56 protein-coding genes and 1 rRNA gene (1 of these 57 running past the window's edge) are annotated in these 57,671 nt (G+C 39.8%); 46 read left to right on the top strand and 11 right to left on the bottom strand.

Annotated elements, in window-relative coordinates:
* The 5 genes from mazG to phoU all read left to right on the top strand — a co-directional run.
* Positions 1 to 199, top strand: partial view of a nucleoside triphosphate pyrophosphohydrolase gene (mazG, locus tag V6C17_RS11385; protein WP_333522700.1) — the 3' end only. Its footprint begins 1,259 nt before the window's first position; the window shows 199 of its 1,458 coding nt (coding positions 1,260–1,458); the start codon falls outside the window, past its left edge; the stop codon is at positions 197 to 199.
* A 99-nt stretch (positions 200 to 298) separates the two neighbouring features.
* Entirely contained in the window at positions 299 to 574 is a 276-nt protein-coding gene (locus V6C17_RS11380) for an HU family DNA-binding protein (RefSeq protein ID WP_333522699.1), read from the top strand.
* A gap of 164 nt (positions 575 to 738) precedes the next feature.
* Positions 739 to 1,431: a response regulator transcription factor gene (locus V6C17_RS11375; RefSeq protein WP_333522698.1), complete on the top strand. Its 693-nt coding sequence runs from the start codon at positions 739 to 741 to the stop codon at positions 1,429 to 1,431.
* 87 nt (positions 1,432 to 1,518) lie between these two features.
* Positions 1,519 to 2,274, top strand: a complete 756-nt coding sequence (gene pstB, locus V6C17_RS11370; protein ID WP_333522697.1) for a phosphate ABC transporter ATP-binding protein PstB — start codon at positions 1,519 to 1,521, stop codon at positions 2,272 to 2,274.
* A 32-nt stretch (positions 2,275 to 2,306) separates the two neighbouring features.
* The gene (phoU, locus tag V6C17_RS11365; RefSeq protein ID WP_333522696.1) at positions 2,307 to 2,966 is read left to right on the top strand and encodes a phosphate signaling complex protein PhoU; all 660 of its coding nucleotides are present in this window, start codon (positions 2,307 to 2,309) and stop codon (positions 2,964 to 2,966) included.
* 47 nt (positions 2,967 to 3,013) lie between these two features.
* Here phoU and V6C17_RS11360 read toward each other — a convergent pair whose 3' ends face one another.
* Positions 3,014 to 3,193, bottom strand: a complete 180-nt coding sequence (locus V6C17_RS11360) for a hypothetical protein (protein WP_333522695.1) — start codon at positions 3,191 to 3,193, stop codon at positions 3,014 to 3,016.
* A gap of 167 nt (positions 3,194 to 3,360) precedes the next feature.
* Between V6C17_RS11360 and V6C17_RS11355 the strand changes: the two genes are divergently transcribed.
* Genes V6C17_RS11355 through V6C17_RS11345 form a run of 3 tightly spaced genes read left to right on the top strand, consistent with a single transcriptional unit; the run spans position 3,361 to position 6,381 of the window.
* On the top strand, positions 3,361 to 4,281 hold the full coding sequence (locus V6C17_RS11355) for a substrate-binding domain-containing protein (protein WP_333522694.1): 921 nt from the start codon (positions 3,361 to 3,363) through the stop codon (positions 4,279 to 4,281).
* Positions 4,278 to 5,723, top strand: a complete 1,446-nt coding sequence (locus V6C17_RS11350; RefSeq protein ID WP_333522693.1) for a HAMP domain-containing sensor histidine kinase — start codon at positions 4,278 to 4,280, stop codon at positions 5,721 to 5,723. Before V6C17_RS11355 ends, V6C17_RS11350 begins: the two co-directional genes overlap by 4 nt.
* Positions 5,716 to 6,381 carry a response regulator transcription factor gene (locus V6C17_RS11345; RefSeq protein WP_333522692.1) on the top strand — a complete coding sequence of 222 codons (666 nt, stop codon included), beginning with the start codon at positions 5,716 to 5,718 and terminating at the stop codon, positions 6,379 to 6,381. The genes V6C17_RS11350 and V6C17_RS11345 overlap by 8 nt, the downstream gene beginning before the upstream one ends.
* Before the next feature lie 71 nt (positions 6,382 to 6,452).
* On the opposite strand, the gene V6C17_RS11340 is transcribed toward V6C17_RS11345, so the two are convergent.
* Positions 6,453 to 7,838 carry a PhoH family protein gene (locus V6C17_RS11340; RefSeq protein ID WP_333522691.1) on the bottom strand — a complete coding sequence of 462 codons (1,386 nt, stop codon included), beginning with the start codon at positions 7,836 to 7,838 and terminating at the stop codon, positions 6,453 to 6,455.
* Between the two features lie 335 nt (positions 7,839 to 8,173).
* Entirely contained in the window at positions 8,174 to 9,982 is a 1,809-nt protein-coding gene (locus tag V6C17_RS11335) for an ATP-binding protein (protein ID WP_333522690.1), read from the bottom strand.
* Between the two features lie 189 nt (positions 9,983 to 10,171).
* On the opposite strand from V6C17_RS11335, the gene V6C17_RS11330 reads away from it, so the two are divergent.
* The 11 genes from V6C17_RS11330 to V6C17_RS11280 all read left to right on the top strand — a co-directional run bounded on the left by V6C17_RS11330 (position 10,172) and on the right by V6C17_RS11280 (position 24,580).
* A complete protein-coding gene (locus tag V6C17_RS11330) occupies positions 10,172 to 11,320 on the top strand; it encodes an MGDG synthase family glycosyltransferase (RefSeq protein WP_333522689.1) in 1,149 nt (382 codons plus the stop codon).
* A 19-nt stretch (positions 11,321 to 11,339) separates the two neighbouring features.
* On the top strand, positions 11,340 to 12,068 hold the full coding sequence (locus tag V6C17_RS11325) for a zinc dependent phospholipase C family protein (protein WP_333522688.1): 729 nt from the start codon (positions 11,340 to 11,342) through the stop codon (positions 12,066 to 12,068).
* Positions 12,069 to 12,165: 97 nt separating this feature from the next.
* Complete coding sequence (locus V6C17_RS11320) at positions 12,166 to 14,010, top strand: GGDEF domain-containing protein (RefSeq protein WP_333522687.1); 1,845 nt, start codon at positions 12,166 to 12,168, stop codon at positions 14,008 to 14,010.
* A gap of 168 nt (positions 14,011 to 14,178) precedes the next feature.
* Positions 14,179 to 15,030: a phosphate ABC transporter substrate-binding protein gene (locus V6C17_RS11315; protein WP_333522686.1), complete on the top strand. Its 852-nt coding sequence runs from the start codon at positions 14,179 to 14,181 to the stop codon at positions 15,028 to 15,030.
* A gap of 258 nt (positions 15,031 to 15,288) precedes the next feature.
* Positions 15,289 to 16,206 carry a phosphate ABC transporter permease subunit PstC gene (gene pstC / locus V6C17_RS11310; RefSeq protein WP_442891486.1) on the top strand — a complete coding sequence of 306 codons (918 nt, stop codon included), beginning with the start codon at positions 15,289 to 15,291 and terminating at the stop codon, positions 16,204 to 16,206.
* Positions 16,207 to 17,067, top strand: coding sequence for a phosphate ABC transporter permease PstA (gene pstA, locus V6C17_RS11305; protein ID WP_333522685.1), 861 nt, complete (start codon positions 16,207 to 16,209; stop codon positions 17,065 to 17,067).
* Positions 17,068 to 17,233: 166 nt separating this feature from the next.
* The gene (locus tag V6C17_RS11300; RefSeq protein WP_333522684.1) at positions 17,234 to 19,372 is read left to right on the top strand and encodes a methyl-accepting chemotaxis protein; all 2,139 of its coding nucleotides are present in this window, start codon (positions 17,234 to 17,236) and stop codon (positions 19,370 to 19,372) included.
* A 93-nt stretch (positions 19,373 to 19,465) separates the two neighbouring features.
* A complete protein-coding gene (locus V6C17_RS11295; protein WP_333522683.1) occupies positions 19,466 to 20,431 on the top strand; it encodes a SpoIID/LytB domain-containing protein in 966 nt (321 codons plus the stop codon).
* Positions 20,432 to 20,587: 156 nt separating this feature from the next.
* On the top strand, positions 20,588 to 22,246 hold the full coding sequence (locus V6C17_RS11290) for a spore germination protein (protein WP_333522682.1): 1,659 nt from the start codon (positions 20,588 to 20,590) through the stop codon (positions 22,244 to 22,246).
* Complete coding sequence (locus V6C17_RS11285; RefSeq protein WP_333522681.1) at positions 22,239 to 23,339, top strand: GerAB/ArcD/ProY family transporter; 1,101 nt, start codon at positions 22,239 to 22,241, stop codon at positions 23,337 to 23,339. Before V6C17_RS11290 ends, V6C17_RS11285 begins: the two co-directional genes overlap by 8 nt.
* A gap of 2 nt (positions 23,340 to 23,341) precedes the next feature.
* Positions 23,342 to 24,580 (top strand): Ger(x)C family spore germination protein, encoded by a 1,239-nt coding sequence (locus V6C17_RS11280; protein ID WP_333522680.1) that lies wholly within the window; start codon positions 23,342 to 23,344, stop codon positions 24,578 to 24,580.
* Positions 24,581 to 24,582: 2 nt separating this feature from the next.
* Here V6C17_RS11280 and V6C17_RS11275 read toward each other — a convergent pair whose 3' ends face one another.
* A complete protein-coding gene (locus V6C17_RS11275; RefSeq protein WP_333522679.1) occupies positions 24,583 to 24,819 on the bottom strand; it encodes a hypothetical protein in 237 nt (78 codons plus the stop codon).
* Between the two features lie 138 nt (positions 24,820 to 24,957).
* Here V6C17_RS11275 and yabP point away from each other — a divergent pair, with 138 nt between their 5' ends.
* From yabP to V6C17_RS11250, 5 genes are all read left to right on the top strand, one after another.
* On the top strand, positions 24,958 to 25,236 hold the full coding sequence (yabP, locus tag V6C17_RS11270; RefSeq protein WP_333522678.1) for a sporulation protein YabP: 279 nt from the start codon (positions 24,958 to 24,960) through the stop codon (positions 25,234 to 25,236).
* A 15-nt stretch (positions 25,237 to 25,251) separates the two neighbouring features.
* Complete coding sequence (locus tag V6C17_RS11265; protein ID WP_333522677.1) at positions 25,252 to 25,986, top strand: lytic transglycosylase domain-containing protein; 735 nt, start codon at positions 25,252 to 25,254, stop codon at positions 25,984 to 25,986.
* Positions 25,987 to 25,990: 4 nt separating this feature from the next.
* The gene (gene yabQ / locus V6C17_RS11260; RefSeq protein ID WP_333522676.1) at positions 25,991 to 26,485 is read left to right on the top strand and encodes a spore cortex biosynthesis protein YabQ; all 495 of its coding nucleotides are present in this window, start codon (positions 25,991 to 25,993) and stop codon (positions 26,483 to 26,485) included.
* Positions 26,486 to 26,584: 99 nt separating this feature from the next.
* The gene (locus tag V6C17_RS11255) at positions 26,585 to 26,872 is read left to right on the top strand and encodes an FtsB family cell division protein (RefSeq protein ID WP_333522675.1); all 288 of its coding nucleotides are present in this window, start codon (positions 26,585 to 26,587) and stop codon (positions 26,870 to 26,872) included.
* Between the two features lie 90 nt (positions 26,873 to 26,962).
* Entirely contained in the window at positions 26,963 to 27,400 is a 438-nt protein-coding gene (locus V6C17_RS11250) for a S1 domain-containing RNA-binding protein (RefSeq protein WP_333522783.1), read from the top strand.
* A 38-nt stretch (positions 27,401 to 27,438) separates the two neighbouring features.
* Here V6C17_RS11250 and V6C17_RS11245 read toward each other — a convergent pair whose 3' ends face one another.
* The 3 genes from V6C17_RS11245 to V6C17_RS11235 form a co-directional block, all read right to left on the bottom strand.
* Entirely contained in the window at positions 27,439 to 28,347 is a 909-nt protein-coding gene (locus V6C17_RS11245; RefSeq protein ID WP_333522674.1) for a sensor domain-containing diguanylate cyclase, read from the bottom strand.
* A gap of 94 nt (positions 28,348 to 28,441) precedes the next feature.
* Entirely contained in the window at positions 28,442 to 28,723 is a 282-nt protein-coding gene (locus V6C17_RS11240) for a ferredoxin family protein (RefSeq protein WP_333522673.1), read from the bottom strand.
* A complete protein-coding gene (locus tag V6C17_RS11235) occupies positions 28,723 to 30,084 on the bottom strand; it encodes an FAD-dependent oxidoreductase (protein ID WP_333522672.1) in 1,362 nt (453 codons plus the stop codon). Before V6C17_RS11235 ends, V6C17_RS11240 begins: the two co-directional genes overlap by 1 nt.
* Positions 30,085 to 30,196: 112 nt before the next feature.
* Here V6C17_RS11235 and V6C17_RS11230 point away from each other — a divergent pair, with 112 nt between their 5' ends.
* Both V6C17_RS11230 and V6C17_RS11225 read left to right on the top strand, forming a co-directional pair.
* Entirely contained in the window at positions 30,197 to 31,444 is a 1,248-nt protein-coding gene (locus tag V6C17_RS11230) for a hydrogenase small subunit (protein WP_333522671.1), read from the top strand.
* Positions 31,441 to 32,841, top strand: coding sequence for a nickel-dependent hydrogenase large subunit (locus tag V6C17_RS11225; protein ID WP_333522670.1), 1,401 nt, complete (start codon positions 31,441 to 31,443; stop codon positions 32,839 to 32,841). Before V6C17_RS11230 ends, V6C17_RS11225 begins: the two co-directional genes overlap by 4 nt.
* On the opposite strand, the gene V6C17_RS11220 is transcribed toward V6C17_RS11225, so the two are convergent.
* Positions 32,816 to 33,427, bottom strand: coding sequence for a cytochrome b/b6 domain-containing protein (locus V6C17_RS11220; RefSeq protein WP_333522669.1), 612 nt, complete (start codon positions 33,425 to 33,427; stop codon positions 32,816 to 32,818). The genes V6C17_RS11225 and V6C17_RS11220 overlap by 26 nt on opposite strands.
* Positions 33,428 to 33,685: 258 nt before the next feature.
* Between V6C17_RS11220 and spoIIE the strand changes: the two genes are divergently transcribed.
* From spoIIE to V6C17_RS11180, 8 genes are all read left to right on the top strand, one after another.
* A complete protein-coding gene (gene spoIIE / locus V6C17_RS11215; protein ID WP_333522668.1) occupies positions 33,686 to 36,133 on the top strand; it encodes a stage II sporulation protein E in 2,448 nt (815 codons plus the stop codon).
* Positions 36,134 to 36,384: 251 nt separating this feature from the next.
* Positions 36,385 to 37,146, top strand: a complete 762-nt coding sequence (locus tag V6C17_RS11210) for a threonine/serine exporter family protein (protein WP_333522667.1) — start codon at positions 36,385 to 36,387, stop codon at positions 37,144 to 37,146.
* Between the two features lie 23 nt (positions 37,147 to 37,169).
* Complete coding sequence (locus tag V6C17_RS11205; protein ID WP_333522782.1) at positions 37,170 to 37,631, top strand: threonine/serine exporter family protein; 462 nt, start codon at positions 37,170 to 37,172, stop codon at positions 37,629 to 37,631.
* Positions 37,615 to 39,009, top strand: coding sequence for a tRNA lysidine(34) synthetase TilS (gene tilS / locus V6C17_RS11200; protein ID WP_333522666.1), 1,395 nt, complete (start codon positions 37,615 to 37,617; stop codon positions 39,007 to 39,009). Before V6C17_RS11205 ends, tilS begins: the two co-directional genes overlap by 17 nt.
* Complete coding sequence (hpt, locus tag V6C17_RS11195; RefSeq protein ID WP_333522665.1) at positions 39,002 to 39,538, top strand: hypoxanthine phosphoribosyltransferase; 537 nt, start codon at positions 39,002 to 39,004, stop codon at positions 39,536 to 39,538. Before tilS ends, hpt begins: the two co-directional genes overlap by 8 nt.
* 107 nt (positions 39,539 to 39,645) lie before the next feature.
* Positions 39,646 to 41,541: an ATP-dependent zinc metalloprotease FtsH gene (ftsH, locus tag V6C17_RS11190; protein WP_333522664.1), complete on the top strand. Its 1,896-nt coding sequence runs from the start codon at positions 39,646 to 39,648 to the stop codon at positions 41,539 to 41,541.
* A 149-nt stretch (positions 41,542 to 41,690) separates the two neighbouring features.
* Positions 41,691 to 42,686, top strand: a complete 996-nt coding sequence (locus tag V6C17_RS11185; RefSeq protein ID WP_333522663.1) for an asparaginase — start codon at positions 41,691 to 41,693, stop codon at positions 42,684 to 42,686.
* A gap of 162 nt (positions 42,687 to 42,848) precedes the next feature.
* Complete coding sequence (locus V6C17_RS11180) at positions 42,849 to 43,133, top strand: hypothetical protein (RefSeq protein ID WP_333522662.1); 285 nt, start codon at positions 42,849 to 42,851, stop codon at positions 43,131 to 43,133.
* A gap of 29 nt (positions 43,134 to 43,162) precedes the next feature.
* On the opposite strand, the gene V6C17_RS11175 is transcribed toward V6C17_RS11180, so the two are convergent.
* The 3 genes from V6C17_RS11175 to V6C17_RS11165 all read right to left on the bottom strand — a co-directional run bounded on the left by V6C17_RS11175 (position 43,163) and on the right by V6C17_RS11165 (position 45,969).
* Positions 43,163 to 43,816, bottom strand: coding sequence for a hypothetical protein (locus tag V6C17_RS11175; RefSeq protein WP_333522661.1), 654 nt, complete (start codon positions 43,814 to 43,816; stop codon positions 43,163 to 43,165).
* Between the two features lie 72 nt (positions 43,817 to 43,888).
* Positions 43,889 to 45,301 carry a sensor histidine kinase gene (locus tag V6C17_RS11170; RefSeq protein WP_333522660.1) on the bottom strand — a complete coding sequence of 471 codons (1,413 nt, stop codon included), beginning with the start codon at positions 45,299 to 45,301 and terminating at the stop codon, positions 43,889 to 43,891.
* Complete coding sequence (locus V6C17_RS11165; protein WP_333522659.1) at positions 45,298 to 45,969, bottom strand: response regulator transcription factor; 672 nt, start codon at positions 45,967 to 45,969, stop codon at positions 45,298 to 45,300. The genes V6C17_RS11170 and V6C17_RS11165 overlap by 4 nt, the downstream gene beginning before the upstream one ends.
* Before the next feature lie 282 nt (positions 45,970 to 46,251).
* On the opposite strand from V6C17_RS11165, the gene panC reads away from it, so the two are divergent.
* From panC to V6C17_RS11105, 12 genes are all read left to right on the top strand, one after another.
* Entirely contained in the window at positions 46,252 to 47,106 is an 855-nt protein-coding gene (gene panC / locus V6C17_RS11160; RefSeq protein ID WP_333522658.1) for a pantoate--beta-alanine ligase, read from the top strand.
* 3 nt (positions 47,107 to 47,109) lie between these two features.
* A complete protein-coding gene (gene panD, locus V6C17_RS11155; RefSeq protein WP_333522657.1) occupies positions 47,110 to 47,493 on the top strand; it encodes an aspartate 1-decarboxylase in 384 nt (127 codons plus the stop codon).
* Positions 47,494 to 47,711: 218 nt separating this feature from the next.
* The gene (locus tag V6C17_RS11150) at positions 47,712 to 48,692 is read left to right on the top strand and encodes a biotin--[acetyl-CoA-carboxylase] ligase (protein ID WP_333522656.1); all 981 of its coding nucleotides are present in this window, start codon (positions 47,712 to 47,714) and stop codon (positions 48,690 to 48,692) included.
* A gap of 36 nt (positions 48,693 to 48,728) precedes the next feature.
* Positions 48,729 to 49,493, top strand: a complete 765-nt coding sequence (locus V6C17_RS11145) for a type III pantothenate kinase (RefSeq protein ID WP_333522655.1) — start codon at positions 48,729 to 48,731, stop codon at positions 49,491 to 49,493.
* Between the two features lie 258 nt (positions 49,494 to 49,751).
* A complete protein-coding gene (gene dusB, locus V6C17_RS11140) occupies positions 49,752 to 50,729 on the top strand; it encodes a tRNA dihydrouridine synthase DusB (RefSeq protein ID WP_333522654.1) in 978 nt (325 codons plus the stop codon).
* Positions 50,730 to 50,764: 35 nt separating this feature from the next.
* Complete coding sequence (locus V6C17_RS11135; protein WP_333522653.1) at positions 50,765 to 51,730, top strand: hypothetical protein; 966 nt, start codon at positions 50,765 to 50,767, stop codon at positions 51,728 to 51,730.
* A gap of 191 nt (positions 51,731 to 51,921) precedes the next feature.
* A complete protein-coding gene (locus V6C17_RS11130; protein ID WP_333522652.1) occupies positions 51,922 to 52,443 on the top strand; it encodes a transcriptional regulator in 522 nt (173 codons plus the stop codon).
* Positions 52,444 to 52,488: 45 nt separating this feature from the next.
* Positions 52,489 to 53,397 carry a quinate 5-dehydrogenase gene (locus V6C17_RS11125; protein ID WP_333522651.1) on the top strand — a complete coding sequence of 303 codons (909 nt, stop codon included), beginning with the start codon at positions 52,489 to 52,491 and terminating at the stop codon, positions 53,395 to 53,397.
* A 16-nt stretch (positions 53,398 to 53,413) separates the two neighbouring features.
* Positions 53,414 to 54,508, top strand: coding sequence for a saccharopine dehydrogenase NADP-binding domain-containing protein (locus V6C17_RS11120; protein ID WP_333522650.1), 1,095 nt, complete (start codon positions 53,414 to 53,416; stop codon positions 54,506 to 54,508).
* Between the two features lie 359 nt (positions 54,509 to 54,867).
* Positions 54,868 to 55,347, top strand: a complete 480-nt coding sequence (gene greA, locus V6C17_RS11115) for a transcription elongation factor GreA (protein WP_333522649.1) — start codon at positions 54,868 to 54,870, stop codon at positions 55,345 to 55,347.
* 30 nt (positions 55,348 to 55,377) lie between these two features.
* Positions 55,378 to 56,868 carry a lysine--tRNA ligase gene (gene lysS, locus V6C17_RS11110; RefSeq protein WP_333522648.1) on the top strand — a complete coding sequence of 497 codons (1,491 nt, stop codon included), beginning with the start codon at positions 55,378 to 55,380 and terminating at the stop codon, positions 56,866 to 56,868.
* Between the two features lie 469 nt (positions 56,869 to 57,337).
* A 16S ribosomal RNA gene (locus tag V6C17_RS11105) occupies positions 57,338 to 57,671 on the top strand; the annotation flags it as partial.

The following is a 57,671-nucleotide window of genomic DNA, read 5'->3' as shown; positions in this document are numbered from 1 at the left end:
CATATTGTTTGCAGTAGTCAATTTGGCTCGCTTTTTAGGTATTGATGCTGAAATCGCGCTCAATGTTACTAACAGCAAATTTAAAAATCGCTTTGCTTATATCGAGGCTAAAGTAAAGGAAAAAGGAACCAACTGGGAGCATTTTACCTTAGCAGAACTCGATAAATTTTGGGATGAGGCAAAAGGCCTAAATAAATAGGATCAGTAAATTTTGGCAATTTTTTTGTAATTAGAGAGGAATAAAAACACAAATAGCGAATAATGCTATTCGTAACGATTTCTCGAGGAGGATGAATTTGTGAATAAAACCGAATTAGTAGCCAGTGTCGCTGAAAAAGCCGGCCTTACTAAAAAAGACGCAGAAAAAGCTGTTAACGCATTATTCGCCAGCATTGAAGAAGCTTTGGTGCTAGATGATAAAGTGCAAGTAATCGGCTTTGGTACCTTCGAAGTGAAAACTCGCGAAGAAAGAAAAGGCCGTAATCCGCAAACAGGTGCTGAGATTACAATTCCAGCTTCTAAGAACCCAGTGTTTAAAGCTGGCAAAGGGCTAAAAGACGCCATAAATCAATAATATACAATAAAAACCAGGTTAATTTTTAACCTGGTTTTTATTTAAGTATAAGTCAGCGATTTTGCAACTCAAAGGTGCAAAGAGCATAAAGGAATGTACGGCGTTGACGCATTTGCAGTTAACTACGCTTATTAATTTTATAATAGCTTTGAGGAGTGATAATTTTGACTGGTACTATTTTGATAGTTGACGATGAAGTATCTATACGCGAATTAATAAAATTCAATTTACAAAAAGAAGGCTATAATGTGCTGGAGGCAGACGATGGCATAAAAGGCCTTGCTATAGCGAAATCAGAAAAACCTAATTTGGTTGTTCTCGACCTTATGCTGCCAGGAATAGATGGACTGGAAGTCTGTCGTAGTTTAAAGAGTCAGCAGAATACAGCGGCTATTCCGATCATTATGTTGACTGCCAAGAATGAGGAAATAGATAAAATAATTGGGTTGGAACTTGGTGCTGATGATTACCTTACAAAGCCGTTCAGTCCAAGAGAATTGGCTGCGAGAATTAAAGCAGTGTTAAGGCGCAGCAGCAAAGATAGTTCAGTCGTAGGTGAGTTGGTCGTAGGTAAACTAAAGCTCAATTTTAGCCGCTATGAAGCATATCTTAATAAAGACAAGCTAGAATTGACACCTAAAGAATATGAGCTCCTGAAACTATTCATCACTAATTTGGGCAAGGTTTACAGTCGTGAACAACTCCTGGAAAAGGTGTGGGGTTATGAGTATTTCGGCGACACTCGCACAGTCGATGTTCATGTTCGTCATTTAAGGGCTAAACTGGCAGCAGAGCCAGAGATCGCAGACTCAATTGAAACAGTACGCGGTGTCGGATACCGTTTTCGAGATATTTAACGTAAAATTAACAATCCTCGAAAGCATTTTATGATATATTGCCCTATAGGGATTATTTTTTATATCAGAGCTTTAGGAGGATTACCTATGGAATATAAAATTCAGGCAAATAAATTAAAGCTTTACTATGGCGAAGCTCTAGCGTTGAAGAAGATAACCATTCCAGTTGTTAAAAATAGTGTATTAGCTTTGATTGGCCCTTCCGGCTGTGGCAAATCTACTTTTATAAAAACTTTGAATCGTATGAATGACTTAGTTGACGGTGTAAAAATCGAAGGTGAAGTACTGCTTGATAATGTAAATATTTATCAGCCTGACACTGATGTTGTTATGCTTAGAAAAAGAGTAGGTATGGTATTTCAGCGCCCTAATCCTTTTCCTATGTCAATATATGATAACATTGCTTATGGACCAAGGATTCATGGATTAAGTAATAAGAACAGGCTTAATGAGATTGTTGAAAAAAGCTTGCGTGGAGCTGCTCTTTGGGATGAAGTAAAAGATCGACTGCATACATCAGCTATGGGTATGTCAGGTGGTCAGCAGCAGCGGTTATGTATTGCTAGACTATTAGCAGTTGAACCTGAAGTGTTATTGATGGATGAACCGTGTTCCGCTCTTGATCCAATATCAACTATGAAAATAGAGGAACTAGTTACAGAACTAAAGACCGATTACACTATAGTCATGGTTACTCATAACATGCAGCAGGCTGCCAGGGTTTCAGATTTTACCGCATTCTTTTTAAACGGCGAATTAATCGAGCATGATAAAACTGATGCTATATTTACACGACCTCAGGATAAACGCACAGAGGACTATATAACTGGCAGATTTGGCTAAGCAAATTTAAATGCAGTCGGGAGGGGACAAGATTGTCTATTACGAGACAAAGTTATGATCATGAATTAGAGAATTTGCGTCAAGAAATTTCTAAAATGGGCAACATGGTAGCCCAAGCAATTGGAGAATCTGTTAAAGCACTTGCTAATCAAGATGTTGAGCTGTCACGCAAAGTAATGGATGGCGATGATATTATTGATGCAATCGAAGTAGAGATTGAAGATAAGTGTATGGTATTAATCGCTAGACAGCAGCCGCTAGCTAGAGACTTGCGGATTATTGGTACAGGACTTAAGATTACAACAGATCTTGAACGAATTGGTGATCATGCGTTTGACATTGCTAAAATTGCGATAAAAGTATCACAGGAGCCATTGGTAAAGCCACTAGTAGATTTGCCAAGAATGGCAGTTATGGCACAAAAAATGCTTAAGGATTCACTAGAAGCTTATATAAATATGGATATATCTCTTGCCGAGCAAGTTTGTCAGGCTGATGATGGTGTTGATGATATCTACCAGCAGATATTTCGTGAGCTGCTGACTTACATGATGGAAGATCCGCGTACCATAAGTCAGGCTACGCAACTAATATTTGTTGCCCGTTATTTAGAAAGGGTTGCCGATCATGCTACTAATATTGCTGAATGGGTAATATATTTAGTTACGGGTCAAAGAATGCGCAAAAATTAATAGCAAATAAAAAGTACGCCGAAGCGCTTCGGCGTACTTTTTATTTGCTATTCGTAGTGTACGTCTTTTTGTAAATCATCCGCTGAAAAGGTGTCTACACCGACTTCATACTTCATTTCTTGAGTACTGCTGCGCGGACCTTCCTCGATAAGATATTTGTTACCCACAGTAGAGTCACCATTGATGTTTTTGCCATTCCAAAACTTATATACTTTTTCATTTGCCAAACCTATCTACCTCCTTTGCTATTTGATTCAGTTTTAGTTTGTCCTTATAAAAAAACTGAAAACATGGCAATTAAAGTGAATTTTCAGCAGAGATGTAATAAGCAGGTAGATGATGTCTTGCCAGCGAATACTAAAATAAAGAAACTGCAAAGGAACGGGGTAATAAGTTGCGCGTCATCAGCTTAATTATGCTATTATGCCTATCAATTTCATTAATGGGATGCGGCAGTACCAGCAGTCAGTACATTAATTTTGAAAAGCAAAAGCCCATTGAAAAAAATCGGAATAACGGCTTAGCAGAACAGCGGCCTATTCGAATCGCTTTAGCCACAGTTATTTCGCCGAATGAGACTATTGCTAACTATCGTAAAATTGCCGAATATATATCTAGTCATATTGGCAGACCGGCTGTATTAATACAAAGGAAAACTTACGAGGAAGTAAATATGCTGATGTCTAACGGCGAAGCAGATATTGCTTTTATGTCGACAGGGGCATTTTGCGCTTATCGGGGCTTAACAGAAATAGAGATATTATCAATGGCAGAATTTGAAGGCACTACGCTATATAAAGCCCAAATAATAGTGCATAAAGATAGTGATATTAAGTCCTTAAGCGATTTACAGGGCAGGACTTTTGCTTTTACTGATCCCTTAAGCTATTCAGGTCACATGGCAATTGTTGATCTTTTGAAAGATCAGAATGTTAGGCCAGAAAAATACTTTAGCCGATATATATATACTTATAGTCATGATAAATCGATTTGGGCAGTGGCTACAAAGGCCGTTGAAGCGGCCAGCCTTGACAGCATGATTTTTGACTATGCCCAAATTCGTACACCAGCCCTCACTGAAAACCTTAGGACGATAAGTTATGTTGGGCCGGTTCCTACTGGTCCGGTAGTAATTAATAAAAAACTTAGCCAAGAGCAAAAAGAACAGCTGCAGAAAATATTTTTAGAAATGCACCAAGATTTAGAGATGAGCAAAGCTCTAAAAGGTCTTTTAATTGACAAATTTGTCTTGCCAAACACTGAATTATACCGTCCGCTTCAGAGACTTTATGAGCAGACAGGTGGTTTGATATGAAATGGTGGTATCGTTACAGTATTTATTCAAAAATTAATTTAATTATTGTTGGAACACTACTATTCTTAAGTCTAGTCATGGCTTTACTAATGCAGGGAGCAACACGTGAACTGCTAGAGCGGCAGATCGAACAGAGGGGTTATGAGGTTGCTAGTTATATTGCTGCTTTAAGCGTTAATGATATACTTTTGGACAATGAATACTCGATTTTCGAAAGAATTAATAAGGCGAAAGATAATAATAAAGATGTGCGCTATATTCTCATTTCCAGCTATACAGGTAAAATTATTGTCCACACATTTGCTGGTGGTCTACCGGAAGGATTGCCGCTGAATCTTAAATTAGAACTAGATGATTATGACTCTCAACAGCCGTATAAATTGACAAAGTTCAGCAGCAATGAGGGGCCAGTATACGAAATATTAGTGCCAATAGAAAACGGCAACGTGGGTTTTGTTAGGGTAGGCATGTCTGACAAAAGTACCAGTGCTTTACTGGATGCAAAAATGGCCGAATTCTCCTTAACAGCAGTTATTGTCTGTCTTATTGCTGTAGTGCTGGCAAGTTGGTTAGCCTCTGTAATTATCAAACCAATAAGAGGGTTAGCGCATGCAGCTGAGGCAATTAAAAACAATAATTACTCTGTTCAAGCCAATTATAATACTGAGGATGAGATCGGACAGTTAGCAACTGCATTTAATGGAATGGCAGCATCCCTGAAACAAAAAGAACAGGAAAACAACCAGCTGCTTGACGCATTAAGAGCCAAAGAACTTAACCGAACAGTTTTGCTTAATAAGCTATTTACAGCCCAAGAAGATGAAAGAAGGCGGCTTTCTCGGGAACTGCATGATGGGGCAGGACAGTCTATTACATCAATATTGGCATATTTGCGCCTTTTACTATCAGAGATAACCGACATAAATCAGCGTAGTCTGCTCAATTCAGCTCGCGATGTCATTGTTGGAGTGTTAAGTGAACTTAGGCAAATGGCAGTTGACTTGCGGCCGCCGGTGCTTGATGACCTTGGACTAGTAGCAGCAATCGAAAAATACTTGGCTGGATGGAAAGAACGATATAACATTTCAGTTCATTTTAATGCACCGAAACAAATTATCGTACCCGACCAAGTAGCATTAGCATTATACAGAATTTTGCAGGAGGGTATGACTAACATTATCCGTCATGCTAAGGCTACGAACGTGGAAGTCAGGATTAGTATAGTTGATGATGAAATAAGGTTGATTATTATTGACGATGGCTGCGGTTTTTCGCCGATTGTTCTAGAGAGGGCTCTACAAATAAACAGGCTGGGCCTTTACGGCATGAAGGAACGTGCTGAACTCTTAAATGGAACTTTTTCTGTAGAATCTTCAAGAGGCAAAGGTACAATTATTACTACCGTAATACCGTTAACTCAAGGGGTGATAAAAATTGAGTAAAATTCGGATAATATTAGCCGATGATCACTCTATTATGCGTACAGGCTTAAAACTGCTTCTTAAAAGTGATTCATCAATGGACGTAGTTGGTGAAGCTAGTAATGGTGAAGAGCTTCTTAAAATATTAGAGCAAACTTTAGCTGAAGTTATTATTTTAGATTTATCAATGCCCGGAATGAGTGGTTTAGAGACCATTAAGGAAATAAAAAGCAGAGGCATTCAAACCAAAATCTTAGTTCTTACGATGCACACCGACGAACATTATGTAAGAGCTGCAATGCAGGCTGGTGCTAGCGGGTACTTAGATAAAAGTGTTTTTGACAGTGAGCTTCTAGCGGCCGTAAAAGCCGTAGCAGGTGGTCAGTTGTATTTAACTAATAACCATGCGCTGTTGCTAGTTAATTCGCTGCTAAATAGTCCCCAGGCGGACGAAGCAGGTCAAGATCCTTATGCACTATTAAGTTATCGGGAAAGAGAAGTGCTGAGATTGTTGGTGCGTGGTTATTCAATGGCTGAGATCGCCAAACAGCTTTGCCTTAGCGTAAAAACTGTAGACACCCACAAGACTCGAATTATGCTTAAGTTAGGAAAAAACAAGAAAAATGAATTGGTTGATTATGCCTTGGAGTATGGTCTTTTAACCCCTAAGGAAATCTAGTTCCGTACTAATGCTTAACTGATAAAAGCAGTAAGAAACCCCAAGAATCTATGATTCTTGGGGTTTCGGCGTTACATTTTCATAGCGGCTTCAGCTGCTAGCGGGGAACGCTCGCATTCATCGTGTTGTAGTGTTACTTGGTAACATAAACTGCTGCCGAGCATTTTTTCGCTTGAGTAAACTAGCCCATTAGTTTGACTGTCTAAATACGGGTGGTCAATTTGGGCAGGATCGCCTAGTAAAATAATCTTGGTACCTAAACCAGGCCGGGTAATAACGCCTTTAGCTTGTTTTGGCGTTGAATTTTGCATTTCGTCGAGAATCATCCAATATTTCTGCAATGATCTGCCGCGCTGGTATGCAAGGGCTTCAGTTTGTAAAATCCGCTTATCAAAAAGCATCTGAACAGTATCCTCAATTTGGGCGACTTCCTTAGAATCTGAGGCTGTTGGCCCAGACATCAAGGTGAATAAATTATCGCGAATACCTCGCATGTAAGGGCTGATCTTCTCGCTTTCAGAGCCCGGTAAAAAGCCGATTTCTTCATCCATCGGGATATTAGGGCGGCAAATTAAAACATGATGGTATTCTCTTGGTCTGCAGTCCATGTTCTTATATAGACCTACTGCTAGTGAATAGAAGGTTTTAGCAGTGCCAGCAGGTCCTTTAATTATTACGAGAGGTGCTTCTTCAGCACTCATCATTAAGCATTCCTGCATAAATATCTGTCCGACGTTCCTAGGAGTCACACCGAAAGGGTTACGGCTGCGATATTTAAGATGGACGATTTTTTTGCCATCATAGCGTCCAAGCGCAGTATGGCGTGAGTTTTCTAAAGATCGAATTAATAGGAATTGATTAGTTATGAGTGTCGGGGACGTAAGGGTATGGGATATGCTGTCATATACTTTTATGCATTCAGGCTCGATACAATTGCTATCATCACGATGAAAATCATTTATTACATCAGAAGAAGTATAAGCTTCTAATCTGCCAGTGTACTGTTTGTCTATTGCAGCCACACGATCGTTATTAAAATCCTCAGCTTGTATTTTAAGTATTGTTGATTTAACTCGCAGATTGGTATCACGGCTCACTAATATAGTCTGATGGCCGCTATCAACAAGGCCTTTACAAACCTGTAAGATTCTATTATCTGGCTTATATCTATCCCAATGTACTGGCATTGAAATATCTAGATGGTTTGCTTCAATTTTTAGGATTCCTCCTAGCTCGTTAAGTTTAACACCGTCTAGAAGATTGCCAGCTATTCTTAAGGAATCGATAATCCTGCTTACTTGCCTACTGTTAGCTCCCCGCTCAGTAGATTCAGCTTTAAATTTATCCAGTTCTTCTAAAACTATTTCGGGAATAACGACAGTATGCTCACTAAAGGCGAATAAGGCTTGAGGGGAATGCAACAAAACGTTTGTGTCAAGAACATAGTGCTTAGCCAAAACTTTAGCCCCCTTTAGAATTATATTGCTTCTAAATGATAAGTAAAACTGGCTCTTTGTGCACAAGACTATAGTATAAACTTAGCCTTAATCGGCAACGAACAATATACTTTTATATTGGCCCCCTCTATTTTCCAAATGGTTTACAAAATGCACAATGTAATCCCCCTTTTTGATTGAGAATTTACACTTATGATATAGTATATGCAACACAACCTTCTGTGAAGTAAGAATTACATTAAATATCTTAAAAATAAATGAGGCGACTTACTGGTCGCCTCATTTATTTTAATTTAATTTTATCAAAGTCAGCAATCGATATTGTTAATAATCAATTAACTATTAGTTAAATCTTGTTTAGATGTAGCTGCCAAGGGCTGACTAAAGGTGAAAGTGGTACCATAATTAACCTTGCTTTGGACTCTGATTTCGCCACCAAGCATCTCGACAATAAACTTTACTAGTGATAGACCCAAGCCGCTGCCGCCAGCATTACGAGTCCGGGCTTTATCCACCCGATAAAAACGGTCGAAAATAAGTGGAAGGTCTTTATATGGAATACCTATGCCATTATCCTGGATACTTACAAATGCAGTAGTGTCACTTTGCCAGCATTTTAAAATTATCTTACCGTTATTAGGAGTATATTTAACAGCATTCTCAACTAGGTTAACGATAACTTGCTTTATCCAATCGTAATTAGTTAGAGCAATAGTTAAATCACTAGACGACTCAAAGATAATAGTGATATTCTTCTGCTTAGCCTGAGGCATTAGCTCAGTAGTAACTGTATTTAATATAGGCTCAAGGGCTATCTCTTCAAGCTGAATTTGTTGGCGATATTCCTGTGAGTCAAGTTTTGCAAGCTGTAGCAAAGCTTTGATCAAACGATTCATTCTTTCTGCTTCGGTTTGAATAATAGACACAAATTTAACGCTTAACTCGGGACTCTCCAGTGCTCCATCCAGCAGCGTTTCTGCAAAGCCTTTTATAGCCGTAAGCGGTGTAGCGAGCTCATGTGAAGCATTAGCAACAAAATCAATCTGACGTTCATGAATTTCCTGCATTGTCGTTATGTCGTGAAAAACACTCAAAACACCAACTACTGCGTGTTCACTTAGGGTAATTGGAGCAAAGAAAACTTGAAAAACTCTTTTACTTCCGTCAATATTTATTTTTAGGTTGATAAACTGATTTTGATTGGTTGTAATTGTTGTATGGATAGTCTGATTTAATATGCTGTTGCCAATAACCTCGATGCTGTGTTTGCCAATCATGGCATCAGTGATACTGAATATCTCCCGGGCTCTTTTATTAGCGGTGGTAACTCGCCCGTAGCGATCTAGTAAGAGCACAGCATTGTCCATATGCTGCAATATTAACGACAACTTTTTTGCTTCTGCCGAAGTTTCATTAATTTTGTCTTCAAGATTAGAAGTAAGTTTATTCAGAGTGTGTGCTAGTATTTCAAGTTCGTCCCCTGTCCTAACATGAATGCGGCGATCCAGGTCGCCATCAGCAATGTCTTTTGCCGCAGCTGTTATTTCCTCAATAGGAGTTGTATATTTACGGGCAAGACTTATGCTTAGAAGAATAGTCAGGAGAGATGCAACAAAAATAGCAGCAAGTAAGGTTGATCTAATATTGGAATAAGCTGCTTCAACTGGTCCTAGGGTGGTGGCAGTCCGAACTGTTCCGATAATTTCATGGCCATGTTTGATGGTAATGGCAGCATACAACATGTTTTGACCAATTGTTGAACTATAGCGTACAGCCGTTCCGTAGTCAGATGTTAATGCTGTTTCTATTTCCTGACGATGGAGATGGTTTTCCATAGATGCAGGGTTTTCCCATGAATCAGCCAGCACAGTGCCTGATGTATCGATTATTGTTATTCGTAAGTTGATCTGTGTACTAAGCTCTTTAATCTTCTCATCAATGCTGGCCTTTTCTGTTGGCCCATTCATATATTCTACGATAAGCCGTTCAGTTATTTTTGCATTTGTCACTAAGTGTGCAGTTTGATCTTCTAAGTTTTGGCGATAAAAGAACCACAATAAATAACTTCCTAAAAGAGTTAGGGCAAAGATAATAAGCAGCAAAAATGACACTAGGATTCTTGCTCTAAAACCCCATCTGAACATACTAATCACTCCCTCGCTAGCCTCATTATAGTGGCAGAATTAGGATAGACGCAACATAAGATGAGTGGATAATATAAAGAATTGGTCAATTTACACAAATTTAACACCAACTTAGTGAAACTTTACTTTATCTTAACATGGTTCAAACTTGTCTTGTATTATACTGGGGGTGAAAAGGGGGAGTACAGAATGCAGTCAAGGCCTAGAAGAGTATTAATAGTTTCGGCATCGATTGGTTACGGCCATAACCAGGCAGCTAAAGCTATTGCCTGCAAATTGTCTACCCAGCCTCAAATGCAAGTCAATATAGTCGATTTTATGGCAGATGAAATTTCATATCTAAATTCGCTGATAAAAGAAACTTATTTTAAAATGCTGGCGCTTTCGCCTAATGTTTACGATCTGTTGTACAGATGGACCCAAGCATCGGCAGAAGGTGAACAAGTAGCGAACCTGCTTGCGGCGGTAATGAAAAAGCGTATGGAGAAGTTAATTGTCGAGTATAAACCTGATCTAGTAGTATGTACACATCCTTTTCCTTGCGGCGCAGCTGCTTACCTAAAAAAAAACCGAAAAGTCAAAACGAAATTAGCGGCAGTAATAACCGATTATGCGTTGCATCAACTATGGATTTATAAAGAGGTTGACTTATATTTCGTTGGAGACGTTGAACTAAAGTGCTCCTTACAAAAACATAGCATATTAGGCAGTAAGATTATTGTAACAGGTATTCCGATTTCTTCATCATTCAGCCAGATAAACAATGATTGTACGATAATGAGTGACCTTAAACTGAGCAATAATCTTCCAACGATACTCATAATGGGTGGAGGACTAGGTTTAGGTGGCGTACGAGAGACCTTGGAAAGCCTAGAAGCCATTCCTAAATTACTTCAGATATTGGTTGTGACTGGGGAAAATAGAAGTTTGCGGCAGGGATTGACGGTTCATGCAGCAACTTCTAAGCACAAAATACATATATTTGGTTTTACTAAACAAATCGCTGAACTAATGATTAGTTCAGATCTACTTATAACAAAGCCAGGTGCGCTGACTATAAGTGAAGCGTTGGCAATGAAATTACCCATGGTGTTTTTTCAACCTATTCCTGGACAGGAAAGAGATAATGCTGCACATATAACGCAAAAAGGAGCAGCAGTTTTAGTAGAAACTTCTGCTCAGCTGAAAAATAGTGTTGAAAGATTAATAAGCCATCCTTCTGAGATTCAATCAATGAAAGCTAGAGCTGCAATGTTAAGTAAACCAAGGGCTGTCGATGATATCGCAGCTGAGTTATGCAGTACATTAGTCGGGTATAACATTGCGGGTAATATTTAAGATTTAAGGGAGGTTAATTATGAAATTGCCTGCTCTAGGAACCTTACCACTTGTTGCTGGTGCCAAATTAATATTAGCTGCCGTTAGTCCCTTGCAAAGAATTCTGGATCAGCCAGGGATAACACATGAATTCTGCAATCGACAAGCAGTTACTATTCTAGCTAATGATGGCTATTGTGGATATGCTCGCTTTTTGAATAATTATATTGCTGAACTAAATGCAGGCGTTTACTGGGCTGATAAAGGGTGGAAAAATGTAAGTCATTATTATGAACCAGTAACTAGGAAAGGTTTATGGCAGTTTAATCATGCGATTGATAGTTTCACAGATTTCTACAATCAGGCATTAGAAGCCGCCAAGCTGAAGAAATTAAGTGATGCCGTATTTTATTTGGGGGCATCAGCCCATTTAGTGCAAGATTTATTTGTCCCCCATCACGCTAGAGCACAACTTTTTAATGGACATAAAGAATACGAGAGTTGGGTTACACAAAACTATTCCAAATACGCGGTTTTTAAAGGTTGTCTAAACATTGAATATAAAGATTTGAAATCTACAATGGTTTTCAGCGCAGCAACTGCAGCCGATTTGTATGACTATGTTAATCTGGCTAAAGGCGGAAGCAGATATCATGATGCTACTAGTATTCTTTTACCACAGGCTCAACGGGCAACCGCTGGGCTTTTTAAACATTTTCTAAACACAGTTAATTGTATTATAGGGTTGAAAGTCACAGTAGTAGCCTGAAAAATTAACACAAAATTAACTAATAGCTGGCAAATATAGTTATATAATTAAATCAAATTAACCTGCAGTATATTTACGCAATTTGGGGGAAATCTCGATGTTTACTCTAGGCTGGGGAATGACAAATTCTATAACAGGGATTTTTTCGGAAGATGAAACTGATAATGATACTCTAGAAGGCCAGCTTAATAGTATTTTAAATAGTAAGGCGATAAATTCAGTATTTCAGCCTGTTGTTTCTTTAGCTGACGCGAGTGTAGTTGGGTATGAAGCACTTAGCCGTGGTCCGCAAGGCTCACTGTTAGAACGACCTGATATTTTATTCGAAGCTGCTGAGAAATTTAACAAGCTATGGGAAGTGGAGCTGCTTTGCCGCATGTCAGCACTAGAAAGAGCAAAATATATGCCACCTGAAAAAATGCTATTTCTGAATGTCGACCCAAAGGTAATTAATGATCAGCGTTTTCAAAAGGGGTTAACCAGGGAGATTCTAGATAAGTATCATATAGATCCGACAAATATAATCTTCGAAATAACTGAGAAGACCTCGGTGGATGATTATCGAAGTTTTCGGCGTGTTCTCGATAACTACACTAGTCAGGGATATAAAATCGCTATAGATGATACTGGGTCAGGATATTCTGGACTAAGAATGTTAGCGGAAACAAGGCCTCAATATATTAAGATGGACATGCAGTTAGTGCGCAATATTGATAAAGATAATCTTAAGCAAGCATTAATAAAGGCTTTTTACGATTTTGCCGTATCTACTAACATGAAAATTATCGCTGAAGGAATTGAAACTACTAGTGAGTTGCATACGCTAATTGATATTGGCATTCATTATGGACAAGGGTACTTGCTGCAAAAACCCATGAGTCAGTTCTTAGAGCTAAGACCTGATGTCAAGGAAATGATAAGAAACAAAAATGAGCTTAAGAAAAAGGAGGCCCTCTATACGGTGGTTACAATGCCTGTTGGAGAAATTGCCAGGACGGATGATGCTTGTACTCCGAAAACCACCGGGGCTCAGATCATAGAATTATTTAGCAGCAATCCCTCAATGCGCGGGATACCTGTTGTCGAAAACGGTAAACCCGTAGGTTTACTTATGAAGGATAAATTTTTAGGAAATCTTGCTACTCAATATGGAATAGCTATTTATATGAATAGACCGATAAACTTACTAATGGACCAAGAACCCCTTGTTGTTGATTACAATATGCCACTTGAGCAGGTATCAAAGTTAGCAATTACCCGAGCAGATGATACATTATATGACTATATCATTGTTACTAAAAACGGACGATATTTTGGGGTAACAACAGTTCGCCGTTTGCTGGAAAAAACTACACAATTGGAAATAAGCAAGGCTAAGCATTCTAATCCCCTTAGCGGATTGCCTGGTAATATTCTAATAGAAGAAAAAATAAAACAGGCAATTGATAGTAACGCTAATTATTCGGTGTTATATTTTGATCTTGACAATTTTAAGCCTTTCAATGATATCTACGGTTTTGATAACGGCGATAAAATTCTAAGTATGACTGCGAAAATAATAAGGCAGCAGCTAGAATTATTTTTTCCAGAGAGTTCCTTTATTGGTCATATAGGTGGCGATGACTTCATTGCGGTAGTCAGCTCGCACGAAGTTGAACAGCTCTGCCAATCAATAATTGATATTTTTGACATGAAGATCAGGGATTTCTATAGCGATAAACATCTTAAAGATGGTTATATTATTGCGAAGAACCGTCATGGAGTTGAAGAAAGATATCCAATAATGTCAATATCGATTGCTGTTGTAACAAATAAAGGGCGGGGATTTTCCAACGCGGCTGAATTAGGCGAACTGGCAGGACTAGTTAAAAAGTTGTGCAAACTGACTTGGAATAGTTGTTATAAAATTAGACATACCTCCGAAGAGATTTTAATTGGTTAGCAGCGAGTCTTAAGCACGTTTATTTTGCTAACAATAAAAAAACCTTAAAATTAAAATTAGGATATGGACAAAGTTAACACAGAATTAACATTTGCTTAACACAAGAAAACTGACATTAGCTTACAATTAACTTGTGTGAGTTTACTATTATATGGGAGGGTATTATTAATGAAATTTTTCCGTAAATCAAAAATGATGATAGCTGCTGTTGCTTTGATGCTTGGCGTAACTTTCGTAGCTGGCTGCGGTGGCAAGAAAGAGGCTTCGACTGATTTACAAGGTACAGTATCTGCTTCTGGTTCCACAGCATTGCTGCCATTATTAAAGCCTGCTCAAGAAGAGTTCCAAAAGAAAAATCCTAAAGTAACTGTTAATATCGCTGGAGGCGGTTCCTTCACAGGTATGAATCAGGTAGCTGCCGGGTCTGTAAATATCGGAAACTCCGATGTTAATCTGCCTGCAGAATTTAAAGATAAAGGTTTAGTAGATCACCAAGTAGCTGTAGCTCCATTCGTGTTCGTAACTAATCAAGACGTCACCGTTGATAATTTAACCAATCAACAATATGTAGATATACTTACCGGAAAAACAACCAACTGGAAAGAAGTTGGTGGTAAGGATCAAAAAATCACTTTAATCCATCGTGCAAAATCTTCAGGCTCTCGCGCTACTATTGCTGAAGTTGTTCTTAAAGGTGCTGCTTTCACAGATAATGCAGTTATTCAAGATTCAAACGGTGCAGTAAGAGCTGCTATCGCCAGTACACCAGGAGCTATCGGTTATGTTGATGCTCCATACGCTGACAACACTGTAAAAGTACTAGCGTTTAATGGTATAAAATATACTCCAGATGCTGTAATAAATGGACAATATCCTGTATATGCCTATGAGCATATGTATACAAAAGGTGAAGCTACAGGTGCTGTAAAATCTTTCCTTGATTATGTATTGAGCAAGGAATTCCAAGAAAACTATGTTGAAAAGAATGGCTTTATCCCTGTTACAAAAATGAAGAAATAATCCCCTCCTCACAAAAGAGTCATGCTAAAGCATGGCTCTTTTGCTTTTAGAGAATTTTTAACCGCGAAAGTGCAAAGGACGCAAAGATATTCGCTATTAGTGATTCTAATAGCGAATATCTTTGCACTATTTGCGATTTTGCGGTTGGTATGTTACTCGCCTAAATTTAACAAAAAATTAACATTCCCCTAACAATGATGGTACATACTTTTGTTTATAATGCAAAGGAGAACTGATAAGAATGTGGGGTAGACTTTTATGCAATTAGCAGCAAAGGAGCATAACGTTATGGATACCGCTAATCGTGAACATAAAATAAAGCTTATGTATGATCGCTATGTACGATATTTATTTATCGCATGTGCATTTTTGATGACGGTGATAATTCTGTCGATAATTGTATTCGTTGGACAGCAGGGATTATTAACTTTTACTGAAGTAAGCCCAATAGAATTCTTTCTTACGTCAAAATGGGACCCTACTGAAGGACAATATGGAGCGTTAACCTTTATTCTAGGATCGATTTCTGTAACAATGCTAGCCATTTTCTTTGGGGCACCCCTTGGTTTAGCCGGTGCGGTCTTTATGGCGAAAATTGCTCCATCATGGCTTCGTGAGTTTATGCGTCCAGCCACAGATCTTTATGTAGCCATTCCTTCAGTCGTTTACGGCTATGTTGGTTTGACTATTCTCGTACCATTTGTTAGAGAAACATTCAATGTCAGTACTGGATTTGGCCTTTTCGCGGCAGCAATCATTCTAGCTGTTATGATACTGCCAACAATTATTAGTATTTCCGAGGATGCTCTGCGGGCTGTTCCACGTCCATTAGAAGAAGCCTCGCTTGCATTAGGAGCAACACGCTGGCAAACTATTTGGTTAGTGCTTATACCAGCCGCCCTTCCTGGGATTTTGACTTCAATTATTTTGGCAATGGCAAGAGCGATTGGGGAAACCATGGCAGTTCAAATGGTTATTGGCAATACACCACAACTAGCACAATCATTATTTATACCTACGTCTACTCTGCCAAGTGAAATTGTTGTCGAAATGGGAAATACTCCGTTTGGCTCAGTTTGGGGCAATGCTATATTTTTAATGGCGTTAGTACTTCTTGTAATTTCATTGGCGATGATTCTAATTATTCGACGGATTGCTCAAAGGAGAGTGGCATAAATGTCGGCAAAAATAATAAATAAACTAGCCACGGCAGTTATGTGGCTGGCTGGTATTGTGATTATTGGCATATTGGCTGCATTTTTGTTATTCATTTTATATAAAGGCCTTCCTGTATTATCTTTTGATTTTCTTTTTGGTATGCCGAGTGATATCAGAGCTGGCGGCGGGGTTGGTCCCCAGTTGTTCAATTCATTTTATATTCTGGTTTTATCATTGGCTTTTTCCATCCCGGTTGCTATTGGTGCAGGAATATATCTGGCTGAATACGCGGGTAACAACCGTCTGACAGATATGATTAGGCTAAGTACGGAAAGTTTAGCGACTGTACCATCCATCGTTCTTGGCTTGTTTGGGATGATTATTTTTGTTAATATGCTGGGTTTTGGTTTTAGTATCATCGGTGGGGCTCTGACACTAATGCTATTAAATTTACCGGTACTTGTTCGGGTTACTGAGGAATCAATTCGTACTGTACCAATGCACTATCGGGAAGCTAGCCTTGCCCTTGGAGCGACCAAATGGCAAACAATATGGCGGGTAGTTCTGCCAAACGCACTGCCAGGTATAATTACCGGTATTACGCTTACTTCAGGCAGAGCACTGGGTGAGACTGCTATATTGATATTTACTGCAGGCACTACTGCTTCAAGAATATTCCCTGATTTTGATGTTACTGCAGCTGGAGAAACTTTAGCTGTTCACATGTGGTATGTTATGGCAGTAGGTTTAGTTCCTGATAGAGTAAGCATAGCTGATGGCATAGGCGCTTTATTAATATTAACAATCCTAGTGTTTAATCTTATGTTTACAATACCTGGAAAGATACTGCAAAAAAAACTTGGAGCTTCTAGGCATTAAAAATTTATAGCCCCTGAGGGGGCTATTTTTATACCGTTATTTATACTTTTTCTAGTATTTATTAAGATTATGTTAAGCCAATGTTAATTGTGCTGTATTGCCATATTATTGTAGAAAAAATTAATATATGATGATTTTAGTAGACATAGTATTGGAGGTACGGCTTGTGTTTAAAAAAATAGCTGCTTTGATTAAAGACAACTTTACAAATGTAAATACAAAGAAATTTTTTAGATTAAGAACTAATTTTACTCAATTTCGTACGCCTAAGATTACGGCAAATGATTTCAAACAGCAAGTAAAGCAATTACGAAATATCAATAAACAGTCTATTCTTAAATCCCTTTCTTCGATAAGTACAAAAGCTACTATGTTCATTATGCTAACTTGTATAATACCCGTTGCAGTAGTGGGATGGTATTTTATAAACGAGACAGCGGAAAGTCTTACGCAGGCAGCTATTGAGAAGAATAACAAAGTTGCTGACCGTATTTCAAGTGATATTGGTAGTTATGTACTTAGCAAGAAAAATTTTATTTTAATGATCAGTGGCAGTCAAGAGATTAGAGAAATGAATAGCGATAATGTAAGTCGCTACCTAACAACAGTACAGCCATTCTATGGTGGCAATGAGGCCATATTTGTTGCTAGAGGTGATGGCCAGCAAATTTGGCGTACAGATAACGCTCCACCTGTAAGCATTGCGGACCGGGCATATTTTAAACAAGGCATGCAGGGCATTGCAAGTATTTCAGACCCTGTTAAAAGTAGAGTAAATGGGCAACTCACAGTGATTGCTGCCGTGCCTGTTTATAATTCAGGTAATAAAGTTCAAGGGTTGCTTGGCGCAAATATATCTATACATAATATTAATATCATGGCAGAACAAGTGTTGTCGCAAAACCCAGGGTATGGGGTAACTATTATTAATAAAAATTTAATACCAGTTTACTATCAGGGTAATTCTTCGCTGGTTGAGGAGCAAAAACAACTAACCGATGAATTTTTTAGAGAAGCGGTCCAAAAGGAGACAGGCAACACAATTGGTTTATTACGTGAACAAGAATACTTTGTATCATACCGGCCAATCGCTAATACCGACTGGATCGCAGTGACCACATATCCTAAAGCTGTTGCTTTGCAGACAGCGAATGACATGATCAATCGGGGTATTGAAGTAGCTATGGTGATCATAGTAAGCTTTGTAGTAGTTGGACTATATCTTACGAGAAAAACCCTACTACCGTTACAACAAATGGTAACTAGTGTAGAAAAAGTAGCCCAGGGTGATTTAACGCAGCGCATGCATTGTAAGAGCAAAGATGAATTTGGTCAAGTTGCAATTGCCTTTAATAGGATGACAGAGACTTTGCAGGAGATAGTGATATCGGTGAAGCAATCATCGGCACTGGTATTTGAATCTAGCAGTAGTGTTGCATCATCTTGCAAACAATCGCAAAGCGGTAGTGAACAGAGTGCAGCTGCAATCGGAAATATAGCTGCAAAACTTGTTGAGCAGGGAACAGCGACAATCGAGGCCAAGAAATCTTTGCAGCAGCTTGTTGATACTAGTATTGAAATTGCTAATAATATATCAAATACTGCTTCGGCTACCGACCAATGTGCCGCACTTGCAGTACGAGGTCGGGGCGTTATTAGTGAGACTGTGGATAAAATGTTGAACATAAAAGAGCTTGTTCAAAAAGCTGGGGGTACTGTTGAAACATTGGCCCAAAGCACACAAGAGATAAGAAAAATTTCAGATATTATCGGTAGCATAGCAAGCCAAACTAATTTATTAGCTCTAAATGCGGCGATTGAAGCGGCAAGGGCGGGAGAAGCCGGACGAGGCTTTGCTGTAGTAGCTGAAGAAGTACGTAAGCTAGCTGAACAGTCGGCAAGCGCTACTAAACATATAAATGAAATTACTAGCAAAGTAATGCTCGAAACTCAAGGAGTTGTAAAGGCTATGCAGCAAAGTTACAGCCATGTCGAGCAAGGCGTAGAAATTGCGCAAACCAGCGGGGATTCTTTTGGTCAGATTGTAATAGCAGTTCAAGATGTACAACAGCAAGCAGCGCTTATTAGCGGTCAGACAGAGCAGCAGGCAGCTTTATGTCAGAAGACAATGGAGGCAGTTGCCGATATAAGCTATTATGCTCAAGAAAATACTAATAGTGCTCAAGAGATTGCCGCAATTAGTCAAGAACAGGCTGCGACAGCTCATGATATTGCAAATTCAATTGATAAGCTAAAGGACATGGCTTGTCAATTAGAGGGACTTGTAGAACAATTTAAAGTATAACGATCATCAAGAGATTGCTAATCGGCAGTCTCTTTTGTATTTATTTAGTTTTTGTTTGCCATACTAGGAATAAATAAGTAAGGAGGTAACAATATGAAGATTAAAAGTAGAAAAATATTAATAATGCTCTCTGTGCTTTTAACATTAATGCTTGTCCTTACAGCTTGTTCAAATCAACAGAAAAAGCCAGATCAGTCTGCACCTCCGCAAAAGCAGGCAGGTCAAGGCGCTGAACCTAATATCACAGTCTATATGCACGAAACTGGCGAGAAGAAGACTATGAAGATGGAAGAGTATATTGCCGGTGTAGTCGCTGGTGAAATGAAGTCAGAGTGGCCCGTCGAGGCTCTGGCAGCCCAAGCTATTATTGCCAGAACCTTCACGATTCAGGCGATGGAGGAAAAAGGCGGTGTCCCAGAGCGTGGCACACAAGCTTCTACTGATATCAAAGAATTTCAGGCATACAATGCTAAAGAAATAAATGATAATGTAAAAAAGGCTGTCCAAATGACCCGTGGCATGGTTATTACTTATAACGGCAAACCTGCGCAAACATGGTTCCATGCTTCAGCAGGTGGAAAAACAGCAACTGCCAAGGAAGGACTAGACTATAAGAAGGAAGAGCCGCCATATATTCAATCAGTTCAGTCACCTGATGATCTTGCACCAGATGATGTGAAAAGTTGGAAAGCAAGTTTTTCCAAAAAACAAGTGATGGATGTACTAGCCAAGCAAGGCAAGCAGGTTAACAGTATCGATTCTATCGAAATTGGCCAGAAAGGTCCTTCGGGACGCGCTACAATGCTGGTAATAAACAAAAATATCCAGGTATCAGGCCCGGAAATGCGTATCGGTTTAGGCAGTACTGAATTAAAGTCGATGCTCTTGGATAGCGTTACCGTCGAGGGTGACAAAGTAATCTTTGCTGGTAAAGGGTACGGTCATGGTGTAGGTATGTCGCAATGGGGGGCAAATAAACTAGCTGCAATGGGCAAGAAACCTGAAGAAATAGTAGGACACTATTTCAAAGGAGTAACTATCGAAAAGCGCTGGAATTAACGAAGCAAGCTTTTAACAAGACGCAAGAAGGTGCAATCACGCCAGACGTGTAAGCATCTCTTTTGCGTCTTTTAAATTGCGTCTTGCTAATGAGAATAGAAACAGTATTATTTGCAAAAAATAGCACAATAAGCCATATGCTGAAGGGGTGTGAAGATGGAGCAAAACAAAAAGCTTAATATTAATAAGCTGTCAACAAAGACTTCTTACGCTTCTTTGGCTAAAGCTGAAGATAAACTTGCTAGATTGAGAAAGCTGACTAGTGAAGGAGCTGAATTAGGAGAAGAGCTCTCAAAAGTAGTGGCCGACATGCGGCAGGTAGCTGCCCCTAGTGATCAGCCGTTTATCTTTACTCCAAATATAAATGATAATGAACACTTGCTCAGGGTGGTATTTAGGGATTGTGATGATGTTAAATTCAGAACATTCGATGCCAGGGGCAATAGGGCGCTGGTAGTTTTTTTAGACGGTATGACAGATGTAACCCTTATCGAGAAAAATGTACTAGAGACACTTATGGAGCCGACCAAAGGTCAGAAAAAGAACATTAATATTGATACTATAGGGCTTATAGATACGCTTATTACTTCTGCATCCCTAACTATAATAACGAAGGCAGAAGAAGCTTTAGAGGCAGTCTTAACAGGAAATGCCTTAGTAATGATTGATGGTATCGCCGAAGCATTTACTATAGGCGCTGTGAAGCATGAAAAGCGAAGTATAACTGAAGCAAAAGGCGAAGGAACGATAAAGTCCCCCTTTGACGCATTTAATGAAGTATTAAGCGATAATGTTGCTCTTATTAGAAGGCGGTCTAAGGATACAAATTTAAAGATAAAAATAATGAAAGTGGGAGCTCGTACTAAAACTGCTATTGCCTTGGTTTATGTAGCTAACATCGTAAAGCCGGGATTAGTCGAAGAGGTACGGCGAAGAATCGAAACGATAAATATTGATCAAGTATTATTATCTGATACTATCGCAGAAGGCATTTCAGAACACCCCTGGACGCCATTTCCTCAGACTATTTCTACTGAAAAGCCGGAAAGAGTTGTTGCCGCAATTTATGAGGGAAGGGTAGCTATTGTTGTTGACAACAGTGCCTTTACGTTAATAGTGCCTTGTACATACAGCACTCTTATGCAGTCGACTGATGATTTTACAGTTCAGCCAGTAATAGGTAGTTTACTGCGGCTTACTCGGCACCTTGCAGCTTTTATTGCCATCTATCTCCCAGCTGTATATATAGCTATCGTATCTTATCATCCCGGCATATTGCCAACCGCCCTGGCAATTTCTATTGCCGAACTTAGGGCAAAGACTCCCTTTCCTTCATTCTTAGAAGCTTTGATAATGGAGGCACTGCTTGAGCTATTTCAAGAGGCTATAGTAAGACTCCCTAATAAGTTAGCTGGAGCTGCCAGCGTAGTCGGCGGTTTTGTAATTGGTACCACAGTAGTACAAGCGGGACTTGTAAATCCATTGCTAGTGGTTGTAACAGCAGTTACCGCCATAGCGTCATACAGCATCAGCAACTATAATTTTGGTATTGCTTTACGCGGATTAAGGGTACCGATGTTCATTATGGCGACTGTGTTAGGGTTGTATGGTGTAATTATCGGGGCATTAGCAATTACGGTGCATTTATGTTCACTGCGCAGTTTTGGTGAATCCTGGCTGGGCGGGATTACAGACATAACCCTGCTTGAGGATTGGAAAGATGGCCTTGTGCGTTTTCCAGCGAAATTTTTAAGAACAAGGCCCAAGGAAATAGGTGCTCAGGAGCGGGGCAGAACGGGTGATAATAGTGGCTAATTTAGAAGTTAAGTCTCAGATGTCACCGTGGCAGCTTGGAATTATGATAGCGGCAATAGGAATAGGGACTGAAGTTATGGCTGGGGGGAGAACCTCTATTGAAAATGCTGGCGAAAACGCGTGGCAGGCATTTTTATTAGGAGGGTTAATTTATTGTGGGATAACTCTGGTTATGGCTCGTCTGGGAGAATATTTCCCTAATCAGGATTTACTTGACTATATGCCGAAACTATGGGGCAAGTTGATAGGCAGTTTGATTATTGCAGTATATGTAAGTCTTTTTCTAGGTTATTTTACACTTGCAACCGCAAATTTCAGCCGCCTAATCGGAAGTTTTATGTTTGACAGAACTCCCCACGAAGTTATTGCGTTAACAATGGTAATGGTTTGTGTGTACTGTGCTTTACAAGACCTTGGAACCAATTTGCGTGTCATACAGCTTGTAAGCTTAATTACGATACCACTTTTTATGCTGGTTTTCTTTACGGGATTTTTAAGTTTTCAGTCTGAAAATTTGATGCCATTATTGCCTAAAGATATTATGAAATTTCTAAAAGCAGTACCTGATACATGGGGGGCTTATGCTGGATATGAGATAGTATTAATGCTCCTGCCGCTTGTAAATCGAGGCAGAACAAGTTTAAGCAAACCCATTATTGCTGGTTTTGCTATTATGGCGTTTGTGTTTAGTACATTTAGTTTGATTACAGTTGGTGTGCTGACAGCAGAAAATGCAAAAACTATATCATATCCTGCTATCGAAGTTGTTCGGTTTGTTGAATTACCAGGTACCTTTTTAGAGCGGCTAGAAATATACTTACTAAGTGCATGGATTCCTAATATCTTTACCACACTTGTTATTTATTTGTATATTGCAGCGAACGTTTTAAGGCGTTTAAGTAAGCACGAGGATCATAGACCATGGGTCTTACTGCTCGCCCCCTGGATGCTTTTTGCCAGTACTATTCTCATCGAATTGACTATTCCCTTTAAAGCAATGGGGAAAGCAATTCAAACTCTTGGTTTAGCATTTTCTTTCATAATTATCCCAGCTAGCTTATTTTTAGCTTGGCGGAAGAAGCGGAAGGTGTAATTATGCATGCCAAAAGGCTGAAAAAAATAAGAACCAAAGTGGTACTAATTCTAGTTACTATTTGTCTCTGTCTAATTACAAGCGGCTGTTGGGATCGCCGGGAACTACAAGAACGCAATTTTGTCTTGGCTGTAGGTATTGATTATGCCGATCAGTCTGATGAGCCTAAGAATAAAAAGATCACCGAAACATTTGTTCAGCCTCATGGAAAAAAGAAGTATCAGTTGAATTTGCAAGTGCTTAATCTTTCCCCAGGTGGCAGCAGCGGGGGTGATGAGGAGGGGGGCGGGGCAAAAACTTCGGGCAAAGCCTATGTTATATCTAATACTGGTCATAGTTTATTCGAAATGATACGTGACATGTCTGGGCAAGTAGGAAGAAGCTTATGGTTTGAGCACATTCATACCATTGTAATTAATGAAAAGCTGCTTAAAGAAGACGGGATAATGCCCATTATCGATTTTTTATCCAGAGACACAGAAATGAGAGCTCGTATTAGAGTTTTCAGTACACCAGGAGAGGTTAAAAAAATACTGGAATATAAACCGCCAAGCGGTGAGCCTAGCGGGTTATACCTTAATTCATTAATGCGCAATCATGTCAAAAATGGTCACCTAATGGGAACACGTACTGATATGGGTTATCTTATGCAGTTCATTACCAATAAATCGGATTTCTTAATGCCGCGAGTGGAGCTTGCTGACGATATTCTGAAGGTTGGCGGCGGGAGCGCAATAAAGAAGGATAAAATGGTTGGCATTGTTGACGAATATACAACTAAAGGTATAAAAATTGTTAGGGCCACAATTAAGTCAGCAATAATTACGATTGAGTGTCCTGAACATCCCGGGAATGTTTTTGCGTTTGAACTGTTTCAACATCAGAGTAAGCTGACTCCGCACGTTAAAGGGGATAAAATATATTTTACTTTTGAAACGTACATGATTGGTAATATCGGCGAACTGCAGCGAAGCCCGGGCAGGCATAAGGCATCAGATTTAGATTATGTAAGGGAGCTTGAGGTCGAGTTCGCCAAAGAAGTTGAGGCAAATGTTAGGCACACCTGGAAAACAACTCATGCGATGAAGGTCGACGTGCTTCATGCCGGAAAGCAGCTGAAACAAAAGTATCCTGAAACATGGGAAAAAGTTAAAGATGATTGGGATGATATATTGCCTACCATTCCGCTAGCAGATGTATCTGTAAATATTACTATTCGTGGCACGGGTGAACGAACATGATATTAAGATAATATGATGCTTATAAACCATAACCCAACGGCTGTAGCAACATATGCTGCAGCTGTTATTCGTGAAAGTTTAATTTCTTTTAAGCGGGGACTATTATGTTTTTCTAATATCCCTGCTAGATACCAGAGAGCAGCGGAAGAAGAGAAAAAAGCAATTAGAATCCAAATGGATATATAGTGTGTAAGAATAAAGGCAGTTTTCTGCCAGATATAACTTAAGTCAAAGTTCATACAATTCACCTCTAAGCAGGCTGAATATTACTTGGTGTAAAAACAGCCTTTAATATAGTATAGTATCCCGCAAATTGTACTTTTTTAACTCAGCCAGGCATATTATTAACTAAAAACATGTCTGGGGAGGGTTACCATATGCCGATAGATAAAACACCAGTTTGGCGCCATCAGCTAACACTTGTTGATCGCGAAGAGTTGAATGTTGAAGGTGTGATAAATTTAGGCAGCTATGATGAAAAGGAAATAATTATGGAGACTGAGCAAGGTATGATGCTAGTTAAAGGTGAAGGGCTTAATATAAAGCAGCTAAACCTTGAACAAGGCAATATTATTATCGAAGGAACTGTAAAAGCAATAAGTTATGAAGAAGCCAACCAACCTAAAAAAGGTCTTTTAAATCGCCTGCTTAAGTAGGAAAGGAGTACAGCTTTGCGGCGACGGTGGCTATCTATATGGTATGTATTGATAATAGCGCTATTTTTAGAAGCAGCTGCATTTTGGGTGACAGGGTTTGTGGCGAGCAGTTACCGAAATATGGTTTGGGAAAAGTTTAATACTGGTGTTAAGGAGATGCGTGATGTAGACGCTAAAACACCTTATGCTGATTTGATTAACCGATTTGCCCGTCAGGCTGGTATAAGCCCGGAAATTGCAGCAGGTGTAATCCAGGCTGAGAGTTCATTTCAGCCGCGAGCACTTTCAGCAAGCGGTGCTTATGGTTTGATGCAGGTAATTCCTGGTACCTGGAGGCACGTTAACAAAGACTTAAAGATATGCAGCAATTTGCATATTGGAGAGTGTACAAAAGACTGTTATTTTAACCCAGAGCTTAATATTCGTATCGGCACGGCCTATCTCGGACAGCTTAATAAGCAGTTTTCAGGCGATATGGTATTGGCAATAGCAGCTTATAATGCCGGGCCTAATGCCGTAAAGCAGTATGGAGGAGTACCGCCATACGATGAAACAACGGTTTATGTAAAGCGAGTAATTAACTATTGGTATAAAATTGCGAGTAAAACTGTGCCTGATTATATTACTTATGCTGAACGCTGGGATGTAGTCCAGAGTGTTTTGGGCTGGCTTTTTACTACAACGGCCAGTTTAGCAATATATGTTTGTTATAGGTTATATCGAGTTTCTCGTTCGTGGCGGTGGAGGTGAGGAAATGGATTTTGCCGGTCAGTCATATACTTTTATTACCACTTTGGTAATAGGAGTATCACTTGGTTTTATCTTTGACTTCTATCGAGTACTGCGCGGTATTTTCAAACCTCGTTCTGTCGTTACTTATATGTTCGACTTTTTTTATTGGCTATTAGCTATTATCATTACCTTTGGCGGTCTTTTAGCAAGCAACTGGGGTGAATTGAGGTTTTATGTATTTATTGGGCTGCTTTGCGGTGCAGTTTTATATTTCCGTCTAGTTAGTCGGTATTCAATTTTAATACTAGTACGGACTATAAGAATGGTTTTGTTTGTTATAGGCTGGATAAAGATGATAGTTACCAAACTATTCATTAAACCTTTAATGTATTGTTTAGGGATTTTCGTAGTTCCGTTTGCTTATGCTGGGCGCAAAACAGCAAGAGCCAAGAATAAATTTACTGTTTGGCTTAAGTCAAAACTTCAGCCGCCGAATCAGGATATTCCGCCTGAGTAGTTTATGGGGATGAGTTTAATATATTGCTCTATAAAAAGAGGAAATGCGATTATACTTGGCGAATTATGTATATTACATCAGTGTATTGGTGGTGTAAATATGCAGCGTCAACGAAAGCTACGCATTAATTGGTTCCGTTTTACCGTTTTAATTATCTTTGGCTACTTTCTTTATGTTTGCCTTGGGCAGTATAATCAGCTAAGTGCAATTAATCAGGAGAAAGAAACTGCAAAACAGCAACTGGAACAAATGCGGCAGAATAATGCCAGTTTACAAGAGGAACGTAAACGGCTAAATGACCGGACTTATATTGAAAAACTGGCTCGTGAGGAGCTAGGATTAGCAAAGCCCGGGGAGACACCGTATATTCCAGCGGCAAAAAATTAAGTTTAGGGTTAAATTCTTGACACCTTTTACAGGGCAAGAGTATAATATGTTTGCAAAACCATGATTTTTTAAGGAGGAAATTTGATTAGTATGTCCATTGAAGTTGGCAGTGTGGTAGAGGGCGTTGTAACCGGAATCACAAATTTTGGTGCATTTGTCGAGCTGCCGGGAGGAAAAGTAGGTCTAATTCACATCTCGGAGGTTGCTGACGTATATGTCCGCGATGTCAAAGATTTTCTCAAGGAGCAGGATAAAGTCAAAGTAAAAGTATTATCAGTGGATGAACGCGGAAAAATTGGATTATCAATTAAACAGCTTCAACAGCAAGCTACTCCAAACTCCGCACCACCACCACCACCAAGAAGAGCACACGCCAACGATCACAGGCGTCCTAATCGTTTCAACAGCGTAACATTTGAAGATAAGTTGAGCAAATTCCTAAAAGATAGCGATGAGCGCTTGTCTGACCTGAAGAAAAATACCGAATCAAAACGGGGCGGACGCGGTGGCGCCCGTCGAGCTGAATAATCAATAATAAAAGAGCATTCGTGAGAATGCTCTTTTTATTATGATTCGCAATAGCTGTATGTTTTTTGATCAGCTTCATTTATTAACTCTTCAAATTCTTTCAAAGTGGCTGGAGTGCCTACCGCAAATCCGATACTAACAGTGTAAGTTACTTTGTGATCTTCAAAATAGATACCTTCTGCAATTTTTTTGTTAAGTATTTCAGAAAGTACCATATGTTCGTCACCTTTTACTCTAGGTAAGAGAATTAAAAATTCGCCTCCGCTGTACCGAATAACCTTGGTGCCTGCTGGGGCCGCAGCCCTTATTAACTTAGCAGTTTCAATAAGTATGGTATCGCCAAGCTGATTGCCGCTGGAGTAGTTTAAAGACTTGAATTTGTTGATATTTAGAATCAGTAGTGCAGTTTTTGTACCGAGTTTTTTCGGCAGCAAAACACTGAAGAGATAGTTGCGGTTATAACATTCAGTTAGATGGTCGCGATAGGCTTGGTTGCTGAGCTGGGTAATTAAGTCTGATATTTTTCTCTTGAGTTTAATATTTTTAGTAATGTTAGTTATATGGCTGAGGAAATATCTGCGTCCATTAACGGTTATAAGCTTAGATACAACCTCGACAGGGACATGCTTATTATTTTTTGTAGTATGTATTGCTTCAAATCTATGTGAGTTTGGATATTTATCTATAACACGTCGCATTTGCTTCTTTATCTCGTCTGTTGGCAATACGTTTAATGAATGTATAGACATACCAATAAATTCGTCCTGGTCAAAGCCATAAAGGTCTTCACTGGCCTTATTTGCGTAAACAACTAAACCTGTTCGCTGGTCGATAACTAATAGACAATCAGGGGTGAGTTCTAGGATTTCAGTTAAAAACCATTCTGACTTGGTGAATAATTGAAAAACTGGCGTTACCTTATTAGACGATTTCGCTACTGTCAGCAAAATAAATCCCCCTCCGACCAAGATTTCCGATATATTTCGCCATAAATAGACTAAAATCCTTCAACTATGTATATTAATAAGTAATTTTTTTCCATTAGCCTTCTTTATATTGTACACCATAACCACCGAGGGGATAAGAAAAGTCTATATTGTCGCATACAAGCCTACAGGAGCCGCACTCCACACACTGTTTATACATAACCAGAATGGGATCCTTGGGCTGAAGATTCCAAGCAAAGACACCGGACGGACAAATTGTAAGACATAGCTTATCATGACAGTCATGGCAGCGCATTTGGTCAGTTATTAATACATGCTGCCAGTTATCGTCTGGTATAAATGTCAATGATTTTAGCTGGTTATCTATTTTAGCCATCAGCGGATCACCTTAATTACTTTCCACGCATCTTTAAATATTTTTGTTAGAGGCTGTATACTTGTTATTTTTTTGAAAATGAATAAACGTTTAGCACGTTTAGGCATGTTATAAACTTTAGTTATATGGTAGGCTGTTTCGTTAGCTATGCGGCTGTACAAGTCGAATAAATATGGGACATTTCGCTGCAGGTCAGCCATTTTAGCGTTTGCTTTGAGATCTTGGAGTACGAAGCTCTCTTTAAGAAGAGTATAATATAGGGAAAGAGTTTTTTTAGAAAAATCGCGATTGATCTTGGCTTGATATGCCGCTTGTGCGGCAAAATAACCAGACCACATTGCCAAATTAAAGCCATGTGTTCCATTGACCAGTGAGGCCGCATCCCCTATTATCAAAAGTCCAGGATGCACTAGCTCAGGCATTGCATTATAGCCTCCTTCAGGAATTACAGAACTTCCATATTCTAGTGTCACCCCTCCTGCTAATAATGGCTTGATGAGAGGGTGCTTTTTTATTCGGTCTAACAGTTCATACGGTCTAATTCCGGCTTTAGCAAAGTCTGCTACTGACATACCAACATTAATATTAATACTTTCTTTGAAGGTATGGATTGAGCCAGTACCATTAAAGCCTGCAGTTGGGTACCCAATGAGACCAATAAGACTGCCGAAACCAGGCGGAAGGTTAAAGCGGTCTTCTATTGCTTGAGCAGGCAGGGCAATCGTTTCTTTAACATATAATGCTAAGTCTTTCGGAGAAACTTTCGGAACTAAGCCAGAACGTTCGCCTACCAGAGAATTTGCACCATCTGCAAGAATGATAACATCTGCAAGTAACTGAATATTATGCGGTGCTGATAGCTGGATACCTATTGCCTGCCCACTATCCAAAATAACTTCTGTAACATGATGGTCAAAGCGCAGTGTTGTGCCTTCGTTTACAGCTTTATCACACAGCCATTTATAGAAATTGCGTCTCTTAACAGTAAAGTGATTGTAAGGAGCAGAGGCTAGTTTCATACTAGTAAAAGAGCTTGATAATATTGAGTCTTCAGTCATTAGCCAGTACGCTTGCTGTGTAACAATACGTTCACACTCAAATTCATCCCAAAAGTTAGGGAATAACTTATGAGTATGCTCGGCGATAATTGAAGCTCCTCCGCAGTTTTTAGAGCCAGGGTATGAACCGCGTTCTAAAAGTAGTACGTCAAGACCTTGTTTAGCCATAAAATAAGCGGCAGAAGCGCCTGCTGGTCCAGCACCAACGACGATCGCGTCATATTTTTTTTCAGGATGCGAGTTTTTAGTTATACGCGTGAGCAGTTTAAGTGGCTTTTTTGGTTTATACCAGTCTCTTAACATTAATGATCACCCAATTATTAGTCTTTTAATTATTGGTAGTATTTTATACATATCATTATCCAGATTTGGGAATTTTAGATAAGGAACTGCTAAATAAAAAAGGATAAGGATAATGGATATGATTACACGTCGCGATTTCATAAAAATTTGTATGTCAACAGCAGTTTCGCTTACACTTACTGAACAAATTATTCCAATAGTAGGGCAAGCCTTTGCCGAGAAAAAGGTTATTAAACCTCCTGTGATTTGGCTCGAGCTTGGGTCATGCACAGGTAACTCGGTTTCATTGGAAAACGCTGTAAACCCAACACTTGATCAGTTATTGACCGATATGATAGATTTACGCTACCATTGGCTTTTTAATGCTGAGCAAGGGGATGCTGCCGTGAAGGTAATGCTTGATACAGTCGCCAAAGAAGAGGGCAATTTCTGGCTTGTAATTGAGGGCTCAGTTATGACGGCTGATAATGGTCGTTATAATGAAATATTTAGGCGTAACGGAAAGCTGGTTACAGGGCTGGAAGCCGTACAAGAGTTTGCCCCTAAGGCCAAATATGTCATCTCGGTAGGAGATTGTGCCTGTTTTGGGGGACCATCAGCTGCTCACCCTAATCCTGCTGGAGCAAAAGGAGTTTGGGATGTAGTAAAAACAAAAGTTATAAATGTACCCGGCTGCCCGGCTCACCCTGACTGGATGACCGGAACCTTTGCTCACCTTCTAATGTATGGAGAACCCGAGTTAGACAGTTACAATAGGCCTATAATGTTTTTTGGGAAAACCATTCATGAACTTTGTCAGCGCCGTCAACAATTTGAAGATGGAATATTTGCTAAGTATCCCGGTGATTCCGGATGTCTTCTAAAAGTAGGCTGTAAAGGACCGGTTACACACGCTGACTGTCCGCTGCGTGAGTGGAACCACTATGTTAATTGGCCTGTGAAAGCCGGTACTCCGTGCATTGGCTGTGCCAGTCCGCATTTTCCAGATGGTATGATGCCTTTTTATAATCATTTACCAGACATTCAGACGCCTGCAATAGCCATGGATGTAAAAAAAACTGGGGCTGCTATAGCGGTACTTGGTACTGGAGCTGTGGCTACTCATTTAGCCGCTGGAGTATTTGCTAGAAGAATACATAAGCATTATTTGAAGGGTACAAAGCCCGGTGAGCCGACAGCACCGGAAAACCTTGAACAGGTTAAGCAAGAGCTAGATGATCTAATCAGACGACAGAATGCCTTATTAAGTAATGCTAAAAAATACGATGCGGTGAAGAAAACTCGCCGTAAGAAAAGTCTTTTAAAGAGAATTGCCGATTTTTGGCATACTGAAGATAAGAGTGGAGATGAGCCAAAATGACGGTAAAGACGATATTCCCAATGACCCGTATTCACGAACCGATGAAAGTAGATGTTGATTTACAAAATGGCAAAGTTGCGGATGCTTGGATTGGGGCTACGCTTTTTCGGGGGTTTGAAGCTATGATGATAGGCCGAGATCCGCGAGACGCCGCATTATTCACGCAAAGAATTTGTGGTATTTGCTCAAGTGCTCATGCTGTTGTTGCATCGATGGCCTTGCAGCAGGCTTATAAAGTTGAACCGCCACCCAATGGTCAAATAATTACGAATCTGATATTTGCTGCCGATATAATTCAAAATCATTTGCGTCATTTTTATTTATTACTCCTTTTAGATTATGTAAAAGGTCCTGATTATCCACCTTACACTCCTAGATTAGATGGGGACTATCGCCTGCCTAAGAAAATAAATGATCAAATGATGGAGCATCACAAAGATGCGGTGGTGAAGTCGGCTAGAGCTCATGAGATGTTAGCCGTTTTTGGCGCGAAAATACCTATGCAGCAGACCATTATGACTACAGGGGTAACGGAAAAGGCATCAGCCGAAAGGATTTTAGCATATTCAGCAATCCTTAAAGAATTAGCTGAGTGGGTGGATAATGTTTACCTGCCTGATGCAATGACGATTGCTGAATATTATAAAGATTATTACAATATCGGAAGCGGGTATGGTAATTTTATTTCATACGGTTTATTTCCGCAGCCGATAACAGCAAAACTTGAATTTGCGCCCGGTATTATAAAAAATAAAGGCTCTGTTGAACCACTTGATTTAAGTAAAGTTGGTGAAGAAATTAAATATAGCTGGTATAAAGACACAGCTCCGAGCAGTCCTCTATTTGAAGGTCAAACTGTGCCTGATCGCGATAAAGAAGGGGCATACTCTTGGGTGAAAGCGCCGCGATATGATGGACTTCCATTTGAGGGAGGGCCTCTGGCTAGAGGATGGATAAATGGCGATTATCGACGGGGTATATCAGTTATGGACCGGATAGTGGCCAGGGCTTTAGAAACAAAAAAAATATGCCGCTTAGCGGCTGGCTGGTTGGAACAACTCACGCATCATGGCCCAACCCTTACTCCATTTACTCCTCCTATGGATGGAGATGGTGTAGGGTTAACAGATGCCATGCGTGGTCCCCTAGGCCATTGGGTAAGCGTCCGGAACGGTAAGATTCGCCACTATCAAATAGTGACTCCTACAACTTGGAATTTCTCGCCTCGCGATTCTAGCGGACGCAGAGGCCCAGTCGAGGAAGCGTTAGTAGGCACGCAGGTAGCTAAGAGCGAGTCTCTGATTGAGGTTGGAAGAGTAATTAGATCACTTGATCCTTGCTTTACCTGTGCTGTGCATATAATAGATGCTCCTAAAGCAGCTTCTTATCCTCAGTAGCCGATGGCTTCGCTTCTTTGTTGATATATCCGGTAAACATTGCTTGGAGTTTTGCGGGGTCCTCCGTAAACACTAAATATAAATGTAGTGGAATTGAGGCTGCGAAGATAACGGCAACAAAATAATGGAGTATGCGAATTGTCTGCAGACCTCCTAAAATCCTCTGCAAAAATATAGTTTCTGAGGGAAATAGCAGCGGTATACTCGTAATAGCTGCTATAAGCACGGCCAGCCACCAAACGGAAAACAATGCTTTTTGGCCAGGATTGTAGCGGCCAAAGTTAGGATGACCGTCGGTGATAAAAAGCACGTAGCGGAAAAAGCTGCGCAAGTTTACAATATCCCACGGTAAGAAGAGTACCTCGCTCCATTTTGTTGTGAATATATAATAGTATATTTGACCCAAGAAATTAGCTATTAGGACAAGGCCAAAAAGGGAATGTATTTCGCGGATGGTACGAAGAGGAAATCTAAACAAGTCAAATGGATTATTAATATAAAGCCCAGTACTTAGTAGTATCATAACGCAAAAAAACATAACCCAGTGAAAAATACGTATGGGAAGTGGCTGTAAAAGCAATTTCATATTATATGCCTCCTTATAGCAATAAATTCCCCCAAATATCACTTAATTAAACTGCATATTCGACAATTTATAAGTATAGAGAGTAATACAAAGATCACCAGACACTATAATGTCTGGTGTTTCTTGCATTACTCTGCAAATATTTGTCAGTATTTTTTATAAAAGTAATGACTTGTTAAGACAAATATCAATTGCCATTATATGTAAAATTATTTACACACACATTGATCGTTAAGGATAAAACTAGAGGTGAATGATATGCCAAAAGTAACAGTTGTCACTTTGCCTGAACAAGCGCTCCATATTCCCAAAACTCCTCCGGTGGTATCTCAAAAACCTCGGCGGCGCAAATTAGCGTTAGGTAATATCTTTTTAAAGTTGCGTGATTTAATACTACCGTTAATACACCGCGATAATCTAATTTTAAATATGTTAGCTTTTATGCTAAGCCGTCTTACTATCCTTGGCGAAGTTTCGCCATTTGGTATCGCATTTTTTGCGGCAGCGGCTCAAGCTGGCAAAGGATATGCTCCGGGAGTTGCAGTATGGTCGATTGTTGGTGTAATAAGTACAGGTAATTATAGTGAGGCGTGGGTGTACTTATTAAGTACTGTACTGTTTTTTCGCTGGCAGGATAAACTTAATATGCTTAATCGAAAACTTATGGCAGTACCTCTGCTGATGTTTTGTACTGTGACAGCAGGTGGATTGATATTGAGCTTCATAGAGCAAGGGACGCTTTATAATAGTGTTGCCGTTCTATTTAATGCAGCAATATGTATGGTTTCAGCATATATTTTTATGTATGGAGTTCCGCTGCTATTAAGCGGAACACGTACCGCAGCGGCTAGTCAGAGGTCAACTGATGAAAGCTTGGTATGCATGATAGCAATTTTAGCGATAGCTATAGCTGGAATTGGCAATTTGAGCCTGTTTGAGTATAGCCTGCGCAGCATAAGCGGAAGCTTATTAGTCCTGCTGTTAGCACTCGTGGGTGGGGCCGGGTTAGGGGCAGCAGTAGGGGTTGCTGTAGGATTTGTAATTGGGCTTACCGATGGCAATGTACCATTAGCTATATCGCTATATGCTGTGGCGGGGGCAATGGGCGGGGCATTTCGTTCTTTAGGTAAATACGTTGTGATTGCTGGATTTATTTTAGGAAGTATTATCATTAACTTATGCTTCAATCAGGTAACAGAATTAATTAATGCTTTGTCTGAAACTATAATTGCTTGTATGCTGTTTATGGCTGTCCCAGCAAGAAAAATAAGTATACTTAGGGAAAACTTGAACCCAGCAGAAGTAGATACAGTTGCAGTTATACCGCAAGTTAATGACGCGGCTGCTAAAATGAGTAATATAGCGGAAATGTTTAACGATTTGGCAGGTGCTTTTGGAACAATTGCTGCTGATACTAAAGAAAAAATACGAGACGAAGAGTTAGCTAGGGTTCTTACTGCTGTGGGTGAACAAGTATGTGAAAAATGCGAAATGAGGTCAAAATGCTGGGAGCAGGATTTCTACCGCACTTATCAGTCTATGCTGGAAATGCTGGGGCAGGCCGAAAGTAATAATCTAAGCGTAAATAACATACCAGAGTCGTTAAAAGAAGGCTGCTTGCGTCGTAGAGAGTTGATTGAAGTATTTAACCTCGTAATAGAAAAAAATCAAACTGTATCGTTTTGGCAAAAGAGAATTGCAGATCATCGTCAGTTGGTAACAGAGCAGATGAAAGCAGCTGGTTCAATTATAAATAATCTTGCCCAAGAAGTTATTAAAGTTCCTAGGTCAGATCGGGAATTAGCGGCAGTATTAAAAGAACGAGCGTCGCTTATCGACTGCTGTCTAGAGAATGTCCGGGTAATAGGAGCTAAGGGGTCTGGAACAATTGAAGCTCGAAAACAGCCTTGCAGTGGTATGAGAGAATGTGTTAATACAGTTTTGCCGCTTGCAGCAGGAGTAATGCGTGAGAAAATGACATTACATGCTGAGTGCGGTAACAAGAATCAGAAATGCAAGCTCAGTATGCAGGTTACGAAAAGATTTAATGTTGAAACCGGAATAGCCAGTGCAGCTAAGGAGGCTCAGGGGGTTTGTGGCGATACATGTTCTGTCATGCCATTAAATAAAGGTAAAATGGTTTTGATGCTTAGTGACGGGATGGGGTGCGGAAGTCATGCCGCTAAGGAGAGCACAATGGCTGTCAGCTTTTTAGGGAAATTATTATCAGTCGGTTTTGATGTAGATGTAGCTGTAAAGACAGTAAACTCAATGCTGCTTTTGAGGACTCCCGAAGAAAGTTTTGCAACGGTTGATATGGCGATAGTAGATACATATTCAGGAGAAGTAGAGTTTCTCAAGATTGGTTCGGCACCAAGTTTTGTGAAGCGGGTAAGAGAAGTATCAACAGTAAAATCATCGTCATTACCAATGGGGATAATAAATCAAATTGAAATAGAAGTTGTCAAAGCGAGTCTCGTAGGTGGAGATATAATGGTGATGGTTAGTGACGGTATTGCTGATATTCCACAACGCACAGAAAAAGATAACTGGGTTGCTAATTTCTTAAGAAGAACATCTAGCACAAATCCGCAAGAGTTGGCAGACAGTATATTACAAGAAGCAGTAAAAATGTCTGGTGGCTACGTGCGGGACGATATGACAGTCCTTGTTGCAAAAATTGGCGATCAGCCTAGTTTAGTATAGCTTTCTAAAATGCTTGGCTTGAATTCAGCCAGGCATTTTTATGTGTAGAAGAATGCTTCTTTATTTTTGCTTTTTAACAAAAGGATGCTTAAGAATTAGATTAATTGGTTGCCTTATTAGGAGTAAGTATGGTATAAATAAAAAGTTTAAAGGCTATCTTATCCTTAATTGGTAATATAAAGAAAGGTATATTTATCAGGATAGCAGAATTATATTTTTATAATTCGGGACTTTAGAGGTGGATGATTATTGTGAAAATCCTCCTGGAAGAAATCATGGAGTTGGCTATACTGTCAGGGGAAGTTCTCTTAAAAAATGGGGCAGAAACTTATCGTGTCGAAGAAACAATGGCTCATGTTGCTAAGGCGTGCGGGGCCGCTAAGGTTGAGAGTTTTGTAATCCCGACAGGCGTATTTTTAACTGTAAATGACGACAGTGGTCGATCAATAACTACAATGCGCCGAGTTAAAAACAGGACAATTAACCTTGACCGAATTGCAAAGGTAAATGAGTTGTCGCGTAGGCTTGTTGATAGGCGAATTGATCGCAAAGATGCTTATGGAATTCTAAAACATATTGCGCGCGAAAGAACGGGATTTTCATTAGCTCCATCAATGATCGCTGCCGGCTTTGTCGGCGGGGGTACGGCTGTTCTGCAAAATGCCGGCGTTTATGAAACCTTAGGTGCATTTGCCGCTGCGGCATCAGTACGGTATCTAGCGCACATCGTATCACGTCTGCACGGGGTGCAGTTTACTTTTGAATTTTTAGGAGGAATGGTAGCAGCACTAGTCGGCGTTATTTTACATGATATGCTGCCGGCAATAGGTCGTGATGCTGTAATAATCGGCGGTATTATGCCACTTGTTCCAGGGGTTGCGATTACGAACGCTATTCGTGATGTCATTGCAGGTGATTTGCTCAGTGGCTTATCAAGAGGGCTTGAAGCAGCCCTAACATCGGTTGCTGTAGCAATGGGTGTTGTGATAGTATTGGCAACTCATTCTTGGTAAAATCCTGATAAGAAAGTAGAGTGATGATAGTGGTTCTTAAATTTGCGGCCGTGTTTCTTATATCAGCCTCTATTGGAATTTTATATCGTATACCAAGAAGTTTGCTAGTATATGCAAGTATAGTTGGTATGGCTGCCTGGGGAATAACAGCGCTAACTAAGGAGTATGGCGGCGGATTGATAATGGCAAATTTTTTTGGCAGTGTAATAGTCGGTTTAGCTGCTGAAACCTTGGCTCGATATCTAAAGAAGCCTGCAGCTATTTTTATTATTCCGGGGTTTATTCCCTTAGTTCCGGGCGGTGAAGCATATACAACTATGCTATATATGGTTGAGGGACGATATGTTGAGGGTGTATCTATGTTTATGCGTACTGTTTTGACAGCAGGCGCGATCGCTTTTGGTATTTTTATAAGTTCTACAATATACAGGTTATTTATAAACTATATCACGGAGAGTAAATTGCATAATGTTGGAAAAAATTAAAGACTGGATCGATAAGAATAAGCTGCTTAACAAAGGCGAAAAAATCTTAGCAGCATGTTCAGGTGGCCCCGATTCGGTAGTTTTAGTGCATAGCCTATGGATGTTGCGTTCAGAATATAATATTAGTGTAGCTGTTGCTCACGTAGATCATATGTTTCGCGGAAAGGAATCTAGAGAGGATGCTGACTTTGTCCAAGCATTGTGTCATAAGTTGGGCGTAGATTGCTATCGAACGGCAATTGACGTACCCCAATTTATAGCTATAAGCAAGCGATCTCCTCAAGATGCCGCAAGAGAATTGCGCTACAATTATTTGTATCAGGTTGCACAGGATATAAATGCAGACAAAATTGCCATTGGTCATCAGCGTGATGATCAAGCCGAGACTGTACTGATAAATCTGCTTAGAGGAGCCGGAGGTACCGGTTTAGGTGGTATTAAAACAGCAAAATCCTGCGTGATCCGACCGTTAATGGGGGTTGACCGCAAATACATAGATGATTATTGTTTAGTGCATCAACTAAATCCAAGGATAGACAGTTCTAATTTTAAAACTGATTATCTTCGTAACAAGGTTAGGTTAAAGCTGCTGCCAGAGCTTGAACAGAATTATAATTCTTCCATAAGAGAAGCATTATGGCGAACGGCAGAAATAGTGGGAACTGATCATGAGTTTATCCGTGAAACTGTCTTAAATCTATGGTCGGAAGTAATAAAAGAAGATAAAGATAAGGTTTTAATAAATAGAAAACAATTCTCTTGTCTGCATTTGGCACAGCAGCGCGCGCTTTTACGAATGGTAATTGAAAAAAAACGTGGAAACACTAGAGGAATAACCTTTTACCATGTGGAAAAATTTATAGAAAAGGTCATAGAAGGTCAAGTTGGAAGCGTTTTGGAACTACCAGGACAGCAGGTAGTGCAAGTCGGTTATGATGAGGTAGAGCTTCGCGGCGTTAAACCTTTGGAAAACCAGACAAACATAAAACCGATAAAACTTGACATTCCAGGCGTGACTAATATTCCTGAACTAAACATAGCAATTGAGGCTGAGGTTTTGGATACCCCGCCCTTAAAAAAACATAGCAATACGGCAGTATTTGATTTGCAGCAGTTATCACCGCCAATCTATATAAGAACTAGAGTGGAAGGTGACCGTTTTCAGCCGGTCGGGATGAAGGGCAGCAAAAAACTGAAGGATTTTTTCATTGATGAAAAAATCCCACGTGAAAAAAGGGATATAACGCCGATAGTTTATGATAATAAAGGTATTTTATGGGTAGGGGGTTATCGACAAGCTGAGCAGGGGAAAACTACAGTAAACACTCAGCAGTTTTTGCAGCTAACACTTAACACCAGGAGGAACAAGAATGATTAATGATGTTGAAAGCGTTTTGATTAGCACCGACAAATTGCAGGAGCGAATTAAGGAACTGGGAGAGCAGATTTCGGCAGACTATGCTGGTAAAGAAATACTTGCAATAGGAGTACTGCGTGGTGCAGTAATTTTCATGGCTGATTTGACAAGAGCTATTAAGGTCCCTGTTGCAATTGACTTTATGGCGGTTTCGAGTTACGGTGCAGGAACAAGCTCGAGCGGCGTTGTTCGTATACTAAAGGATTTAGACGAGGATATCGAAGGCAAGCATATACTGATTGTTGAAGATATAATTGACTCAGGTCTGACACTTACCTACCTTTTAGAAAACCTTAAATCACGAAAACCTGCAAGTATCAAACTTTGTACACTGCTCAATAAACCAGAAAGACGCAAAGCAGAGGTGCAAATTGATTATAATGGGTTTACAGTACCAGACTATTTTGTAGTAGGATATGGCCTTGACTATGCGGAAAAGTATCGTAACTTGCCCTTTATAGGCATTCTAAAGCCAGAAGTATATAAATAATAGTATTTAGTTAGTAACCTTGATTGTTAAAATTTTTATTTAGTGGTATAATATTCATCTATGGAGATCATTTCCGGTTTGTGATCCAGTGAGAGGAGGGCGACTTGTTGAACAAATTTTTCCGTAATGTAAGTTTCTATCTGCTCATTATAATAATAGCCATATCCATTATTGACTACTATTCGACGCGTACAACTAACAAGCAAGAAATAACGTATACGCAGTTTTTGCACCAAATGGAAGAACAGAAGGTGGAGCGTGTAACTATAGTTGAGAATTCCATTCGAGGTAAACTCAAAGATGGAACTGAATTCACTACTATTGCACCAAATGACCCCACTCTCATCAACACACTGCGCGAAAAAAATGTTGATATTAAAGCTGAGCAACCACCTCAACCGCCTTGGTGGACTACAATTTTCTCATCAATCTTGCCAATATTGCTGTTAATTGGAGTATGGTTCTTTATCATGCAGCAAACGCAAGGCGGCGGAAATCGCGTAATGTCTTTTGGCAAGAGCCGTGCAAAACTGCACAGCGAAGATAAAATCAAGATTACTTTTTCCGACGTAGCAGGCGCTGATGAAGCTAAACAAGAGCTTCAAGAAGTAGTTGAGTTTTTAAAACAGCCGAAAAAGTTTAATGACCTCGGCGCTCGTATACCAAAAGGAGTATTGTTATTTGGTCCTCCTGGTACTGGTAAGACATTATTAGCGAAAGCTGTTGCTGGCGAAGCTGGAGTTCCATTTTTTAGCATAAGCGGTTCTGATTTCGTGGAAATGTTTGTCGGTGTTGGTGCCTCCAGAGTACGTGATTTATTTGAACAAGCAAAGAAAAATGCACCTTGTATCGTGTTTATAGATGAGATTGATGCTGTCGGTCGTCAACGTGGAGCTGGTCTTGGCGGCGGTCATGATGAACGTGAGCAGACTCTAAATCAGCTATTGGTTGAGATGGATGGATTCGCAGCTAATGAAGGTATTATTATCATCGCGGCTACTAACCGTCCAGATATCCTTGATCCAGCGTTGCTTCGCCCAGGACGTTTTGACAGACAGATTGTGGTGGATAAACCGGATGTTAGGGGACGTGCCGAAATACTTAAAGTACATACTCGTGGTAAGCCAGTTGATAAGGAAGCTAATCTTGAGGTTCTAGCTCGCCGTACACCTGGTTTCACTGGTGCCGATTTGAGCAATCTCGTGAATGAAGCAGCCCTACTAGCTGCTCGTCGCAATAAAAAGCGTATTGAGATGCCAGAATTGGAAGAATCGATTGAACGAGTAGTGGCTGGGCCAGAACGTAAAAGTAAAGTTATCAGCAATAGAGAAAAAAGACTTACTGCCTACCATGAAGCAGGTCATACACTTGTAGGTATGCTTCTGCCTCATACTGATCCTGTACATAAGGTATCGATCATTCCACGCGGTCGAGCAGGCGGCTATACCCTAATGCTGCCTAAAGAGGATCGCTACTATGCTACTAGATCAGAGCTTTTAGATCAGCTTAAAACGCTTTTAGGCGGAAGAGTAGCCGAAGAAGTTGTTTTAGCTGAAATTAGTACAGGGGCACAGAATGACCTGGAAAGAGCGACAGATCTAGTGCGTAAAATGATTACCGAATATGGTATGAGTGAAGCATTAGGACCAATCACCTTTGGCAGACGTCAAGATCAGCAAGTATTCTTAGGGCGGGATATTTCGCGTGACCGTAACTATAGCGAAGAAGTGGCATACGCTATTGATAAAGAGGTTAGACGTCTTATCGAGGATGCTTATAGCGAGTGCCGAAATATGCTTAAGGATAACATTGAAAAATTACACCTTATTGCAAATACGCTGATCGAGAGAGAAACCCTTGAAGCTGAAGAATTAGAGCAATTAATGAAAGATGGTCAGATTCAGCCTAAACAGCAAAGTGAGGACACACCTCCTCCTACTAATGCTATGACTGGTGCAGATGACGGTCCTGGACCTAAAATTGTATACATCTCTCGTAAATAAATACTACTAACAAGCCGCGAAAGCGGCTTGTTTTATACGATAATAAAATATAAAGCTTTCTTTCATGCATAAGGCGTGAGTATCGGCTTCCGCTGTCGCTAAGGCTCGGCGTAAGCCGTGTTTTCTTTATTAATCAGGAGGGAATTATAGTGAGCGAAATATTATTAAATTACACTAGAGCTGGTAAGGTTGAAAGTATTCATCGTGGGGATATTGCTGTAGTTGATGTTAAAGGAAAAGTTATTGACGCTATAGGTGATGCACACAGAGCAATGTTTTGGCGATCTGCGGCAAAGCCATTTCAAGTATTACCTTTTGTAAAACAAGGCGGTATGCAGCAATATAATATCACTGGTGAAGAATTAGCCTTAATGGTATCGTCACATAGCGGTGAAAACCTGCATGTAGAATTGACTAATAGTATTCTTGGAAAAGTGGGACTATCAGCAAATGTATTAGCGTGCGGTCCAGCGCGCCCCATGGATGGACGTGCTTCTAGAGAATTGGTCAAACTTGGTCAAAAGCCTGAGCCAGTCCATAATCCTTGTTCGGGAAAGCATTCTGCAATGCTGGCTTTATGCCAAATGCTTGGATTGCCAGTTGAGGGGTATACAGAAGATGAACATCAAGTTCAAAAGATTATGCATCAAGCAGTCGCAGCAAGTGCCTGTTTATCTCCTGAAAAACTGGAAATTGGCATAGATGGATGTGGTGTACCAGTATTCTATTTGCCAATCTACAATATGGCTTTGGCTTATGCTCGGTTAGTTAAACCCGAAAGTGGTAATTGGGGAGAAGATGAAGAAGCTATAACCACAATTCGTAATGCTATGCTAGAATACCCACAGGTTGTGGCTGGTACTGGCCGTATTGATACAGTACTAATGAATCTTACTAAAGGACGCATTTTAGCAAAAGTTGGAGCAGAAGCTGTTTACTGTTTAGCGTCTGTGCCAGACGGTATTGGAATTACTTTTAAAATCGAAGATGGCGGACATCGGGCAATTAATCCAGTCATAATTGGAATACTAAAGAAATTGGATTTAATTACAACAGCTGAATATGATGAGCTTATCGCAAAATTTCCACCCATCCTTAAGAATCACCGGGGAGATATAATTGGCACAATTGAAACAACATTTTAAAAAATCCGAGTCAGCTTAGCTGACTCGGATTTTTCTTTTGAAAGAAAGATTTCTATTTATAGTTAACTCTTCTATCCACTTATAAATAACAGAATAATATGTTCACATAATATAATGATTATGCATAGGATAAATTGAAATACCTATTAGAGGAGTGGGAGTGTGGCTATATTTAGTAAGAATGGCGGAAAACGCCAAGCCCCAGTCATAACAGTCGTTCCCGGAGCTCAAACTATGAATGCATGTTACTTTCTCTGTCAACTGCAGCCCGCAATTGCACATGGGTTAAAAGAGTTAAACGCCACTAATACTCGGCATGTAATAATTGAAACTGCGATGATAAGCTATCTGCTTGGTATGGGATTTGACTACCGGACTGCCTTGGCAATAGTAGAAACCTGGGAAAGTGACAATTCGTTGCTTGCACAAGGTATTTTAGTCGAGTAAAAAGGAGAGCCACAAGGCTCTCCATCTTCTTATTTTGTCTTGTCTTTTGCATAACGACTTTTATGCATTGGGAATATTTCGTTTAATTCTTGCTTATGTTTTTCGATAATTGAAGTATCAATCCCTAACTTTGCACCCACATCAGTCCAGTTATTATTTTTTGTTTTCATAATTACAATATCGTTAATTGACTTTCCCGAATCATTGGCTAGCAGTCCAGCCATGGCCACATGGCGAGAGTGATACCCTTGTTGAATCAGAGGTAACGTTGTTTGTTTATCAAACCCGAGCGTTGTTTGAAGACGATTGGCGATCATTGTCTGTTTGACTGTTTTAATTTGTTCTTTGCTTATATTCATGCTTGCCGCGACGTCTTGCCAAGTATTGTTGGAATTTTTTTGGTTTATCACGTAGTCTATTGATTGGTCAGCCGCAGCAGCTATATAAGCAGCTTTTGTTATATCCTTAAAGCTAAGACCTAGAGAATGGTGTTTTAGGATTATATCTTTGTCTATATTTAAACGATCAGAAAGTTGCTCCGCTGCCTTAGCAGGATCGATTTGCCGATAATCAATTGATGAGCGGTTTGCAGTTACTGCCTTAATGATAAAAGGTGCAACTGCCCCGCCTAATATAAAAACGCCGATAATAAGTGCAGCAATACTCTTCTTAGTGAAGTTCATGGTTAACCCTCCGCAAATAATTTTAAAATCTTGATTTAATTATAAGCAGAGATTATGACAGCAATATGACATTCAACCTTTTTTTTCCTCTGGTTTTAAAGGTAATGAAAAACTAAATGTCGTTCCTGAGCCTGCCTTGCTTAAAACATTGATTTCGCCGCCTAATGTATGGACAAGCTTTTGTGTGATTGCCAATCCAAGTCCAGTCCCGCCTGAGCTCCGAGCTCGGGATTTATCAACACAATAAAATCTTTCCCATATATGAGGGATATCTTTGAGGGGAATACCATTTCCCATATCAATGACTGCAATTAATATTTTATCCTTATGTATCTCAACAGCTATCGTGATCGCAGAATTTTCAGGGGAGTGCCTGATTGCATTACTAATTAGATTAGACAGTACTTGCTGCAGTCTATCAGAATCGGTAGAAATCAATGGCAACTGCAGCGGTAAATTGAATTTAAGTTCGAGGTTTTTTTCTAATAATTGTGGGCTAAACTTGTCCTTTTCAAAAGTGAGAATATCGATAAGAGACACAGAAGTATATTTTATCGAAACCTTACCAGATTCTAGCTGAGCTAAATCAAGTAAATCGTCGATAAGACGGGTAATTCGTTGTGATTCAGTAACAATCGTTGTAAGATATCGGCGTTGCTGGTCGGGTTGGACAGCTAATCCGTCCAGTATAATCTCTGCTAAAGCTTGAATTGAGGTAACGGGAGTTTTAAGTTCATGGGTTACATTGGCAAGGAATTCACGACGATTACGTTCTGCATTTGCTAGTGATTCCGCCATAGTATTTAAGGTTTTCCCCAACGCCCCAACCTCGTCACTACCTGTTGCTGTAGTACGAGCAGAATATTCACCCATAGCAAATAATTTGGCAGTTCTACTCATATTTGAAATCGGTCGTGTAATGCTGCGGGATATTCCTAATCCTAAAGTTACAGCAATAAATATTCCCAGCAGTATCGAATAAGTCAGAATTTGTTCGATCGAATCGACTGTTTTGGTAATACCAACTATGGGTGTATACAAAAACAAAGCGGTTGGAATAGGAGTATTAGTTAGCGGTAGTGCTACAACCAGTGAGGGATCTATTTGTTTGCGGCCAGTCCTAGTCCATGTTTGGGGGGTGCCTTCAAAAAGGGCGCCAATTTCTTCTCTTTGTTCAGGAAATGGGCGCCGCCAACGAGGCGGGGGGCTGCCATCAACAAGCGTACCATTTTTGTCTGCAAGCCAAATCGTTGCACCAGCTAGTTCCCCAATTTGCGGCAGGGCCGGACCAAGAGTTCGTCCGCCTTGCCCGCTACTCTCAAGTAGAGATATTATTGTAAGTCCTTTGCTTACAAGCTCTTCTCGTTTTGTGTTTATTACATGTTCTTTTATAAAATAAGACATAAATAGCCCTAAAGTTAAGGTGCAAACTAAAATGACTATTAATTGAGAAAGCATTAGTTTACTAAAAATAGAACGTATCATTTTCCTATAACCTCAAATTTATAACCTATTCCCCATACAGTATGTATATAGTTAAAATTGTTACTTACTATTTTTTGGCGCAAACGTTTTATGGTAGCATCAACAGTGCGATCATCTCCATCAAACTCATATCCCCAGACGTTAGTTAGCAGTTGGTCACGTGAGAACACAACTTTTGGATGGCGTGCTAAAAACGTAAGTAATTCGTATTCTTTGGGAGGTAAATTGACCTGTTTTCCGCTAAGTTCAACTGTTTGGTGAATAATGTTAATGATAAGACCAGGCAACTTTAAGCTTGAACCCGTTTCGTCAAGCAGACCGCTTCTGCGCAATACTGCTTTAATTCGAGCAACAAGCTCTCTTGGACTAAAGGGTTTAGTTATATAGTCATCAGCACCAAGTGAAAACCCGGTGATTTTGTCACTCTCAGATGTTTTGGCAGTAAGAAATATAATAGGAACAGTGCGTTCTATTGAACGACAAATATCCCAGCCTGAAATTTTAGGCAGCATAATATCCAAAACCAACAAATCGGGCCGCTCTTTTGTTTCGATTGCAAGAGCTTGTTCACCGTCATTTGCCGAGAAAACTATAAAGCCTTCGTTTTCCAAATACAATTTTACAACCTCAAGTATACTTGGTTCATCGTCAGCTACTAAAATTTTCATTTTATTTTCAACCTCCGTATATTGCTCACCATTATTAAACATGCTATCATATTTCGTGGCGACAAGCTATATTTTGGGCGGTATCTCTTTGAGCTGCACCAGATTTTGTTGAAAACATAAAATGAAATACGCCGCTTAGATCCTTGAGGCTGAGACGGAATTAGGCAAGCAGTTTTAATACTACAGGCCATTCCTTGCTGTTATCATTAGGGAATGGCCTTTATTTTTTAGGTTTACCAGGCGTATTTGGCAGGCATTGATTAAGTAATTAGGAGGGGCTTTATGAGAATTGTAAATAAAGTGGACCAATTAAAGGATGTAATTCGACAGTTAAAGCTTGCAGGCAATACAGTTGGTTTTGTACCAACAATGGGATATCTGCATGAAGGTCACCTGTCACTTATGCGCCAGGCCAAACAGGAACAAGATATTGTAGTAGTAAGTATATTTGTAAATCCGCTGCAATTTGGTCCCACTGAGGATTTTGCTGTTTATCCTCGCGATTTGGCTAGAGATAGTGCTATGGCTGAAAGTGTTGGGGTGGATATTGTATTTGCTCCCGAGATTGAAGAGATGTATCCAAATGGTCATAGTAACTTGCTTACTGTTGTGGATGTGAGCGAGCTCACTGAGGGTTTATGCGGTGCTTCCCGTCCAGGTCATTTCAGGGGTGTTACAACAGTTGTTAATAAACTTTTTAATATAGTTGAACCAGATGTTGCTTATTTTGGACAAAAGGATGCACAGCAGGTTGCAGTAATAAAGCAAATGGTTAACGATTTAAATATTAATGTTAAAGTAGTGGCAGTACCTATTGTAAGAGAAAGTGATGGTTTAGCGCTATCGTCAAGAAATGTTTTTTTAAGCAAAGATGAACGCCAAGCGGCATTAATTTTAAGCAAATCTCTAAAACTCGCTTCCACGTTGTTAGCTGAAGGTGAGAGAAATGCAGATATTATCCGTTCAGCAATGACTAAATTAATTAGCGATGAGCCACTAGCTAAAATTGATTATATCGCTATTAATGATGCTGTTACATTAGCGGATGTTATAAATATTGAGAAGCCTGTTTTAATTGCTCTTGCTGTTAAAATCGGAAAGACTAGATTAATCGATAATATGGTATGGGAGGGATAATATATGTTTCGCACAATGTTTAAATCAAAACTTCACAGGGCTACCGTAACCGAAGCCTGCCTTAACTATGTCGGCAGTATTACGATTGATGAAGACCTGATGGATGCAGCTGATATTTTTATAGGTGAAAAGGTTCAAGTTGTTAATAATAATAATGGTGCAAGGCTTGAAACTTATGTAATACCTGGTGAAAGAGGTACAGGAGTAATTTGTTTAAATGGTGCGGCAGCACGATTAGTGCAGCCCGGCGATAAGGTAATTATTATAACTTATGCAATGATGGAAGATAAAGAAGCCAAGGATTTTAAACCAACTGTAGTATTTTTAAATGATAACAATAAAATCGAAGATATCAAGGCAGCCGAACAGCATGGTGAAATTCGCTGATTGACAGAATTTGCCCTGATGATTATGATTAGGTAGATATTCTTTTTATCTGAGGACTAAGCTAATCTAATAATCCCGACTTCTACAAGCGGGAGTATACCTAAAGGGCACAGGCGAGCGGTTCGATGACAATAATCCAGATAGGATAAAATCCACCTGAATTAAGACTCACTTTATCTAGAGGTGTACAGTTACTATTAACTAGGAGGAATCCTATAGTGCGTTCTAGTATTTTAAATTTACTGCGGCAGCGCTCGGGAGAGTATTTATCAGGTGAAGAAATTGCTAAACAACTTGATGTCTCTAGAACAGCAGTTTGGAAACATATGCAGGAACTAAAGCAGGGTGGTTACGCAATAGAGGCTCACTCAAGGCGTGGATATTGCTTCAGGCAAGCACCTGATTTACTTCTGCCTGATGAAGTTAGTACTGGACTTAAGACCAAGTTTATCGGCTGCAAAATACATTACTTCAATCAGATAGATTCAACAAATAATGAGGCCAAAAAAATTGCTGCTGCTGGTGCTGCTGAGGGAACTGTGGTTATCTCAGAGGAGCAAAACGGCGGTCGCGGAAGGTTATCACGGGGTTGGTTTTCACCGGAGAACTTAGGTATTTGGATGTCGATAATTTTAAGACCGCCATTTAACCCACAAGATGCTCCCAAATGCACGTTACTGGCAGCAGTCGCAATTGCTAAAGCGATTCGTCAAGTAACAAATGTTAACTGCGGTATTAAATGGCCTAATGATATACTTTATGATGGCAAGAAGCTAGTAGGCATTCTAACTGAAATGAGTGCTGAAATGGATGCTATTAATCATATTGTCATCGGAATGGGGATCAATGTTAATATTACAGAAAACGAATTCCCAGATGAGCTGAAGGATATAGCTACATCACTGCGAGTGATTGTTGGTGAGCCGATTTCTCGTGTTAAGTTATTGCAGGAAATTCTATCTCAGTTAGAAGAGCTATATATGAGTGCTATTAAGAACGGTTTCCCAGAAATTCTGGATGACTGGCGTAAGTATTCTGTAACACTTGGACAGACTGTTAATGTAATTGGCATTAACACTCAGTTTTCCGGTGTAGCTGTAGATATAGACGAAGACGGGGCGCTGCTTGTTGAAACTGAGAACGGCAAACAAAAAGTGATTGCTGGCGATGTATCAATTCGTCCCAAACAGACTAGCTAATCAAAATAAGCTAAACTTTTATTTGGGGGACTAATAATGCTTTTAGTTTTTGATATTGGCAATACCAATATTGTGCTTGGTGCATACGAAGGTGACACACTTTTAATGCACTGGCGAATTTCGACCGATAGGCAAAAAACAGGCGATGAATATGGTATGCTTATTAACAACTTATTTACATTTCACGGTTTAAGTATTAAAGATATAAATGCTGTTATTATTTCTTCAGTTGTGCCGCCATTGGTTGTGCCTCTGTCGAAAATGTGTCAGCGATATTTTAATGTTGATCCGTTGGTAGTCGGACCTGGAATAAAAACAGGTATTTGCATAAAATATGAAAATCCACGCGAAGTAGGAGCTGACCGTATAGTAAATGCAGTCGCTGCTCTTGCACGTTATGGAGGACCTTTAATCATTGTAGATTTTGGAACTGCGACCACATTCTGTGCTATATCTGCTAATGGTGACTACTTAGGTGGTGCAATTTCACCAGGTATTGGAATTTCGACCGAAGCTTTATTTCAACGAGCTGCAAAATTGCCGAGAATTGAGCTAGTTAGGCCAAAAACTGTTATATGCCGTAATACTGTAGCTAGCATGCAATCCGGTATTATTTTTGGTTTTACTGGACAAGTTGATGAGATTGTCCGCCGGATGAAAGAAGAACTTGGTACTGATGCTAAAGTAGTTGCGACTGGCGGTTTGGCTAATTTGATAGCACAGCAATCCCGCACTATCGATGTGGTCGAACACTTCCTTACTTTAGAAGGTTTACGCATTCTCTATGAACGCAATTCATAGTAACAATCGGCGCGATTAACAGTCGCGCCGTTAATTTTTGTGTGTAAGGGGAACGGATTGAACCGCAGAGTACACAGAGTACGCAGAGGGGTTACGGAGGGAACGAACGCGATATTATCGCGTATTAAATCCTAATAAATTACTCCGCGTGCCCTCTGCGACCTCCGCGTACTCTGCGGTTAATAATCGTATTGATTTTTGTTTCAAGGATATATTTTGCGGATAAAATAGATTTATTATGGTTTAAGGAGCGATTGTATGAAGATCGGCAATATTGAACTAGCCAATCCCGTAATATTGGCCCCTATGGCTGGTGTAACGGATTTGCCGTTTCGACTTTTGGCTAAAGAAATGGGCTGTGGGTTGGTTTATTCAGAGATGGTGAGTGACAAGGGACTGATATACCAAAATTGTCATACCTTAGAAATGCTTAAGAGCGATGAAAGAGAAAGACCTGTTGCAGTTCAAATTTTTGGCTCTGAGCCTGATAGTATGGCAAAGGCTGCTCAAATAGTTGAAAAATCAGGAGCGGCAGATATCATTGATATAAATATGGGGTGTCCGACACCAAAGATTGTTAAAAATGGAGAAGGTTCGGCCTTAATGCGTACCCCTGATTTAGCATTTGAAATTATGACTAGTGTTGTTAACGCCGTAAGTTTGCCAGTAACAGTAAAGGTGCGAAAAGGCTGGGATGATAAGTCTGTTAACGCAGTTCAAATGGCAAAACTAGCTGAACAAGCTGGAGTATCGGCAGTTGCTGTTCATGGTCGAACTCGAGAGCAGTTTTATACTGGTAGTGCAGATTGGAACATTATTAAACAAGTTAAAGATAATGTTAGAATACCTGTTATAGGGAATGGTGATATACGATCACCAATAGATGCAGTCCAAATGTTGACTGAAACTAACTGTGATGGCATAATGATAGGGCGTGGAAGTCAAGGCAATCCCTGGATATTCCAACAAGTCTCCAATTATCTTTTAAATGGTGAACTACTACCTGCGCCAACAATGAGCGAACGAGTGGATATATTACTTAGACATTTAGATATGCTAGTGGCTTATAAGGGTGAATATATTGGTACTAGAGAAATGCGTCGTCATGCAGCTTGGTATACTAAAGGAATGCCTCATTCTGCTGAGTTAAGGCTAAAGTTTAACCAAGCTGAATCAAAACAGGACTTTATTGATATATTACATCAAATACCATCGCTTATCGGGCAGTGTGATTAGGCTGATGTAAGCGGTAGCGAACGGGAAGTGTTTTCATGCTCTCAATGCTGGTTTTACCTGTGGCTAATGGTATTTTGCCACGACCACAAGGCGGGCGAATTACTGGTATGTTTCTTTTGGATCATGGGGGAAGGCAACTGAACGAGGTTGGAATTGGCCAAGATATTTTGGCTTGCCCTTGGAATATAAACGACGAAAACCTATATCCCGTAGGGGTAATTGCACGAATTGTAAATATTACCGAAGAAGTGGCTGCTGATGAGCATGGCAGTCAGATTTCTGTACTTGTTGTTACGTTAGAGGGGCGAGAACACGCCCGCTGGCACTCATTAAATTCAACTTCAAGTTATCTAATGTCTAAAAGTGTTGAGCGTCTTAACTTTAAGGAAATGCGTAAGGAATATCCTGTTATATCAGGGGCCGGATGGCAGCCTGAGGGAGGATATACAGAATTTCGTGGTAATTCAGATATACCTGTGACTATTTATGGTGTAGATTTAAAAACAGGTCAAAGAGTAAGTATGACTGGAAATTTAGGGCGTCTAGTCACACAGGAACAAGCCCATACAATAGAGCATGCAATAATAAGAGCATTAAAATCTTGCTGTTTGTGCACCCCTCGGACACTTATTGAAGCAATGGCTCAGGAAACTACTGAGCTTAAAAAAACCGTTGAATTGAGTATCAAATACACGTTGCCTGAGGTTTTAGGGCAAACAGCCAGTGGTTCATGTGGTAATCCAATGACAAATTTAGCTCAATTTTATTTGGCTAAAGAATTTGCAGATAATATTCAGGCTGGAAACAATCTTAATCAGGCGCTAACCCAGGCTCGTCGAGCTACTATGTCACAATTGACTGATGATTTAGGGTTAACTATGAATTCAGGACTCAGAGTGATGCAGGGACTAAAAAAGGGAATGAGTCATGATGACACTCTGCTTAAGTTGGACATATACAAAAAGGTAATTGGGCGATTCCCCTTTGAACCTTGGGGGTAAGCCTTTTCTTTTTGTATTCTTAAATTACCTATATATAACTCAGTTAGCAATTATTAGCCATACATTTGTGAATTTCCACTTTTAATGCTAAAATATGTATATGCATGTATGTACACAACCTTGTGTACATATACTAAGGTTAGAAAATGCTAATTGGCTAATGTTTATAATATTGTGGGAGATGAGAGCACATGCTGCTGAGGATTGGTGAAAAAATTATCAACCGGCAGAAGATTTACCAGGTGATAGACTCAGCCTTAGAACTAAGAAGTCAAGGTTTATCACAACAGGAGGTCGCTAATAAGGTTGGACTGGATAGAACAGTAATTTCTAAACTTGAAACCTTAGGTGAAGTGCGTAAAGGCGGAAAAGTAGCATTAGTCGGCTTTCCTATAAAAAATTGCGAAGAATTGGCACAGGTTGCACGGCAACAGGGAGTGGACTATAGTCTATTGATGTCAGAAAACGAACGCTGGGATTATGTTGAAGCAAAATCAGGCGTTCAATTATTTAATAATATTATGGAAATTGTCGCTAGGCTTAGACAGTATGATGTTGTCATCATGCTGGGCTCTAATATGCGAATTAAGTTAATGGAAGCATTACTGGATAAAGAGGTAATTGGAATAGAAATTGGCGAGTCTCCAATTGCCGAAGATAAATATGTAGATCCAAAAAAATTATTAAATATTATTAGCCAACTGCGTTTTTGACAAAATAATAGATGTTCTAAACAATCAATGACTTCCGAGGGAGCAATGATGAAACGAGTTGTAAGTATAAGTCTAGGTTCATCTAAACGCAATCACCAGGCAATTGAGACAATTGCAGGGCAAACTTTTTGTATTGAGCGTATCGGTACCGACGGAAATAAGCTAAAGGCCATAGAAATTATTAAGGAGATGGATGGAAAAGTTGATGCTTTTGGTTTAGGAGGGACGGATTTATATATTTATGCTGGCAATAAGCGGTATACATTTCGTGAATCGGTTCAAATAGCATCTGCAGCCCAATATACTCCAATAGTTGATGGTAGTGGACTCAAAAATACGCTTGAACGACGCGTTGTAAAACATTTAGAATTAAATCAAGGTATACAATTTAAAAATAGGTCAGTTTTAGTTGTCTGTGCTGTAGATAGATTTGGCTTAGCAGAAGCGCTAGTTGAAGCTGATAGTAATATAGTATTTGGTGATCTAATGTTCGGCTTAGGAATAGACTTTCCAATCCGAAGCTTATCTGGGCTTGCGCGGTTGGCAAGGATTATTGCTCCCGTGGTAACGAAATTACCAATTAGCTGGTTCTATCCGACTGGTAAACAACAGACAATGATTAAGCCTAGATTTACTGAATATTTTGAAGCAGCGGATATTATTGCTGGCGACTTTCACTTTATTCGTCGCAATATGCCATATAGGCTAACGGATAAAATTATTATTACTAATACTGTAACTAAAGAAGATCAAGAGCTGCTGCGAGAACGGGGAGTTGCTACTCTTGTAACTTCTACTCCCGATATGGGAGGGCGTTCTTTTGGTACAAATACAATTGAAGCAATACTTGTCGCAGTATCAGGGAAAAAACCTGAGCAGCTTACTGCACAGGATTATGGAATACTATTAGATCAGATAGGCATTGAGCCGCGAATTACTAATTTGGCTCGGTGAAAGGGGGATTACATATTTGGAAAAGTTCGCGTTTATTGTACACCCGCTGACAGCGAAAGACTTTGCTCGTAAATTTCCCATCGCTCAGAATTTGTCCGATGGCTTTCTTGAAGGGATTATGAAGTATATACCTCCAGTAAAGGTTTCACATATAACTGGATTAGAATCTACTCAAGCACAAGGTGAAGGATGGTTTATTGGTTGTCCGCTCACATCTAAGCAAATGATGGAACTTCCCGAACAGTATGTTATTAATAAAATTATTAAAGCCGGTAAGATGGCTGAAAAACTTGGTGCAGGTATAGTCGGTCTGGGTGCTTTTACTTCTGTCGTAGGCGATGCCGGCATAACAATTGCAAAAAATTTAAATATTGCAGTAACTACAGGTAACAGTTATACAGTAGCTACTGCACTCGAGGGAACTAGAGAAGCAGCTAAGGTAATGGGGATCGAGCTTGAGCGAGCCAATATTTTAGTGCTTGGAGCTACAGGTTCTATAGGTGCTGCATGCGCGCAAATGCTGGCTCAGGAAGTGCGCTACCTTACTTTAGCAGCACGTAGTGAAGCTAAATTGGAAAAAATTGCTGAACAAATTTTGCGTTCTACAGGTTTAGCCGTGAGAGTCACGGCAAATACTAAATCTGCTATAAAAGCAGCTGATATAATAATAGCTGTAACTAGCGCAGTTGACAGTATTATAGAGCCTGAAGATCTAAAGCCAGGAGCAATTGTTTGTGATGTATCCCGTCCGCGTAATGTATCGCGGAGTGTTGCCGAGATGCGTAATGATGTTTTGGTCATAGAAGGCGGGGTTGTTGAAGTGCCAGGAGATATAAACTTTGGCTTAAATTTTGGATTTCCAACTGGTACTGCATATGCTTGTATGGCCGAGACTATGATTCTAGCTTTAGAGAAAAGATATGAAAACTTCACACTTGGACGCAATTTAACGGTTAAGCAAATTGACACTATAGCTCAACTAGCAAAGAAACATGGATTTAAGCTTTCTGGTTTGCGCAGTTTTGAACGTGCGTTAACATATGAAGAAGTAGAATCTATCAAAAAGAATGCGGCGGCAGCTACTGAAGCCAAGCAGAGAAGTATCAGCTAGAAATTATTGACAAAAGTCATTTTTAAACATATAATATTGCAATAAGTAAGGAAGGAATAACATCTACATATAGAGCAAACACGGCTGCTATTGACGATTGGAACAATGCGCGGGTGTTTAACTATCCGACATAGGAAAGTATACTTTCCTTAGGATTAGCAATACATAGCTTTCCCTCGAGAAGGCTTATGTTCTTATACTGTAGGAAAGTTATTTTTCCGATAGTATAAAAAGTGTCAAGTTATACTTGGCACTATTTATATTGTCTATTAGGCTGATTTTTCGGTGGAATTACTGTCATTAGTAGGTTTTTCAGAATACAATAGTACAGATTAACGCGCAAAAAGGAGAGCAATTAAATGGCAGAAAAGCAGATTATGCTTACTTTAGAAGGTTTAAAAAAACTAGAGACCAAGCTGGAGCATCTTAAAACAGTCCGCCGTACTGACGTCGCAGAGCGTATTAAACAAGCTATTGAGTTCGGTGACATTAGTGAAAACTCCGAATATGAGGATGCTAAAAATGAGCAGGCATTTATTGAAGGGGAAATTATGACCCTTGAAAAGATGCTTCGCAACAGCAAAATCATCGATGAAGGCGATATCGGAACAGATGTGGTCAGCCTTGGATGCACTGTAAAACTTAAAGATTTAGAGTTTGATGAAGATCTTCAGTATACAATTGTAGGTTCAGCGGAAGCCGATCCTACTGAATTTAAAATTTCAAATGAATCGCCAGTTGGTCAGGCCATTATTGGGCAAAAAGTTGGCAGTGTTGTAGAAGTAAATGTTCCTGCGGGTATTTTAAAATATGAAGTTTTAGAAATTACACGACAGTAAGGAACCTTATTGGGGGAGATTTTTTTTATTATGACAGAAGTAAATGAGCAAGAACTTCAGCGCGAAGAACTTAACGAGTTAATGCAGGTTAGACGAGAAAAGATGTCGGCTATAGCGGCTCAAGGAATTGAGCCGTTTGGTCGTAAATATAACGTTACTCATCATGCTTCAGATATACTTGAAGGCTTTGAGACACTAGAGGGACAAACAGTAAAACTTGCTGGACGGATCATGGCTGTTCGCGGTCATGGAAAAGCAAGCTTCATTCACTTGATGGACATGTCTGGTAAAATACAATTATATTTTCGTCAGGATGTTTTAGGTGAAGAAAGTTACGGAAGATTTCATTTACTAGATATTGGTGATATTATTGGCGTTGAGGGTGTTGTGTTTAGAACCCAAAAAGGCGAGATTAGTGTAAAAGCAACTAGTTTTGAGATTCAAGCTAAATCGTTGCGCCCACTCCCAGAAAAATGGCATGGACTCAAAGATGTTGAGACCCGCTACCGACAAAGGTATCTTGATTTAATTGTTAACCCAGACGTTCGTAATACATTTGTGCTTCGCAGCAAGATTGTTAAAGCCTTACGTCAGTTTTTAGATTGTGAAGGATTCTTAGAAGTAGAAACGCCAATGATGCATCCAATAGCCGGAGGAGCATCTGCTCGCCCGTTTATTACTCATCATAATGCTCTTGATATGAACTTATATCTGAGGATAGCACCTGAACTTTATCTAAAACGCCTTATTGTTGGCGGTTTCGAAAAAGTCTATGAAGTTAATCGCTCTTTCCGCAATGAAGGCATTTCAATACGGCACAATCCTGAGTTTACTATGGTTGAACTTTATCAAGCTTTTGCGGACTATAATGATGTAATGAAGTTAACCGAAGAAATTATATCAACTATTGCCAAAGAAGTGCTTGGTACAACTAAAATTTCCTATCAAGGGCAAGAAATTGAACTGGCTCCACCATGGAATCGCATGAGTATGACTGAGGCAGTTCAAAAATATACTGGGGTTGATTTTACTACTGTCAAAACACTCGATGAAGCAAAAAAGATTGCTGATCGTCTTGACGTTAAATATGAGAAAAAAGATGGTATTGGCGGTATATTAAATAATATCTTTGAAGATAAGGTTGAAGAACATTTAATACAGCCAACATTTATTACAGGTCATCCAACAGAAATTTCACCGCTAGCAAAACGCAATAAGGAAAATCCTGATATTACTGATCGATTTGAAGCTTTTATCTTTGCTCGTGAAATGGCAAATGGATTCTCTGAGCTAAACGACCCAATAGATCAGGAAGGCCGCTTCTTGGCCCAGGTTGCACAACGTGAGGCCGGCGATGATGAAGCGCAAATGATGGATAAGGATTATATTACTGCTCTAGAATACGGACTTCCGCCAACAGGTGGTTTGGGTATTGGTATTGACCGTTTAGTTATGCTGTTGACAGATAGCTACTCGATAAGAGATGTATTACTATTTCCACATATGAGACATAAGGATTAAACCATTAAGCTGCGAGCATGCTCGCAGCTTTTTTTATTCTTACTGTTATTGTAGCTTACAACTAACACTAACATATAGATATTGACACTATTCTCGTGATATGCTAATATATCGAAGTCGCTTTAATTGGTGTAGATCAATTCTCCAATATGTGGTTGTTGACATCAGTGCGTAGATTATGTTAATATAAATAAGTCGCTGATGAACAAGGCAAAATATGCCAAAAGTAGTGACACAAGATACGAAAATAAAATATTGACATGACAAACGAGTTGTGTTAATATAGATAAGCTGTCAGATGGCAGCAACGCAGTACAAACTGCGAAGTGTTCCCTGAAAACTAAACAATGTAAGAAGAATTAATGCCAGATGTGCGGTGCTCATTGAGCACAAAACGTTAATCGTGCAAACGAATTAACAAAAGCAATTTCGAATTATAAAGAGCCATCAAGGTTCTTCATAAATAAATTTTATGGAGAGTTTGATCCTGGCTCAGGACGAACGCTGGCGGCGTGCCTAACACATGCAAGTCGAACGGGGTAACGTCCAGCACTAAGTGTTTTTGTAAACGGTGAGTAACTTTGCCGGCGCATATGAGCGAACGATAGTGAGCTCATTACGCCCTCCCAAAGTGCCAACACCTACAAAATAAGAACACTAAGTGCTGGGCGGTACCTAGTGGCGAACGGGTGAGTAACGCGTAGACAACCTGCCTTCTAGATGGGGACAACGTTCCGAAAGGGACGCTAATACCGAATGTTGTATTGAATCCGCATGGGTATGATACTAAAGGTGGCCTCTGA

The sequence above is a fragment of the Dendrosporobacter sp. 1207_IL3150 genome, assembly GCF_036763085.1.
Taxonomy (GTDB): Bacteria; Bacillota; Negativicutes; order DSM-1736; family Dendrosporobacteraceae; genus JBAIYU01.
This window is presented reverse-complemented; position numbering and strand designations above follow the sequence as displayed.

What these genes read in the sequence shown, in the direction of transcription:
- V6C17_RS11330 (WP_333522689.1), top strand. Translation starts at nt 10,172, where the DNA reads ATGCAGTCAAGGCCTAGAAGAGTATTAATAGTTTCGGCATCGATTGGT.
- V6C17_RS11130 (WP_333522652.1), top strand. Translation starts at nt 51,922, where the DNA reads ATGCTGCTGAGGATTGGTGAAAAAATTATCAACCGGCAGAAGATTTAC.
- V6C17_RS11165 (WP_333522659.1), bottom strand. Translation starts at nt 45,969, where the DNA reads ATGAAAATTTTAGTAGCTGACGATGAACCAAGTATACTTGAGGTTGTA.
- pstB (WP_333522697.1), top strand. Translation starts at nt 1,519, where the DNA reads ATGGAATATAAAATTCAGGCAAATAAATTAAAGCTTTACTATGGCGAA.
- dusB (WP_333522654.1), top strand. Translation starts at nt 49,752, where the DNA reads ATGAAGATCGGCAATATTGAACTAGCCAATCCCGTAATATTGGCCCCT.
- V6C17_RS11230 (WP_333522671.1), top strand. Translation starts at nt 30,197, where the DNA reads ATGGATATGATTACACGTCGCGATTTCATAAAAATTTGTATGTCAACA.
- V6C17_RS11280 (WP_333522680.1), top strand. Translation starts at nt 23,342, where the DNA reads ATGCATGCCAAAAGGCTGAAAAAAATAAGAACCAAAGTGGTACTAATT.
- hpt (WP_333522665.1), top strand. Translation starts at nt 39,002, where the DNA reads ATGATTAATGATGTTGAAAGCGTTTTGATTAGCACCGACAAATTGCAG.
- pstC (WP_442891486.1), top strand. Translation starts at nt 15,289, where the DNA reads ATGCAATTAGCAGCAAAGGAGCATAACGTTATGGATACCGCTAATCGT.
- panD (WP_333522657.1), top strand. Translation starts at nt 47,110, where the DNA reads ATGTTTCGCACAATGTTTAAATCAAAACTTCACAGGGCTACCGTAACC.
- V6C17_RS11220 (WP_333522669.1), bottom strand. Translation starts at nt 33,427, where the DNA reads ATGAAATTGCTTTTACAGCCACTTCCCATACGTATTTTTCACTGGGTT.
- V6C17_RS11125 (WP_333522651.1), top strand. Translation starts at nt 52,489, where the DNA reads ATGATGAAACGAGTTGTAAGTATAAGTCTAGGTTCATCTAAACGCAAT.
- pstA (WP_333522685.1), top strand. Translation starts at nt 16,207, where the DNA reads ATGTCGGCAAAAATAATAAATAAACTAGCCACGGCAGTTATGTGGCTG.
- V6C17_RS11335 (WP_333522690.1), bottom strand. Translation starts at nt 9,982, where the DNA reads ATGTTCAGATGGGGTTTTAGAGCAAGAATCCTAGTGTCATTTTTGCTG.
- V6C17_RS11315 (WP_333522686.1), top strand. Translation starts at nt 14,179, where the DNA reads ATGAAATTTTTCCGTAAATCAAAAATGATGATAGCTGCTGTTGCTTTG.
- V6C17_RS11235 (WP_333522672.1), bottom strand. Translation starts at nt 30,084, where the DNA reads ATGTTAAGAGACTGGTATAAACCAAAAAAGCCACTTAAACTGCTCACG.
- V6C17_RS11175 (WP_333522661.1), bottom strand. Translation starts at nt 43,816, where the DNA reads ATGAACTTCACTAAGAAGAGTATTGCTGCACTTATTATCGGCGTTTTT.
- V6C17_RS11205 (WP_333522782.1), top strand. Translation starts at nt 37,170, where the DNA reads ATGATAGTGGTTCTTAAATTTGCGGCCGTGTTTCTTATATCAGCCTCT.
- V6C17_RS11255 (WP_333522675.1), top strand. Translation starts at nt 26,585, where the DNA reads ATGCAGCGTCAACGAAAGCTACGCATTAATTGGTTCCGTTTTACCGTT.
- tilS (WP_333522666.1), top strand. Translation starts at nt 37,615, where the DNA reads ATGTTGGAAAAAATTAAAGACTGGATCGATAAGAATAAGCTGCTTAAC.
- V6C17_RS11320 (WP_333522687.1), top strand. Translation starts at nt 12,166, where the DNA reads ATGTTTACTCTAGGCTGGGGAATGACAAATTCTATAACAGGGATTTTT.
- V6C17_RS11325 (WP_333522688.1), top strand. Translation starts at nt 11,340, where the DNA reads ATGAAATTGCCTGCTCTAGGAACCTTACCACTTGTTGCTGGTGCCAAA.
- yabP (WP_333522678.1), top strand. Translation starts at nt 24,958, where the DNA reads ATGCCGATAGATAAAACACCAGTTTGGCGCCATCAGCTAACACTTGTT.
- V6C17_RS11250 (WP_333522783.1), top strand. Translation starts at nt 26,963, where the DNA reads ATGTCCATTGAAGTTGGCAGTGTGGTAGAGGGCGTTGTAACCGGAATC.
- V6C17_RS11290 (WP_333522682.1), top strand. Translation starts at nt 20,588, where the DNA reads ATGGAGCAAAACAAAAAGCTTAATATTAATAAGCTGTCAACAAAGACT.
- V6C17_RS11295 (WP_333522683.1), top strand. Translation starts at nt 19,466, where the DNA reads ATGAAGATTAAAAGTAGAAAAATATTAATAATGCTCTCTGTGCTTTTA.
- lysS (WP_333522648.1), top strand. Translation starts at nt 55,378, where the DNA reads ATGACAGAAGTAAATGAGCAAGAACTTCAGCGCGAAGAACTTAACGAG.
- V6C17_RS11275 (WP_333522679.1), bottom strand. Translation starts at nt 24,819, where the DNA reads ATGAACTTTGACTTAAGTTATATCTGGCAGAAAACTGCCTTTATTCTT.
- greA (WP_333522649.1), top strand. Translation starts at nt 54,868, where the DNA reads ATGGCAGAAAAGCAGATTATGCTTACTTTAGAAGGTTTAAAAAAACTA.
- V6C17_RS11170 (WP_333522660.1), bottom strand. Translation starts at nt 45,301, where the DNA reads ATGATACGTTCTATTTTTAGTAAACTAATGCTTTCTCAATTAATAGTC.
- panC (WP_333522658.1), top strand. Translation starts at nt 46,252, where the DNA reads ATGAGAATTGTAAATAAAGTGGACCAATTAAAGGATGTAATTCGACAG.
- V6C17_RS11225 (WP_333522670.1), top strand. Translation starts at nt 31,441, where the DNA reads ATGACGGTAAAGACGATATTCCCAATGACCCGTATTCACGAACCGATG.
- spoIIE (WP_333522668.1), top strand. Translation starts at nt 33,686, where the DNA reads ATGCCAAAAGTAACAGTTGTCACTTTGCCTGAACAAGCGCTCCATATT.
- V6C17_RS11350 (WP_333522693.1), top strand. Translation starts at nt 4,278, where the DNA reads ATGAAATGGTGGTATCGTTACAGTATTTATTCAAAAATTAATTTAATT.
- V6C17_RS11240 (WP_333522673.1), bottom strand. Translation starts at nt 28,723, where the DNA reads ATGGCTAAAATAGATAACCAGCTAAAATCATTGACATTTATACCAGAC.
- V6C17_RS11135 (WP_333522653.1), top strand. Translation starts at nt 50,765, where the DNA reads ATGCTCTCAATGCTGGTTTTACCTGTGGCTAATGGTATTTTGCCACGA.
- yabQ (WP_333522676.1), top strand. Translation starts at nt 25,991, where the DNA reads ATGGATTTTGCCGGTCAGTCATATACTTTTATTACCACTTTGGTAATA.
- V6C17_RS11145 (WP_333522655.1), top strand. Translation starts at nt 48,729, where the DNA reads ATGCTTTTAGTTTTTGATATTGGCAATACCAATATTGTGCTTGGTGCA.